This window comes from Rhodococcus sp. AG1013 (genome assembly GCF_003350365.1).
GTDB lineage: Bacteria > Actinomycetota > Actinomycetes > Mycobacteriales > Mycobacteriaceae > Prescottella.
Genome location: NZ_QQAT01000001.1, coordinates 489,301 through 536,529 on the forward strand (window position 1 = coordinate 489,301; position 47,229 = coordinate 536,529).

Sequence of the window (47,229 nt, forward strand, 5' to 3'; positions counted from 1 at the left end):
GCCCGGACCGGGATCTGGTGGATGCGCTGGTGCGTGTGGCAGGTACCGGTCAGCGCACGGCGGCCGCGGCCTTCTTCTCGGTGGGCTCGCCCTCGTTGGCCAGACGGCCCCCGGAGTTCTCGAGGTGGGCACGGACGAACCACTGGAACTTCTCCAGTTCCGCGGTCTGACCGATCAGCATGTCCTCGGTGATCGGGTCGATCTCGCCGACCTTCGCAATCGCCTTCCGATTGTGCTCGATCACGCCGGTGTACACGAGATCGAGAGCAGCGAGGTGCGCCTGGGCGCTGTCGCGCCCGACGGAGTAGTCGTCCCACGACCGGTCCTTCTCGATGGCGCCGGGCGTGCCCTGGGGGGAGGCACCCAACGCTGCGATCCGTTCGGCGACCGCGTCGGCGAAGCCGCGGACCAGGTCCACCTGCGGGTCGATCATCTCGTGGACGCCGATGAAGTTGGGGCCCACGACGTTCCAGTGGATGTGCTTGAGCGTCAGGTGGAGGTCGTTGTAGGCGCTGAGTCGATTCTGGAGCGTGTTCGCGACCGTGGCCTGGTCTGCGGTCAGTCCGGGAACGGTGAAGTTCGTCATCGTCTGTCCTTTCGATCCTGTGTCCACACCTGCCGGCCGATTCGAACTCTTTGTCGGCCGAGCGATGTTGTCCTGTTCAACGGTACTACAAAATCTATGTCCTGCACGGTAGATAAGTTGACGCAGGTGGGGCGAGAATTTTCGAACCCTGGTCGGTGGGCGAGCGCGGTGTCAGGATCGACGCGTGGACGTCGAGGAAGTGGCCGACGAGCTGTACGGGCTGGATCCGTCCGTGTTCGTCGCGGCCCGCACCGGCCGTGTCGAACAGGCGAAGGCGAGGAAGGATCGTGACGCGGCCCGGGCGCTGGCGGCGTTGAGGAAGCCCACGACCGTCGGGTGGCTCGTGAACCTGCTGGCCCGCGAGTCGCCCGACGACGTCTCCGCGGTGCTGGCGCTCGGGGATGCGCTGCGACAGGCGCAGCGACGCCTCGACCCTACGGCGCTCCGCGAACTCTCCGATCAGCGGCAGCGGGTGGTGCGGGCGCTCGCGGAACGTGCGGGCCGGTTGGCTGCGGAGCGTGGCAGGGTGGTGGGCGAGGCGGCACTGCGAGAGGTCGCGCAGACGCTGCATGCCGCGATGGCGGACCCGGACCTGGCGCGCACCGTGGAGCGGGGACGGGTGCTCTGTGCCGCGAGGTACAGCGGTTTCGGGCCGGCCGTCCTGGAATCGGTGGGTCGCGGAGAGCGCTCGGCGGCGGGCGCCGCGGCGGCTCGGAAAGGCTCTGGCGCAGTGAGTCTCGGTGCGGACGCCCGGGAGGTCGCGCGGGCCGAGCTCACCGCCGCCCGCGCCTCGGCCGAGGCGGCGCGGGAGGCGACGGACGTCGCCGAGCGTGAGGTGTCCCGGCTCGATGCGGAAGCCGCGGAGATCGCGGACCGGATGGAGGTCCTGCGGCGCGACCTCGAACATCTGGAACAGCGCGACGCGTTCGTTCGGGAGTCGGCGCACGCGGCGAACGCGGCTGCGCGGTCGGCGCGAAGCGATCTCGAGCGTGCCCGCCGCTGGGAGTCGGAGGCGGAGGCGGCTGTCGAGGACGGCAACTGAGGTGCGTATTCTCGTATTCCAAGGAGTGATGGAATATGAGTGAGTCCGATGCGGACATGTACGACCAACTCGCACGCACAGCGAAGGCGATGGCGAACGGCAAGAGGCTGGCACTACTCGAGTTGATGGCGCAGGGCGAGCAGTCCGTCGAGACCCTCGCTCGGGGAGCGTCGCTCAAGGTGACGAGCGCGTCCTCGCACCTGCAGATCCTCAAGAGTGCCGGCCTGGTGCGCACGCGGCGCGAGGGCACCACGATCTTCTACCGGCTCGCCGGGCTCGACGTCGCGCGGCTGTACGTGTCGATGAAGGACGTCGGTGCGGCGCACCTGCCCGGACTCGCGCACAGCGAGGGGACCGAGTTCTCCGACGAGCTTGCGACGCAGATGCGTTCCGGATCCGTCGTCGTTCTCGACGTCCGGCCGCACGCGGAGTTCACGGCGGGACACCTGCCCGGCGCGGTATCCATCCCGCTCGACGAGCTCGGCGCGCGCGCCGATGAACTGCCGGTGAGGACGCACGTCGTCGTGTATTGCCGTGGTGAGCTGTGCGGAATGGCCCGCGACGCCGCCGACCTCCTCCGGCAGCGGGGACTGAGCGCGGCCGCGTTGGACGAGGGCATCCTCGAATGGCGGGCCTCGGGCATCGAACTCGCCGGGACCGCCGGAGACGCCTCGTGACGGCGCAGCGGGCGCTCGTGACGCCGGACCTTGCCGCCAGTCAGCGCCGGATCCTCGCGGTCCTGGTCGCGGCGCAGATCCTCAGCGGTGCCGGCCTCGCCGCCGGGATCACCGTCGGCGCGCTGCTGGCCCAGGACATGTTGGGCGGCACCGGCCTCGCCGGTGTGCCGAGTGCCCTGTTCACGATCGGTTCCGCGGCCGCCGCGGTCTCCGTCGGCCGGATCTCGCAGCGCTTCGGCCGTCGACTCGGTCTCGCGCTCGGCTACGGTACCGGCGCGCTCGGCAGTGTGGGAGTGGTCGCGGCGGCGGTCGCCGACAATGTCGTGCTGTTGCTGATCTCGTTGTTCGTCTACGGCGCCGGAACGGCGACCAACCTGCAGGCGCGCTACGCCGGTGCCGACCTGGCCGCCCCGGCCCACCGGGGCCGCGCCGTGAGCACGGTGCTCGTGGCGACCACCGTCGGTGCGGTCGTCGGCCCGAACCTCGTGACGGTCATGGGTGATTTCGCCGAGGGGCTCGGAATCCCGGCACTCGCAGGACCGTTCATCCTGGCCGCAATCGCGTACGCAGCCGCCGGCGCGGTGCTGTGGGTGATGCTGCGCCCGGATCCGCTGTTGCTGGCGCGTGCGGCCGCCGCCGACACTGCGGACCACGCGGTCGGCCCTGACATCGAACCGTCCGCGGCGCGCACGTGGAATCCGTCCGTCGTGCTGGGCACGACCGTCATGGTCGTCACGCAGCTGGTCATGGTCGGTGTCATGACGATGACCCCGATCCACATGCAGCATCACGGGCACGGAACCGGGGCCGCAGGCCTGGTCATCGCGATCCATGTCGCCGCGATGTACCTGCCCTCGCCACTGTCGGGGAGGCTCGCGGACCGGTTCGGCCCGCGGGTCGTGGCCGCCGCGGCCGCGGTGACGATGCTGGCCGCGGGTGTCACGGCCGCCGCCGCTCCGGTGCACTCGGTGCCGGCGCTCGCGGTCGCGCTGGCGCTGCTCGGGCTGGGCTGGAACTTCGGGCTCATCAGCGGCACGGCGATCATCACCGATGCGGTCCCGCTGGCGACACGTGCCCGCACGCAGGGCACCGTCGATCTGACGATCGCGATCGCCGGCGCGGGCGGCGGACTGTCGTCCGGTGTCATGGTCGCGGCCACCAGTTACGGCTGGCTGGCGCTGCTCGGGGCGGCGATCTCGTTGCTCATCGTCCCCGCGCTCGCCCTGCACGCGCGCCGGGTCTGACGAAACTGAAGGCGGCCGGCTCCGAAAGGAACCGGCCGCCTTCACGACGTGCGGGAGGTGCTAGATGCGCTCGTAGATGGTGGCGTTCGCGGTGCCGCCACCCTCACACATGGTCTGCAGGCCGAAGCGGCCGCCGGTGCGCTGCAGGTGGTGGACCAGCGTGGCGGCCAGACGCGCACCGGAGCCACCGAGCGGGTGGCCGAGCGCGATCGCGCCGCCGAGCGGGTTCATCTTGTCCATCGACGCGCCGGTCTCGAGCTGCCACGCCAGCGGCACCGAACCGAACGCCTCGTTGACCTCGAACGCGTCGATGTCGTCGATCGACAGACCGGCCTTCTTCAGCGCGAGCGCGGTGGCCGGGATGGGGCCGGTGAGCATCTTGACCGGGTCGTCGCCGGCGACGACGGCGGTGTGGATGCGAGCGAGCGGGGTCAGGCCCAGGGCCTTCGCCTTCTCGGAGGTCATGACCAGCACGGCGGCCGCGCCGTCGGAGATCTGCGAGGCGCTGCCGGCGGTGATGACGCCGCCCTCGAGGAACGGGGACTTGAGCTGGCTGAGCTTCTCGGTGGTGGAGCCGCGGCGGATGCCCTCGTCGGCGGAGAAGACGGTGCCGTCCTCGAGGGTGACCGGGGCGATCTCCGCCTCGAACGCGCCGGCGTCCTGCGCGGCGGCGGCACGCTCGTGCGAGGCAACCGAGTACTCGTCGAGCTGCTCGCGGGAGATCCTCCACTCCTGCGCGATGAGCTCGGCGCCGACGCCCTGGTTGAAGCGGCCGTTGAAACCGGGTGCCTCGAGCTGGGCGGCGTAGCGAGTGCGGGCGGGACCTGCGGAGTCGCCGGTGCCCGGAACGTTCGAGGAGCCGAGCGGCACCGCGGTCATCATCTCCACGCCACCGGCGACGATGATGTCGGCCTGGCCCGAGATGACGGACGCGGCCGCCATCGAGATGGTCTGCTGCGACGAACCGCACTGGCGGTCGACGGTCAGGCCCGGCACCGACTCGGGCCAGCCGGCGCCGAGGACGGCCATGCGGCCGATGTTGCCGGTCTGCATGCCGACGCTGTTGACGTTGCCCCAGTAGACGTCGTCGACGATCGCCGGGTCGATGCCGGTGCGCTGCGCAATCGAGCGCAGGACGTGGGCGGACAGCTCCACCGCGTGCACGTCCGCGAGCGAGCCCTTCCGCTTGCCGATGGGGGTACGAACTGCCTCGACGATCACTGCGTCACGCATGGCGCCTCACTCTCGATGAAGTCGGTCGAATCTAAAGAGTTAAACGAATGTACTTCATCGGTGGTGCGGCCTCAGGAGCGGGCGGCGATTCCGGTGCCGGCCATCCGGCCCGCCAGTGCGAGCAGGTCCCGGTCCCGGCCGGGTGGACCCACCAGGGACAGGCCCACCGGCAGGCCACCCGGCGAGGTCACGGGCACGGTCACCGTGGGCAGTCCCGCGACGGCCGCAACTGCGACGAGCATCCCGGTGGTCCGAAGCTTCTCCGCGACAAGGACATTGCCGGGATCGTCGGCGGTCGACGGTGCCGGGGACGCCGCCGTCGGCATAACGAGGACACGGGCGCCCAGATAGTCGCGGACGGAGCGGCCCGCGGCGCCGAGTTCGTCGAGGCTGCGCCGATACGTGGATTCGGAGATCTTCGACGCCGCGAGGAAGTTCGCGCGGGCCTCGTCGCCGACCGACCCGACGGCCGTCGACACCCAGGCGCCGTGCTGCTGCCACGCCTCGTAGCCCTGCACGGTGGTCACGGCGTCGTACCAGTCGGGGAGTTCCGCGATGTCGAGGTCCTGCTCCGACAACGGCGGTAGCGCCGACCGCCTCCACGATGCGAGCGCCTCCCGGACCGCGGGTTGGACGTGCTCGTCGGCGACGGCGGTCACGCCGGGCGCCGTCACCGCGGCACCGAACGGACTCGCCGACGCCGGGGGGAGCAGCGCGTCGCCGACGGCGATCAGGGTCGTCGGGTCGGCGCACACCCAACCGACCCGATCGAGGGTCTTCGAGAGCGGCATCATGCCGAGTACCGAGACGGTGCCGTGCGTCGGGCCGAAACCCCACAGCCCTTGATAGGAGGCAGGGATCAGGACGGATCCGGTGGTGTCGGGGCCCAATCCGACGGACGCGCTGCCGAGCGCGACGGCGGTGGCCGCCCCCGAGGTCGCGCCTCCCGGAATGCGGCCGGACGCGGCGGGATTGGCCGGCGTCCCGTAGGCCGCGTTCACGCCGGAGTGGCCGAAGCCGAAGTCGACGGTCTGCGTGATTCCGGCAACGGCGGCGCCCTGCCCGAGCAGGCGGGAGATGCTGTCGGCGGTGGTCGTCTCGGTGGGCGCCAGCCCCAGCCATCGGGGATTGCCCGCGCCGACCCGCTGGCCCTCGACGGCGAACAGGTCGGTCACGGCGACCGTACGGCCCGCGAGCGGCCCGGAACCGCTACCTGCGATCAGCGGATCGCCCTGGAGTCGCCACGTCGCGGTGTCGGCGGGCTTGGTGTCCCCGCCGGGTAGTGGCGGCACGCCGGGGTCGCGGAGGTCGTCGCCACATCCCGCCAGCAGCGTCGCGCCGCCCACCGCGGCGCCGAGCGCGCCGGCCCGCAGGAACGAACGACGGTCGAGGCGAGGGGAGTTCGGTCCGGTCGGCACGCCGCTCACAGTAGCGACGCGCCGACCGGATCCGGACGGTTCGAGCCCCGTGTCAGGCGAGAACCTGGCGGAGGTACTCGTTGTCGAACGTTCGCGACGGGTCGTGCTTGTCGCGGACCGTGCAGAAATCGTCGAACCGGGCGTACGTGGGGCGCAGGTCGTCCGCGGTGCGGCTGTGCATCTTGCCCCAGTGCGGACGGCCGTCGACCGCGCGGGCGATCGCCTCCACCGCGTCGAAGTACTCGCGGTGATCGCGGCGGTGGTACTGGTGCACGGCGATGTAGGCGCTGTCGCGGCCGTTCGCGGTGGACATCCACACGTCGTCGCCGGGAGCGAAGCGGACCTCGACCGGGAACGCGATGTTGCAGTCGGACCGGTCGAGCCAGTTCGAGATCTCCCGGAGGGTGTCCTTCACGGCCTCCTGCGGCACCGCGTACTCCATCTCGCGGAACCGCACCCGGCGCGGCGACGCGAACACGCGGTAGCTGCGGTCGGTGAACTCGCGGGCCGACAGTGCCCGCGCGCTGACCTGGTTGACCTGCGGAATCGTGGCAGGGAACGCCGACGTCAGCCGGTTGACGCCCTCGAAGAGCGTGTTCGACATCAGCTCGTCGTCGATGAAGCCGCGGATGCGGCCCACGGGTTCGAGCGGCGTGTCGCCGGGCAGTCGTGTGTTCCGCTTCGTCAGAACGCGATTGGTGTGCGGGAACCAGTAGAACTCGAAGTGGTCGACGGTCTCGAGATCGTGCGCGAGTCCGTCGAGCGTCTCGTCGAGTCGCGCCGGTCCCTCGACGGCGCGCATCGCGTAGGCCTGGGTGACCGCGAGGTCGAGTTTGGTGATGATGCCGAACGCGCCGAGGCCGATTCGGGCGGCCTGGTAGAGCTCGGGGTTCTCGGCGTCGGAGCAATCCACGACCGACCCGTCCGCGAGCACGATCTGCAGTCCGCGGATCAGCGTCGCGAGCCCACCGAACCGCGCTCCCGTCCCGTGCGTGCCGGTCGAGAGCGCGCCGGCGATCGACTGGACGTCGATGTCACCGAGGTTGATCATCGCCAGCCCGCGCCCCCACAGCTGCTCGTTGAGGCTGCGCAGGCGAGTCCCGGCCATCACCGTCGCGACCGGACCCTCCGGCGTCGTGCGGACGGATTCGATGCCGGCGAGGTTGTCGAGGCTCACCAGAACGCCATCGGTGACAGCAACTCCGGTGAACGAATGGCCCGCCCCCACGGCTTTGACGCGTAATCCCCGCTCGGTCGCATTCGCGACCAGCGTGCTCAGCTCGGCTACCGATCGCGGTGTTTCGAATCGGTGAGGTGTCGACGAGTGGGTCCCCGCCCAGTTGCGCCACGTGTCCTGTGCCATTCCCGTCACTATTCACCTGGACGAGCGTCCAGGCAAATGAGACACGTTTTTTCCGTTTCGGGTTTTACGATCGGGGGATGTTGAATCGGCTTCCAGCGGAAGAACGCCGCGCCCAACTCGTCGAAGCGGCGCTGTCCATCGCCGAACGCGGCGGGATCGCAGCGGTGACGATCCGTGCTGTCGCGGAGGAAGCGGGCGTCTCGCTCGGCGTGGTGCACTACTGCTTCGAGAGCAAGGAAGCCCTGGTCGCGGCCATGGCCGAGAGTCTGGTGCTGCAGCTGAGCGCCGGGATGCGCGAGTCGTTCGCGTCGGTGTGGGACTCGCAGGAGTTGAACGGTCTGCGGGATCTGCGCGAGGTGCTGCACACCGGGCTGACCGGGATGTGGCCGCTGGTCGAGGCCACCGCGGATCGCCAGTTGCTCACGTACGAGATCACCGCGTACGCGCTGCGCCACCGCGCGGCGGGCGCGCCGCTCGCCGGGAGTGTCGCGGACGAGCAGTACCGAACCATGGACATCGAGGCCACGGTGTTCCTTCAGGAGAGCGCCCGCAGGACCGGGACCACGTGGACCGAACCGGTCGAGGCGATCGCGCGGTTCGCCCTCGCCGTCATCGACGGCATCGTCCTGCGCTGGCTCGTCGACCGCGACAGCAATGCCATCGTCACCGAGCTCGACGATCTGGTGCGCATCGTCGCGAGCAAGGCGGTCGACGCGGACCCAGACCTGGACAATCGTTCAGGAGAGTGATCGACTGGTCCGAACGCCTACGACGAACGGACTGATGTGACTGCTGCGATCGACCGACTCACCGCTGCCACGGCTCATCTCGATCCGCCGCTGGCGGCTCTGGACCTCGCCACACTGCACACCAATGCCGCCGACCTGGTGCGGCGTGCCGCCGGCACCCCGGTCCGGGTTGCCAGCAAGTCGGTGCGGTGCCGTGCGGTGCTCGAGGTGGCGCTCGGCTCCGGGCTCACCGCGTCCGGAGGGTTCCGCGGCATCATGTCCTACTCGCTGCGCGAGGCGATGTGGCTCGCGCAGCGAGGCGCCGAGGACGTGCTGATGGGTTATCCCACCGCCGATCGCGCGGCGCTGGCCGAACTCGGCGCCGACCGCACGCTCCTCGACCGCATCACCCTGATGGTCGACGACATCGCGCAACTGGACCTCATCCGGTCGGCGGTCGGATCCGAGAGCGTCCGGCCGCGGGTGTGTCTCGACGTCGACGCGTCGTTGCGCCTCGGCCCGGCCCATCTCGGGGTGCGCCGGTCGCCGCTGCGGGAACCGGGGCAGGTGGCACGGCTGGCTCGGCTGGCGGCCGACCGCGGCTTCGCCGTCGTCGGGGTGATGTTCTACGAGGCGCAGATCGCGGGCCTGCCCGACAGCAGTTTCGCCGTGCGCATGGTGAAGAAGGCGTCGGCCGCCGAACTCGCCACGCGCAGAGGCGCAGTCGTGGACGCCGTCACCGAGGAAGTCGGGAAGCTCGAGATCGTCAACAGCGGCGGTACCGGCTCGCTCGAGGTCAGTTCGGCCGACTCGGTGGTCACCGAGGTCACCGCCGGATCGGGACTGTACGTGCCGACGCTGTTCGACCGCTACCACTCGTTCACGCCGCGTCCGGCGCTGTTCTTCGCCCTGCCGGCGGTCCGCAAGCCGACGCCGAGGATCACGACGTTGTTCGGTGGCGGCTACATCGCGTCGGGTCCCGCCGGGAACACGCGCGTGCCGGCTCCGGTGTGGCCGCGCGGGTTGAAGCTGCTGCGCAACGAGGGCGCCGGCGAGGTCCAGACGCCCGTCACCGGCGCGGCGGCCGCCGAGTTGGCTGTGGGCGACCGGGTCTGGTTCCGCCACGCGAAGGCCGGCGAGCTGTGTGAGCGTTTCACCGAGGTGCACCTCGTCGACGCCGACGGCACGGCCACGTCCACACCCACCTACCGTGGCGAGGGCAAGTGCTTCGGGTGACCTCGGGTCACTCGCCCAGACGCGTGAACGCGCCCAGTTCGGTCAGCCCGGCAGGTGTCGTCGGAAGGTAGTGCGTGAGCAGCCGCGACCGCACGATCACCGCACACCACTTGCCGCGGGAGACCGCGACGTTGAGCCGGTTGCGGGACAACAGGAACGACATCCCGCGCGGCACGTCCTCGGCCGACGACGCCGTCATCGACACGAGCACCACGGCGGCCTCTCTGCCCTGGAACTTGTCGACCGTCCCGACGTGCACGTCGGCCAGTCCGGCGGCGGCCAGGTGCCGTCGGATCAGGCTCACCTGCGCGTTGTACGGCGCCACGACGAGGACGTCGGACTGTCCGAGCGGGCGGGTCCCGTCGAAGCCGGTCGGATCCGTCCACGCCCGGCCGAGCAGTGCCTGGATCCGCCGGACGACCTCGCGTGCCTCCTCGACGGATTCCGTTGCGTTGCCGCGGTGGTCGAGGACCGTGCTGTCCACGCCGGGCTCGACACCGGCGAGGTGGCGCGCGGTAGTGACCGGTTCCTCGGACTGCAGGCGCCCGCCGTACGACAGCGCCGACACCCGGGCGCACAGCGCCGGATGCATCCGCCAGGTGCGCGCCAGGAAGTAGCCGTGTTCCGGTGGCAGCGCGTCGTGGCCGGCGGCGAGCCAGCCCAGCGCCGACTCGTCCACCGGTTCGGGGTGGGTGCCCTGACTGACCTGCGGTAGCTGCTGCGGGTCGCCGAGGAGCAGAAGATTGCGGGCCGACGCTCCCACCGCCACGGTGTTCGCGAGCGCGAACTGTCCGGCTTCGTCGATCACCAGCAGGTCGAGACTGCGGGGTGGGATCCGCTCGGCGTGCGCGAAGTCCCAGGCGGTCCCGCCGACGACGCACCCGGTCGCCGCGGCGTCGTCGAGGAACTGCGGGTAGGCGTTCGCGGTGATCCCCGTCCACGCGCGGTCCTCCGCACGGCCGTCCTTCTTCGCGACCATCCGGCCGTCGAGTCCCGCCGCGACCACCGCGTCGAGCATGTTCTCCACCACCGAATGCGACTGTGCCACCACGCCGATCCGCCAGCGGTGGTGTGTCACGAGGTGGGTGATCACGCGCGCGCCGGTGTGGGTCTTGCCGGTGCCGGGCGGGCCCTGCACCGCGAGGTACGAGTGGTCGAGGTCCAGCAGTGCCGAGACGATCGCGGCGGCGTGGTCACCGGCGCCGTCGGCCGTCGGCAGCCCCGCACCGCTCCGGGTACGCGGAGGGATCCGCCGCAGGACGTCGACGGCCGCGTCCGGCGGCATCGCCGGCAGCATCGCAGCCATCTGCTCGGCCGCAGCCCCGATCGCGGTCTCCATGCGCACCGTAGCGATCGGGTGACCGGGCGCCACGGCCATCGGCAGTGCCGTGTATTCGTCCGGACCGGTGAGCAATTCCTCCACGACGACGACGTCGTCGAAGTTCTCGTCGGCGCCGACCGACAGCACCACCGCCGTCGCTGTCCCGCGTTGCGTGGGGGTCGATCCGGTCATCGCCTCCGCCGGTAGCGGCGGGTCGTACAGGGTGAACACCTCCGCACCGGGGACGACGGTGCTTCCGGTCCCGTACCGGCCCGTCAGCCGCAGATGGCGGCGCAGCTTCCGCTGACGAGGGGTGCTGCGGTGCCAGTCCTGCACCACCACGGCGTGGTCCACCTGCAGCACGTCGCGGGTGTCGGCCCACTCGTCGACCACCTGTGTCAGCCGGTCGAAATGCGCCCACCAGAACGGTTTACGTTCCCGCCGATGGTAACCGACGGCGGCTGCCATCAGTGCCGCGGCCTGCTGGTCGGCGCTGCGCGACCCGCGTGGTTCGTCGCCGGCGAACCGTCGCAGAGCCTGCTCGGTGAGGTCGACCTCGCCCTCGTCCGGGACGGGCGGAGGGTCCTCGCGTCGATGCGGCGACACGTCGTGGTCCGCCGCGATCGCGAGCAGCCAGTTGCGCAACTCGCGGGTCGAAACGCAGTCGTACTCGTTGTAGTCGCCGATCCCGCGCAACAGCTCGGCGGCCTCCGGCCGCCCCTGGTCGCGGAGGTCGCAGTAATCGGCATATGCCACAACGGAATCGGCGGCGTTGGTGACGTCGCCGTCCCGCAAGCGGGTGCCCATGTAGAGCGGCTCGAGCTTCTTGATGCTGTACGACTGCGCGCCGACCCGCAGTGATGCCCGGACGATCGGATAGAGGTCCACGAGCACCCCGTCCCGCAGGAGTTGGTCGACGGCCTCCTCGCCGACTCCGTGCCGACCGGACAACCGCAGCAGCGCGGACTTCTCGTACGCCGCGTAGTGGTAGATGTGCAGGCCCGGGTGCGCGGCGCGGCGGGCGGCGACGTAGTCGAGGAAATCGATCAGCGCCCGACGCTCCTGCGCTCGATCGTGGGCCCAGAACGGCCGGAACACCGGATCTCCGGCGCCGGTGGGCGGCTCTTCGAGCACGCCGAACAGGTACTCGAGCCCCCACTGCGCCGATCCCGCCTCGGCCCACAGTGGGTCGCCCTCGAAGTCGAAGAAGATGTCGCCGGCGTCCGGGCGGGGCAGGCCGGCGAGGGCGGTCGGGTCGAAGACCTCGAAGGGGTGGCCGCCCTGCGCCTCCCGGCGCAGTTGGAGTGCGGCCTGCGAACGGAGGGCGGAGAGTGTTCGCGCCGACACGTCCGGGACCGGGTCGACTCGCTCCGCCAGGGCGTCGATGGTCGACACTCCCGCCGATACGAGGTGCTGGCGGGTGCTCGCGCGAATCCCCGCGACCAGCAGCAGATCTCGATGCGCCTCGACCTCGGCGGCGCAGGTCTCGCAACGCCCGCAGGACTGGCAGTTCGCGTCATCCCACGCGACCGGGACGCCCCGGGATCGGTGGTCGTCGAGGATGCGTTGCAGGCGTGCGCGGCGCGCGGTGTACACCGGGACGAGGTCGGCCAGCGCGTGCACCGAGTCGGAGCCGTCGCCCAGCAGGAGGTGTGCCCGCGGTGCCGGGCGCACACCGCCGGCCGCGAGGGCGTCGGCGTACGCAGCCAGTTGCAGCAGCGCGGGGACCTCGACATGGCGGGCCAGTTTGGTGTCGTACACCGCATACATGTCGCCGTCCGGCCCGTCCTCACGGACGAGGAAGTCGCTGAAGCCGAGGAACCGGCCGTCGAAGAACGTGCCCTGGTAGATCACCGGCGCCCCGGACCGGGCGGCCGCGACGGTCGCCCGGTGCGCGTCGTGCAGGCCGACCGTCGTGTACTCGGGCCGCGCGATGGTCTCGATCCGTCCGAGACGGCGCTCGAAGTCGTCCCGGACCCGTCGTTCGTGGGCCTCGCCGAGCAGGGAGGTCCGCTGCAGCATCGGATCGGCGGCCGAACCCGCCGCGGCCGGAGCGAATCCGAGCAGCCCGTCGAGGCGGTGCAGCAGAGCGAACTCGCACGTCGCGGCGAGCGTCAGATCGCCGGTGCTGTAGACCACCACATCGTCGAGCAGGAACATCGCGCCCCTTTCCCGGTCGGTTCGGGCCGATTGTGCCATCGGGCGGCGACAACCAGGGGAGGGCTCGCGGCCGCCGCAGCGTCCCCCACCACAATGGAGCCATGCCGTTCTTCACCGGGGCGACCGGACAGATCCACTACCGTCGCTGGACCGTCGATCAACCGCGCGCCGTCGTGGTGTTCCTGCACGGGATGGGCCAGCACACCGGGCACTATCACCGGTTCGCCGCCGGACTCGCCCGGCACGACATCGAGATGTGGGGGATCGACCAGGCCGGGCACGGGCTGTCGGAAGGCACTCCCGGTGTGCCCGGCGCGTTGGGGGATCTCGCGGACGACGCGGCCCTCCTCGCGACGACGGCGGCACAGGCGTGTCCCGGGGTGCCGCAGGTACTGATGGGCCACTCGCTGGGCGCCGCCGTGTCGATCACGCTGCTGCGGCGCGGACCGGAGCGGTTCGCGGCAGCCGTCCTCTGTGGAACACCCAAATCCGTTGTGCGGCATGCCGAGACATCGGACTTCGCGAGACCGGATCTTCCGGTGCTCGCGATCCACGGCGTCGACGACCGGTTGGCGCCGATCGACGGGGTGCGCGCGTGGACGTCCGGCCTGCCGGGAGTGACCGTGCGGGAGTACCCCGACACCGGCCACGACCTGCTGCACGAAAAGATCCACCGGGCAGTCACGAACGATGTCGCCGCCTTCGTGCTCGACGCTACGGTGTGCTGATGGAATACACGCGTCTGCTGTCCGCTCTGCGCGACGAGGGTGAGACACTGGCTGCGACGCCGGTCGTTGCGCTGTCCGAACCTGTTCCCACGGTGCCGGACTGGACCGTCGAACACGTCGTACGACACACCGGCAAGATCCACCAGTGGGTGGTCGCCGCGTTGCAGGCCCCGCCGGAGGCATCGGTGTCGGAGATCCGTCGCTCCGGCGACATGCCCCGAGGGCCGGAATGTCTTGCCGCCTACAGGGTTGCGCTCGAGGCGCTACTCGACGAGTTCACCCGACTCGACCCCGGGAAGCAGGTTCCGACGATGGTCGGCCCCGGCACCGTGGCGTGGTGGCTCCGCCGGCAGACGCACGAGGTCTCCGTGCACCGGATGGACGTGTCCGACACGCTGCAGGCTGCCGGGGGTCCCAAGGTCGCCGAGCTGGATCCGGAGATCGCGGCCGACGGCGTCGACGAATGGGTGGACGTGTTCCTGGGCCGCCTCGCCGCCGGCGGCCGGCTGCCGGACTCGCTCGCCGGGCGCACCATCCACCTCCACGGCACCGACACCGACGCCGCGGAGTGGCATCTCGCGTTCGCACCGGGAACGGTGGAGGTTACTCGCGAGCATCGCAAAGCCGATGTGGCGCTGCGTGGTCCGGCGCAGGACCTGCTGCTCACGCTGTGGCGGCGCCGCCCCCTGGTGGGCCTCGACGTGATCGGCGATTCCGCGGTGGCGCGGGCGCTGCTGGGCTCGGCGGCCCTGTAGCGACGCGGGCAAATCCACCGACACTGACGACGGTCCGGGCCCGGGTGCGGTGTCGCACCCGGGCCCGGACGTGTCGTCGAACGACTAGGAGTAGATCGCCTCGATCGCGACCGCGTGCTCCTGGTGGATGATGTTGCGCTTGAGCTTGAGCGTCGGGGTCAGCTCGCCCGAATCGACCGTGAAGTCGACCTCGAGGATGCGGTACTTCTTGATCTGCTCCGGGTTGGAGACCTTCTTGTTGCCCTCGGAGACCGCGGCGTCGATCTCGGCGACGAGGTCGGCATGCTTGACGAGTTCCGAGATCGGGGTGTCGGCAGGCAGGCCGTTGCGTTCCTTCCAGCCGGGTAGCGCCTCCGGGTCGAGCGTGATGAGGGCGCCGATGAACGGCTTCGCGTCGCCGACGACGAGGCACTGGCTGATGAGCGCGTGCGCGCGGAGGGCGTCTTCGAGCACGGCCGGGGCGACATTCTTGCCGCCGGCGGTCACGATGATCTCCTTCTTGCGCCCGGTGATCGACACGTACCCCTCGGCGTCGATGGACCCGAGGTCACCGGTGTGGAACCAGCCGTCGCGGATGGAATCGGCAGTGGCCTGGTCGTTGTGCCAGTAACCGTCGAACACGACCGGGCCGCGGACCAGGAGTTCGCCGTCCTCGGCGATCTTCGCGGCGTGACCGTTGATCGGCTTGCCGACGGTCCCCACCTTCTGGTCGCGGATGGTGTTGACCGTGACGGCAGCGCTGGTTTCGGTGAGGCCGTAGCCCTCGTAGACCGGAACGCCGATCCCGCGGAAGAAGTGACCCAGGCGCGCGCCGAGCGCGGCACCGCCCGAGACTGCACGGTCGCATTCACCGCCGAGCGCGGCGCGCAGCTTGGCGTAGACCAGCTTGTCGAACAGTGCGTGCCGCAGGCGCAGGCCGAGTCCGGGGCTGCCCTGCTCCTGCGCCTCGCTCCACGCGATTGCGGTCTCGGCGGCCTTCGCGAAGATCTTGCCCTTGCCGCCGTCCTCGGCCTTCTGCTTGGCCGAGTTGTAGACCTTCTCGAACACGCGGGGGACCGAGAGGATGAAGTTGGGCTTGAAGATCGCGAACTGGTCGATGAGTGTCGTCAGGTCGGCGGTGTGCGCGACGGTGACCTTGGCGTCGAACGCGCCGAACGAGATCGCGCGCGCGAACACGTGGGCCAGCGGCAGGAACATCAGGGTGCGATTGCCCTCCTGCAACGCGTCACCCAACGCAATCCTCACCGCGGCCGACTCGGCGTAGAAGTTCGAGTGGGTGAGCTGCACGCCCTTGGGCCGTCCGGTGGTGCCGGAGGTGTAGATGAGGGTTGCGGGCGAAGACGCGCGCACCTGCTGTCGACGCTCGTGCAGTTCGTCGTCGCTGATACCGGCGCCGCGGGTGATGAGCTCGTCGAGGGCTCCGGCCTCGATCTGCAGGACCTCGCGCAGCGCGGGGGCGGCCTCGGCGACGTCCTTCACGGTCTCGGCGTGCGTCGACGTCTCGACGATGAGTAAGGACGTGGCCGAGTCCTCGAGGATCCACTGCGCCTGGTCGGAGGACGACGTCTCGTAGATCGCGACCGTGCATCCGCCGGCGGTCCAGATGGCGTAATCGAGAACGGCCCACTCGTAGCGTGTGGCCGAGAGGATTGCGACGCGGTCGCCGAGTTCCACGCCGGACGCGATCAGGCCCTTCGCGATGGCCTTGACCTCGCCGGCGAACTGGGCCGCGGTGACGTCGACCCATCCACCGTTGCCCGGCTTCTTGAAGGGCACGAGATTCGGACACTCCGCTTCGTACCGGAACACAGTGTCGGCCATGGACGCGTCTTCCGGAATGGTGAACGACTGTGGAACCGAATACTCACGCACTTTGACCCCTCCGAGAAATGACATGATGGATGTGCATTGCATCACATTCAGGGTCTCTTTGCACTAAGTCTCGAGTCCGGTTTGCGCATTTCGGCTGTCGACCTGCGGAAATAAATGTAACCGTATGTAATGCTAACTTTCTCCAGGTAGGGGGCTGTGCGAGTCACGCAACGGGATGAAAGTGGTCCTCGCGCGTGCATCGCCACCGCCGGACCGCGTGCTCGAGCGCGGCTGCCGGGACACCGAGGCGATCGGCGGCCGCGGCGAGGATTTCGGTCGGCGGAGCCGAGGGTGCGGGATCGCCGGGGGTGTCCGCGAGTGCAGACCGCACGAACTCGTCGGTGGCCGTGGCGGTGCCGGGCGAACCGGGTGCACCCGTCAGGGTCATCAGGTGCTGCCACATCGCGTCGTCGGGTCCGCCGCAGCACTCGTCCCACGCGGCTCGCAGGTCGCTGCGGGTGCGGTCGTCGCGGGTGGCGCCCACCAGGTCGCCGACCGAGTCGATGTGCAGGGCGTACAGGCGTTCGGCGGTGCGCTGGATCTCGGCGGCGCGCAACGGCGCGGCGTTCTCGGAGTAGCGGCGCTTGTAGTTGCCGATCTTCCCGGCCCACTGATCGGAACTGCCCACTTCCTCGAACGTGCGCAGAAGTTCACGAGCGCCGTCGGTGACCCGGCCCGGAACGTGGGCCTGCCGGTACGCGCGGTATCGGTCGACCACGGTTCCGGCGTCGGCGTACCGATCACCGGCTGCCTGGACCGACTCGATGATGCAGAGTGCGAGGCTGTCCCGATACTCGTCGGGCGGCACCCAGCCGGCCGGGTCGCCGAGTCTGTCGCGGCAGGCCTGGACCACCGTCTGCACTTGCTGTTCCGAGACGCTCACGAATCCTCCCTCGCTGCGCAGGGCCTGACGAGACGTGTATCGGTGCTGCGGCGCCGAATGTTGCACCGGTCACGTCCGGGGCTCGCCGGCGCGGGCGAGCAGCTCGGTGACCTCGCGGTCGTCCAGCTGGTGGAAGTCGACGTATGCGCCGCCCACGCCACCGAGATTCACGGGCGTGAATGGGCACACCACCTCGTCCGCGGTGACTCGCAGCCGCGAGACTGCCTCCGGCGATGCCACCGGTATCGCGACGACGATCCTGGTCGCCCCCGCGGCACGTGCAACCTGACAGGCGACCGCTGCGGTGGCGCCGGTCGCCATGCCGTCGTCGACGAGTACGACGGTCCGTCCCGTCAGCGGTGTGCGTGCCCGCCCGCCGCGCAGGGCATCGGCGCGTCGCGCCAGTTCCTGCCGCTCCTTCGTGCGGACGGACTCGAGGGCCTGGCGCGTCACGCCTCCGCGATGGATCACGTCGTCGTTGAGGACCTCCGCATCCCCCTCGCCGATCGCTCCCATCGCGAGTTCCGGCTGCCACGGCACGCCGAGCTTGCGGACCAGGATGACATCGAGGGGAGCGCGGAGAGCCTGGGCGACCTCGTATGCCACCGGTACGCCGCCGCGGGGGAGTCCCAGAACCACCGGATCGGACCCGCGCAGATGGCTCAGCGACTTGGCCAGTGCCCGTCCGGCTCCGGCACGCGTCGCATAGTGCATGACGTGCTCCGTCGAAGAGATTCGATCTCGATTTCGACGATACGCCGCAGACCGCGCACAGGTGCGGCGCCCGGAAACGGACTCCCGGGCGCCGCAACCACGAGTGCGAACTATGCCGTCGAGACCAGGTTGCCGTCGATGTGCGCCTGGTAGGCGGGCAGGTCGAGCATGCCGTGACCGGACAGCCCGATCACCAGCACCTCGGGCTCGGTGAGCCCGCGCGCGTACTCGGCGGCGGCAGCGATCGCATGCGCCGATTCGGGCGCGGGGACGATGCCCTGGGTCCGCGCGAACAGCACGCCCGCGTCGAACGAGTCGGTCTGGTCGACGGCCTGTCCCTTGACGTAACCGAGTTCGACGGTGTGACTGAGCAGCGGCGCCATGCCGTGGTAGCGCAGGCCGCCGGCGTGGATCGGGTCCGGGACGAAGTCCTGGCCGAGCGTGTGCATCTTGAGCAGCGGGGTCAGGCCCGCGACGTCGCCGTGGTCGTAGCGGTACTCGCCCTTGGTGATCGACGGGCACGCGGCCGGCTCGGCAGCGATGATCCGGGTCTGTGCCTTGCCGTGCAGGACCTCCCGGATGAACGGGAATGCGAGGCCGGCGAGGTTGGAACCGCCACCTGCACAACCGAATACGACGTCGGCGTTCGCCTCACCGGCGTCGCGCAGCTGCTCCACGGCCTCGAGGCCGATCACCGTCTGGTGGAGCACCACGTGGTTGAGGACGCTGCCGAGTGCATAGCGTGCGTCGGGATCGTTCGCGGCGACCTCGACGGCCTCGGTGACGGCCATGCCGAGCGAGCCGGGGGTGTCGGGGAAGTCGGCGAGCATCTTGCGTCCCGACTCGGTGAGGTCGGACGGGCTCGGGTGCACGATGCCGCCGTAGGTCTCCATCAGATGGCGGCGGTACGGCTTGGACTCGTACGACGCGCGCACCTGCCACACCTCGAGCTCGATGCCGAACTTGGCGCACGCGAACGACAACGCGCTGCCCCACTGGCCGGCACCGGTTTCGGTGGTGATCTTCTTGACGCCGTCCTGGGCGTTGTAGTACGCCTGCGCGACCGCGGTGTTGGTCTTGTGGCTGCCGACCGGGCTCACGCCCTCGTACTTGACGTAGATCCGAGCGGGGGTCCCCAGCGCCTTCTCGAACTCGCGCGCGCGGATCAGCGGTGCCGGCCGCCAGGTCCGGTAGGCCTCACGGATGGGTTCGGGGATCTCGATGTACTGCTCGGCCGTGGCCTCCTGCTCGATCAGTGCGCTGGGGAACAGCGCCGCCAGATCGGCGGGGGTCACCGGCTCCCTGGTGCCCGGGTGCAGGTGGGGCGGCGGGGCGACCGGCAGGTCCGCGACGATGTTGTACCAGTGGGTGGGGATGGGCGTCGGGATACTCGACTCGGACACTGCTGGTTCCTCTCCAGGGGTGACGGGCGGTCGTCCACATTGTGATGTCAGTCATTCCCGCGCTGCATTCGGGGTGCCGCCCATCCGCCACCGCTCATCTTCGGTGGCCGTGCGAGTGGCCATGCGCCGAACGGGAGTTCACGGCACGCGCGGGGCCCGGAAACGGTCACCGAATTCCCGTTCAGGCGTCGGGGTATGGGCGGAGGGGAGGCGCGCCAGACGCGCGGCGTCGCGCATCGACTAAACTGACTGGTCAAATGAGTGACACCGAGCGTGACCCGCAGTCCGACAACAATCCCATCACCTTCGCCGACCTCGAGATCGACGAACGTGTGCTGAAGGCCCTTTCCGACGTCGGATACGAGTCGCCCTCGCCTATCCAGGCCGCGACCATCCCGCCGCTGCTCGCCGGCAAGGACGTCGTGGGTCTCGCGCAGACCGGCACCGGCAAGACCGCCGCGTTCGCGATCCCGATCCTGTCTCGCCTGGACGTGGACCGGAAGGTCCCGCAGGCGCTCATCCTGGCCCCGACCCGCGAGCTCGCGCTGCAGGTCGCGGAGGCCTTCGGGAAGTACTCGGCCCACATCCCGGGTCTGCACGTGCTGCCGATCTACGGTGGTCAGGCGTACGGCGTGCAGCTGTCGGGTCTGCGTCGTGGCGCCCAGATCATCGTCGGAACTCCGGGTCGCGTCATCGACCACCTGGAGAAGGGCACGCTGGACCTGTCGAATCTCGAGTACCTCGTCCTCGACGAGGCCGACGAGATGCTCAAGATGGGTTTCCAGGACGACGTCGAGCGCATCCTCGCCGACACCCCGGAGTACAAGCAGGTGGCGCTGTTCTCGGCGACCATGCCGCCCGCGATCCGCAAGATCTCCAAGCAGTACCTGCACGATCCCGTCGAGATCACCGTCAAGTCGAAGACGGCTACCGCGTCGAACATCACCCAGCGGTGGGTGCAGGTGGCGCACCAGCGCAAGCTCGACGCGCTGACCCGGATCCTCGAGGTGGAGACCTTCGAGGCGATGATCATCTTCGTTCGGACCAAGCAGGCCACCGAGGACCTGGCCGAGCGGCTGCGTGCGCGCGGCTTCTCCGCCGCCGCGATCAACGGCGACATCGTCCAGGCGCAGCGTGAGCGCACGATCGGGCAGCTCAAGTCCGGTGCCCTGGACATCCTGGTCGCCACCGATGTCGCGGCCCGCGGCCTCGACGTCGACCGCATCTCGCATGTCGTGAACTACGACATCCCGCACGACACCGAGTCCTACGTGCACCGCATCGGTCGTACCGGCCGCGCCGGGCGCACCGGTGACGCGCTGCTGTTCGTGGCCCCGCGCGAGCGTCACCTGCTCAAGTCGATCGAGCGCACCACGCGGCAGCCGCTCACCGAGATGCAGCTGCCCACCGTCGAGGACGTCAACGCGCAGCGTGTCGCGAAGTTCGGTGACTCCATCACCGCGAGCCTGAGCTCCGACAACCTGGCACTGTTCCGCAAGCTGATCGAGGACTACGAGCGTGAGCACGACGTGCCGCTCGCCGACATCGCTGCGGCGCTGGCGGTCCAGTCTCGGGACGGCGAGTCGTTCCTCATGTCGCCCGAGCCGCCGGCTCCGCCGCGTGCCCCGCGTGAGCCGCGGGAGCGGCCCGCGCGCCGCTTCGACGACGGTCCGCCGCGCCAGAACCGCGACGGCCAGGAGTTGGCCACCTACCGCATCGCGGTCGGCAAGCGGCACAAGGTGGTTCCCGGCGCGATCGTCGGCGCCATCGCCAACGAGGGCGGGCTGCGCCGCAGCGACTTCGGGCACATCAGCATCCGGCCCGACCACAGCCTGGTCGAACTCCCGGCCGACCTGTCCAGCGAGACGGTCGAGGCGCTGCGCGCGACGCGCATCTCGGGTGTGCTGATCCAGCTGCAGCCCGACCAGGGCGCTCCCTCCGGTCGGCCCTCGCGCGGTGGTCGTGACGACCGCGCCGGCGGAAAGTACGGCCGCCCCAAGAGCGATCGGTCGTCGGACCGTCGTCGCCCGCGCGACTGATTCGTCGGGCCCTCCGACAGGACAAATCGACGCCAGGACGGGTGTCGGCGAGTGTGAACTCGCCGACACCCGTTTCCTGTGAATGCGAACGATCCTGTGACGGGAGTGTCGCCTGCTCTGTAACGTGCCTCACAGTTTGCGGTCGGGGATCGGCGCAATCTTCAGCAAGGAGGCACGAGCGTGGTCCACACGATTCGTCGAGGTCTCATCGCGGCCGCCCTGATCGTGGGCGGTGCAGTCGGTCTGGCCGCACCAGCGGCGGCAGACCCGAGTTCGCTGTTCGGGAGTTCGGGCGGTAGCGGCAGCGCGAGCCTGTTCGCCGGCAGTGGCGACATCGCCATCCCCCTGCCCATCCCCAGCCCGCGCGGTATCGCCGCGCTGGCCGCGGCCACCACGCAGACCGGCAAGCCCTACCTGTGGGGCGGCAACGGTCCCGACTCGTGGGATTGCTCGGGACTGGTGCAGTGGGCGTTCCGCACGGTCGGGATCAATCTCCCGCGGACCAGTCAGGAGATGGCACGGTTCACCGGCGGCATGCTGGTCCCGCTGTCGGTGCTGCAACCCGGCGACGTCATCACGATGGACACCTACGACATCGCCGGGCACGTGGGGATCTACGCCGGCAACGGCATGGTCTTCAACGCCTACGGCACGGGTGTCCCGACCGGGCTGCGACCGCTGTCGGACTTCCGGATCCACAACATTCGCCGCTTCTTCTGAAGCGGCGCCGAGGTCAGCGCAGTACCTCGGTGAGGACCGGGGCTCCGGGCGTGCCGGTGTCGAACTGGGTCCGGTGCAGCTCGGCGTAGCGTCCGTCGGCCGCGAGCAGCTCGGAGTGGTTGCCGCGCTCGACGATTCGACCGTTCTCGACCACGAGGATGAGGTCGGCCGCGCGAATGGTGGACAGCCGATGCGCGATCACGATCGCGGTCCTGCCGTCGAGCGCCTCGGTCAAGGCTTCCTGGACTGCGGCCTCGGAGGTCGAGTCGAGGTGGGCGGTGGCCTCGTCGAGGATCACGACCCGCGGCTGCGCGAGGAGTAGACGGGCGATGGTGAGTCGTTGCCGTTCACCGCCGGACAACCGGTAGCCCCGCTCGCCGACGACGGTGTCGAGGCCGTCGGGCAGTGACTCGATCAGGGCGGTGAGGCGCGCCCGTCGCAGAACCTCCCACAGCTCCGCCTCGGTCGCTTCGGGCCGGGCGAGCAGCAGGTTGGACCGCACGGATTCGTGGAACAGGTGGCCGTCCTGCGTCACCATTCCGACGGTCCGTCGAATCGAATCGGTGGTCAGATCCTTCACGTCCACGCCGCCGATGAGGACGGACCCGGCGTCGACGTCGTACAGCCGTGGAACGAGCTGCGCGATGGTGGACTTCCCGGCACCGGAGGACCCGACCAGCGCGACCATCCGGCCCGGTTCCAGTCGGAAGCTGACGTCGTGCAGGACCGTCGACCCGGTACGGGTGTCGAGTCCGGCGACCTCCTCGAGCGACGCGAGCGACACCTTGTCGGGGGAGGGGTACGCGAAGTCGACGGACCGGAACTCGACCGACGCCGGGCCTGCCGGGAGGTCGACGGCGTCGGGCTTCTCCGTGATGAGCGGCTTCAGGTCGAGGATCTCGAAGACCCGCTCGAAGCTGACCATCGCGCTCATGACGTCCACTCGGGCACTGGCCAGCGATGTGAGGGGCGAGTACAGCCGGGTGAGCAGGAGCGCCAGGGAGACGACCGCGCCCGCCTCGAGTTGGCCGCGCAGCGCGTAGAAACCACCCAGCCCGTACACCAGTGCGAGTGCCAGCGCCGACACCAGCGTCAGCGTGGTGACGAACACCGACTGCAGCATCGCGGTGCGGACACCGATGTCGCGGACCCGCCGGGCGCGGACCGCGAACTCGGCGGACTCTTGGGCTGGGCGGCCGAACAGCTTGACCAGTGTGGCCCCCGGCGCCGAGAACCGCTCGGTCATCTGCGTGCTCATCACGGAGTTGTGGTTGGCGGCTTCGCGGCTGAGCTGGGCGAGGCGTGCGCCCATCCGGCGGGCAGGCAGGACGAAGATGGGAAGCAGTAGCAACGACAGCAGCGTGATCTGCCATGAGATGCCGATCATCACGATCAGCGTGATCACCAGTGTCACGAGGTTTCCGACGACGCCGGACAGGGTGTCGCTGAACGCGCGTTGCGCGCCGATCACGTCGTTGTTGAGTCGGCTGACCAGCGCGCCGGTGCGCGTGCGGGTGAAGAACGCGACCGGCATCCGTTGCACGTGGTCGAACACGGCTCGGCGCAGATCGAGGATGAGGTCCTCTCCGATGCTCGAGGACAGCCATCGGGTGACGATCGCGAGACCCGCCTCGAACACGGCGATCGCGGCGATGAGCAGCGCAAGCCGCACCACGACGTCGGCCGAGTCGCCGGCCACGATCGCGTCGACGACGCGGCCGGCGAGAACTGGGGTGGCCACCGCCAGCGCCGCGGTGACGACGCTGAGCAGCAGATACCACGCGATGTGGCTACGGTGTGGGCGCGCGTAGCCGGCCACCCGGCGCAGCGTGGCGCGGGAGAAGGGACGACGGTCCTGCTGCGCGTGCATCGCGTTGTACATCGCGTTCCACGCGGTGACCTCCATGCTCATGGTGCGCCCCTCTCGTCGGCCCGGTCACGATACGACCGGGGTCCGACACCGAAGGTAAGACCTCAACATTGCTCGAGGTCAAGGCGCGGGCAGTCAGTGAGCGATGTCGACGACCAGTCGGGTGGGATCGCTCAGGGTGTAGACGCGGTAACCGACGTCCCGCTGGGACAGCCCGATCAGCGTCTGCGCCCGACCCTCGAAGACGCCCGCGTCGCGGACCTCGGTCACGACACCGCCGGACCCGACCTCCAGCGGATTGGGTCCCGCATACGGCTCGACACCGGCCTGGGGCTGCATGGTCGACCCCTCGATGAGAACCTGGAGGATGCCCTGGCCCGCGACCGCGAGGGGCTTGCCGCTGCCCTGCTGATTCGCGGTGGACACGATCTCGGCCTGCCACCCGGGCGTGCCGACGCCGCCGAACTCGTACACCACCCGGTCGAAGCCGTCGTGCCTGCCGACTCGCATGTCGGTGATGGTCAGCGCGGCGTCGGGGGAGGCCTGCCCGGTCTGCGGGGCAACCTCGGTCGGGGCGTCGGTCATCGTGCCGTCGGCTGCCGCGAGCGGCGCGATGTTCGTCGGAGAGGCCTCGGACGTCGACGTGGTGATCGAGGTCGTCGACGCGGTCTGCTCGGCGTCGGTGCTCGAGCAACCGGCGAGCGCGAGCGCCGCGACGGCGACGGAGGAGATGGCGAGCGTGCGGCGGGACCGAAGGTACGTCATGAGTGGCGATGGTAGGTCGGGCACGTTCCGCGGTCGCGGTCCGACGCGGCGTCGTGTCCGATTCGGTATGTGTGACGTCCGACGCGCCCAGTCGCGCTCAGTCGCCGGCGAGGGCGTCGCGCAGGTAGGCCAGATCGTCGGCGATGCCGTCGGCGGGGGTCTCGAGGATGACGGGGGCGCCGGCCGCGGACGCGACGGCGGTGAGCATCGCGGGGTCGATCAGGCCGGTGGTGAGGTTCGCGTGCCGGTCGCGGGCGGAGTCGAACTCGTCGCGCGAGTTGTTCAGGTGGACCAGGTCGATGCGCCCGGTGATCGCGCGGATCCGCTCGACGATGCCGAGCAGTTCCTCGCCGCCCGCCCACGCATGGCAGGTGTCGAGGCAGAATCCCGCGCCGAATTCGCCGACCGCGTCCCACAGGCGTCCGATCGCGTCGAGGTGGCGGGCCATCGCGAAGTCGCCGCCGGCCGTGTTCTCGATCAGGATCGGGACCGGGAAACCGCCCTTGTCCTGCTGGCGCTCGAACAACTTGCGCCAGTTCTCGACGCCCGCGGCCGGATCCTCGCCGTCGCGCACGTGACCGCCGTGGACGACGAGGCCGACTGCCCCGATGTCGGCGGCAGCGGCTGCCTGGTCTGCGACGGCCTTGCGGGACGGCATCCGGAGTCGGTTGTTGAGGCTCGCGACGTTGATGACGTACGACGAATGGACGACGACATCGATCGGGCTCGCGAGGATCTGCTCGGTCTGTGGGTGGGGCTCGGGCTTGTCCCACTTCTGGGGGTCGGTGAGGAACAGTTGGACGATGTCCGCGCCGAGACGCTCGCCGGCCCCGATGGGGTCGGCGTCCTGCCGGACATGGGCTCCGATCCGCATGTCCCGAGAGTAGCCGTGGGGCGGTCCCGGTCATCGAGAAACGCCCGCCGTGGATGGACGCCGCCTGGTTATGTGGCTGTCAGCACACCGACAGATGCGGGAGATTGAGACCACATGGGCAAGTTGGACGGAAAGGTCGCGCTCATCACGGGCGCCGGCCAGGGCGTCGGTCAGGGAATTGCGTTCGCACTCGCCAAGGAGGGCGCGAGGATCGCCGTGTCCGGGCGGACGGAGTCGAAGCTGATCGACACGTGCGAGGCGATCGCGGCGTTCGGCGGGATCGCCGAGCCGGTCGTCGCGGACGTGTCGAGCGCCGACGACATCACACGTTCGGTGGACACGACCGCGGCGCTCTTCGGCGGCGTCGACATCCTGGTCAACAATGCCAGCCTCAACCCGCTGGGTCCGATCAACGATCTCGAGGCGGGTCTCCTCGAGCGCGCGTACACGTCGGGTCCGGTTGCGGCCCTGCGCACGATGCAGGCTTGCTACCCGCACATGAAGGAGCGTGGCGGCGGAGCGATCGTCAACATGGTCTCGTCGGTCGCGGTGCGCTGGGATGCGAGCGGTTACGGCGGCTACGCGTCGGTGAAGGAGGCCGTCCGGTCGCTCACCCGCGCCGCCGCCTGCGAGTGGGGTGTCGATAACATTCGCGTCAATGCTGTTGCACCGCATGCAATGTCGCCGGGTCTGCAGCGTTGGGCGGACGCCCGTCCGGAGGAGGCCGCCGCCTTCGTTGCGAGCATTCCGATGCGACGGATCGGTGACGCCGAGACCGACATCGGCAGCGCGGTCGCGTTCCTGGTCGGACCCGATGCGGCCTATCTGACGGGTGCCACGATTCCGCTCGACGGTGGTCAGGCCCGCTGGGCCTGAGCCTGTCGAAGGTGATGCGGGCCGATCGGACGTCGTGGACTTTCCGGACTGCACAGGCGGTTTCGGCGTCGTGACGGAAAGCCGAACGTAGTCCGACGATCCGGCCCGCGGTCCTCCCTGTGCGTGTGATGATGAGAGTCTCACCGCATCGGGAGGACCCGGTTATGGCTGCGGAATTCACGGGCAAGGTTTCGGTCGACATTCGGGATTCGACGCCGGACTGGGCGCCGTTCGCGGAACCTCGTGCCCCCGAGGGGGCGCCGAACGTGCTGTACGTCGTGTGGGACGACACCGGAATCGGTACGTGGGACATGTACGGCGGGCTGGTCGAAATGCCCAATCTGAAGCGGATCGCCGACCGCGGCCTGCTGCTCAGCCAGTTCCACACGACGGCACTGTGTTCACCGACCCGCGCGTCGCTGCTGACCGGTCGCAACGCGACGTCGGTCGGAATGGCCACGATCGAGGAATTCACCGACGGGTTCGCCAACGCGAGTGGTCGCATACCGGCCGACTGCGCGCTGTTGTCGGAGGTCCTGGGTGAGCGCGGCTGGAACACCTACGCGGTGGGCAAGTGGCACCTGACACCGCTCGAGGAGGCGAATCTCGCCGCGACCAAACGGAACTGGCCGTTGGCGCGGGGATTCGAGAGGTTCTACGGGTTTCTCGGCGGTGAGGCCGACCAGTGGTACCCGAACCTCGTCTACGACAACCATCCGGTCGAGCCGCCGTACGCGCCCGAGGACGGGTACCACCTGTCGAAGGACCTGGCGGACAAGTCGATCGAGTTCATCCGGGACTCCAAGGTGATCGCTCCCGACAAGCCGTGGTTCATGTACCTTTGTCCGGGTTGCGGGCATGCGCCGCACCATGTCTCGAAGGAATGGGCGGACCGGTACCGGGGTCGCTTCGACATGGGCTACGAGAAGTACCGGGAGATCGTCCTCGAGAATCAGAAGCGGCTCGGCCTGATCCCGGCGGACACCGAACTGTCCCCGATGAACCCGTATTCCGGGGAGGTCAGCGCGGAGGGCCTGCCTTGGCCGCCGCTCGACACGGTCCGCCCGTGGGACTCCCTCGGCGACGACGAGAAGCGGCTGTTCTGCCGGATGGCCGAGGTGTTCGCCGGGTTCCAGAGCTACACCGATGCCCAGCTCGGCCGGCTGCTGGACTACCTGGAGGAATCGGGTCAGCTGGACAACACCATGATCGTGCTGCTGTCCGACAACGGTGCCAGCGGTGAGGGCGGGCCCAACGGGTCGGTCAACGAGTACAAGTTCTTCAACGGGTACGCCGACAAGGTCGAGGACGGACTGGAGAAGATCGACCAGTTGGGCAGCCCGGAGACGTACAACCACTACTGCCTCGGCTGGGCGATGGCGTTCAACACCCCGTACAAGCTGTTCAAGCGGTACGCGTCGCACGAGGGCGGGATCGCGGACCCGTGCCTGATCTCGTGGCCCGACGGCATCGCGGCCCGCGGCGAGATCCGCGACCACTACATCAGCGTCTCCGACATCACGCCGACCGTCTACGAGTGCCTCGGTATCGATCCGCCGCTTCTGGTCGGTGGTGTTCCGCAGCGGCCGCTCGAGGGCACCAGCTTCAGGCCGATCCTCGACGACCCCGATGCGGCGACCGGGAAGTTGACCCAGTTCTATTCGATGCTCGGGACCCGCGGGATCTGGCACGACGGCTGGTTCGCGAACACCGTCCACCCCGCGGCGCCGTCGAACTGGTCGCACTTCGACGACGACCGGTGGGAGCTGTTCCACATCGCGCGCGATCGCAGCCAGGTCCACGACCTCGCCGCCGCGCGGCCGGACAGACTCGACGAGATGCGCGCGCTGTGGTTCGAGGAGGCGGAGAAGTACGGCGGGCTGCCGCTCAACGACCTCGACATGGTGTCGGCGTTCCTGCGGTATCGGCCGTACCTCACCGGTGCCCGCGAGTCGTTCGTCTACTACCCCGATGCCGCGGAGGTGGGTCCGGGTGCGGCACTGGAGATGCGGGGCCGGTCGTTCTCGGTGCTCGCGGAGGTCAGCATCGAGGCCCGCGACGGCGGACCCGCCGCCGGTGCCGCCGAGGGTGTGCTGTTCGCGCACGGCGGCCGGCTCGGTGGGCACACGCTGTTCGTGCAGGACGGGTTCCTGAAGTACGTCTACAACTTCCTGGGCGAGGAGGAACAGGTGGTGGTGTCGACGGAACCGGTGACGGCCGGCGACCACGTGCTCGGCGTCCGGTTCGTCCGGACCGGCGCGGCCGACGACCAGTTCACGCCGCTCGGCGACACGACTCTGTACATCGATGATCGTGCGGTGGGCTCGCTCACCGGGATGCGACTGCAACCGGCGATGTTCTCCGGGGTCGGGCAGGGCATCCGCATCGGTCGCGACCCCGGACAGTCCGTCTCGGCTCTCTACCGGGCGCCCTTCCGGTTCCGTGGTGGCACCATCGCCAAGGTGGTGGCCGACGTCTCCGGTGAGCCGTATCTGGATCTCGAGCGGGAGATCGCCCGCGCGTTCTCCCATGACTGAGGCTTCATCCGCAGGTCGGGGTCCAAGATCAGGGATGTCCCCGATGGTCTTCTGTCGGGCCCGCGGGTGAGGATGGTTGGCATGCCAACCGAAACCGAGTTGCCCACCGAAACCACAGTCGCCGCTCGCGCGGTCAACCTGACGAAGGTCTACGGGTCGGGGGACACCCAGGTCCACGCGCTCGCGGGCGTGTCCGCGGAGTTCGAGCGGGGGGAGTTCACCGCCATCATGGGGCCGTCCGGCTCCGGCAAGTCGACGCTCATGCACTGCCTGGCCGGCCTCGACGAGGCGTCGTCGGGTTCGGTGTTGATCGGAGCCACCGATCTCACCACGCTCTCGGACAAGCAGATGACCCAGCTGCGCCGCGACCGGATCGGGTTCGTGTTCCAGGCGTTCAACCTGGTGCCGACGCTCACCGCCCTCGAGAACATCACGTTGCCGCTCGACATCGCCGGCCGCCGCGCCGACCAGCAGTGGCTCGACACCGTGATCGACCGGCTCGGGCTGCGGGACCGGCTGGACCACCGGCCCGGTGAGTTGTCCGGCGGGCAGCAGCAGCGTGTCGCGTGCGCGCGGGCGCTGGCCGGGCAGCCGGAGATCATCTTCGGTGACGAGCCGACCGGCAACCTGGACTCGAGTTCCTCGGGTGAGGTCCTGTCGATCCTGCGCGCCGCGGTCGACGAGTTCGGCCAGACCGTCGTCATCGTCACGCACGACCCGCGTGCCGCGAGCTTCGCGGACCGCGTGGTCTTCCTGGCGGACGGCCGGATCGTCGACGAGTTGCGCGAGCCCACCGCGGAGTCGGTGCTGGACCGCATGAAGAACCTCGAGACGGTCTGACGCCATGGCAGTGACCAATTCCCCGATGCGCAAGGTTTCGCTGCGCAATCTCGCCGCCCACAAGGTGCGGCTCGTCCTGACTGTGTTGTCGGTGGTGCTCGGCACGGCGTTCGTGGCCGGTTCGTTCGTCTTCACCGACACCCTGCAGAAGACGTTCGACAGCATCTTCGACGGCACCGCGCAGGGCGTCGACGTCCGCGTCAGTCCCGAGGAGCAGGGTTCGAGCGGCGTCCCCCTCGCGGACGTCGACACGATCCGCTCCGTCGACGGTGTCCGCACCGTCGCGCCGTCAGTGGGTGGCCAGATCGTTGTTCTCAACTCGGCCGGCAAGCCGATGCAGAACGGTGGCGCACCCAGTATCGGTTCGTCGTACCTGCCGCCGGATCAGGCACTGGGAGAGCCGACGGTCTTCGTCACGGGTACCCCGCCGGAGCAGCCGAACCAGATCGCGCTCAACGAGGGTGCCGCGAACCGGGCCGGCCTCGAGGTCGGCTCCGCCACGCGCGTCCTGACGATGCGCGGCTGGAACGACGTCACTGTGTCGGGCATCTACGCGCCCGAGTCCGACACGGGTGGATATGTCGGCGCGCTGTTCACCGACGCGCAGGCGCGCGAGCTGTTCACCGACGGCGGCCACGTCGGGTACATCGACGTTGCCGGGACGGGAGTGTCGCAGGACGAGCTGCGTGATCGGATCGCGGCGGCGCTGCCCGACACCAAGGTTCAGACCGGCGCCGAGGTCAAGCAGGAGACCAAGGACGAGATCGGTGAGGCGCTCAGCTTCGTCAACTACTTCCTGCTGGCCTTCGGCGCCATCGCACTGCTCGTCGGCACGTTCATCATCTACAACACGTTCTCGATGATCGTCGCGCAGCGCCTGCGCGAGCTGGCCCTGCTGCGTGCGATCGGTGCCAGCCGCAAGCAGGTGGGCCGGTCGGTCGTGTTCGAGGCGCTCATCGTCGGCGTGATCGGCAGCGCGCTGGGCATCGCCGCGGGCATCGGGCTCGCGTACGGCCTGCGGGGTCTGCTCAACGCGTTCGATCTCGGCCTGCCCGACGGCCCGCTGCAGGTGGCGCCGCGCACGATCATCGTGGCTCTCGTGCTCGGTGTGATCGTCACGGTCGTCAGCGCGTACGCGCCGGCCCGCCGGGCCGCCAAGGTTCCGCCGGTTGCGGCGATGCGTGAGGAGTTCGCCTCCACGGGTGACACCCTGCGGGTGCGCACGTTGATCGGCGCGATCGCGGCCGTGCTGGGTGTCCTTGCGCTGGTCGTCGGAGCACAATCCACTGGTGGCGGAGCGGCCGCCGTCGTCGGGCTCGGGGCGCTCGCCCTGGTTCTCGCGGTGCTGCTGGCCGCTCCGGCGCTGTCGCGTCCGGTGGTGGGTGCGCTCGGTGCCGTGTTCGCCAAGCCGTTCGGTCCGGTCGGGCGTCTGGCCCGCACCAACGCGGTCCGCAATCCGCGCCGCACCGCGGCGACGGCGTTCGCGCTCACCCTCGGGCTGATGCTCGTGTCGGTGATCGGCGTGTTCGGTGCGTCCGCCAAGGCGAGCGTGAACTCGCTCGTCGACAAGGGCGTGGAGGCCGACTTCGTGCTCACCGGCCCCCAGGGGATCGGGGTGCCGGCCGGCGCCGCCGGCGCCGCCGCGCGGGTGAACGGCGTCACCGACGCGATCTCGCTGCACGGTGTCGCCGCGAAGATCGGCGACGCCGATGTCTACGGCACCGCGCTGAGCGGGTCGCCGGAAGGCGTGCTCGCCTACACGATGAAGGAAGGGGCCTCGTCGGTGTCCGGCACCGACATGCTGGTCAGTGCGACCGAGGCTGCCGACCGCGGGTGGGCGATGGGCACCCCGGTGACCCTCACCGACCGCGACGGCGAGCAGGTCGTCACGACTGTCACCGGTATCTACGAGGACAACCAGCTGCTGGGTCCGTGGCTCGTCTCGGACCAGGTGTACCAGGAGATGACGGCGCCGAACATGCGCACCGAGTGGGCGGTGCTGATCAAGGCGGCGCCCGGTGCCGACCTCACGGCGATGGCGACCGACCTTGCCACCGCGACCGACCCGTTCGTCGTGGTCCAGGTCCAGGACCGCGAACAGTTCAAGGGCACGCAGGGCCAGCAGATCGATGCGCTGCTCGCCGTGCTGTACGGCCTGCTCGCGCTCGCGGTCGTCATCGCGATCCTCGGCATCGTGAACACCCTCGCGCTCTCGGTCGTGGAGCGGCGCCGGGAGATCGGCATGCTGCGCGCGGTGGGTATGCAGCGGGCGCAGGTCCGCCGCACCATCTACCTCGAGTCGGTTCTGATCGCGGTGTTCGGCGCCCTGGTGGGCGTCATCCTCGGTGTCGTGTTCGGGTGGGGCTTCGTCCGGACGCTCGCCGACCAGGGCCTCGACCAGATCTCGGTGCCGTGGGGACAGGTGCTGGGGATGCTGCTGGGTTCCGCGGTCGTGGGCGTCCTGGCCGCACTGTGGCCCGCCAACCGGGCGGCCCGCACCCGGGCGCTCGAGGCCATCGCCGACATGTAGGCGCGGCGAAACCAGGGGCGGTACCTTCGTCGGCTTCGGCCGCGAAGGTACCGTCTTCGCGTGAGCAACCTGCAGGAAATCGGTGATCGTGACGGCTGGCGCTGTTGGCTGTGCGACGAGCCGGTCGACCCGGACATGTCGGTCAACGATCCGCGCGGACCGAGCGTCGACGGCATCAGCACCGCGAAGAAGAGCAAGGGCAAGTCGGTCCAGGAGCGCCTCGCGCACCGTGCCTGCAATACCAAGAAGGGCGCAATCAAGCCGGTCGTCGCGTGGCCCGACGAACTGTTCGTGGTGGACCCGGCGCCGATCATCGGTGTCGTCGAGCAGTTGACGCGCAAGGGCGGCCGGGTCGCGGTGGCACGCTGTCCCGGCGAGGCGGATGCGCGGGCGGCCGGTGAGTGGCTCCTCGACCGCCTCTCGCGGCTTGCACCGGACCTGGATCTGACCACCCGGGTCGACTCCGGTGGCGGAGGCGCTCTGCTGGTTCTCGAGACTCGCTAGGCGCCGCGGCAAAGCGCCGTTCACCGCCCTACATGGGAGTACCGTTCGCATCGAGGACCCGGATCCGGTTCAGGTGTGGAGGGAATCATCGATGAATCTGGCGTTGACCGCGGACGAGCGCGCGTTCCGCGACGAGATGCGCACCTTCTTCCGGAGCGAGGTCCCGGCGGGGATTCGTGAGCGGGTGGCGTCGGGTGCCACACTCGGCCGCGACGACGTGGTCACGACGCAGCGCATCCTGAACGCCGCGGGTCTCGCGGTACCGCACTGGCCCGTCCGGTGGGGTGGCCGGGACTGGACCGCGGTGCAGCGGCACATCTGGCTCGACGAGATGCAGTTGGCGGCGGTCCCGGAGCCGCTGGCGTTCAACGCCAACATGGTCGGTCCGGTGATCGCGGCGTTCGGCTCGGACGAGCAGAAGGCGCGGTTCCTGCCCGCGACGGCCAACCTCGACATCTGGTGGTGTCAGGGCTTCTCGGAGCCGGGATCGGGGTCGGACCTCGCTTCGCTGCAGACCCGCGCCGTCCGCGACGGTGACAGCTACGTGATCAACGGGCAGAAGACGTGGACCACGCTGGCGCAGTACGCCGACTGGATCTTCTGCCTCGTGCGCACCGATCCGGACGCTCCGAAGAAGCAGGCGGGCATCTCGTTCATCCTGGTGAACCTGACGTCCCCGGGCGTGACGGTGCGACCGATCCGCCTCATCGACGGCAGCTACGAGGTCAACGAGGTCTTCTTCGACGATGTCCGCGTGCCGGCCGAGAACCTGGTGGGGGAGGAGAACGCCGGCTGGAGTTACGCGAAGTTCCTCCTCGGCAACGAGCGCACCGGCGTCACCGGTGTCGGCCGCACCAAGATCAAGCTGGCGCGCGCGAAGGAGCACGCGGCGCGCACTCCGCTCGGTGCGGGCACTCTGCTCGACGATCCGCTGTTCGCGGCCCGCGTCGCGGAACTCGAGAATGAACTGCTCGCACTCGAACTCACGCAGCTGCGGGTGGTCGCCAGTTCGGTGCACGGCAAGCCGGACCCGGCGTCGTCGCTGTTGAAGCTGCGAGGTTCCGAATTGCAGCAGGCCGCAACCGAACTGCTCGTCGACATCGCGGGCCCGGACTCGTTGCCGTTCGAGGCCGGCGCCGACATCGAGAGCCCACTGTGGGCGCAGCGAGCCGCGCCCGCGTACCTGAACTACCGCAAGGTGTCGATCTACAGCGGGTCGAGCGAGGTGCAGCGCACCATCATCGCGTCGTCGATCCTCGGATTGTGAGGCGTGGCATGGACTTCGAACTCGACGACGAACAGAAGCTGCTGCGCGACACGACGCGGGAACTCCTCGGCCGCAGCTACGACCCCGAGGCACTCGCGGCGGTCAAGGCGACGCCGCGCGGTTGGAGCGAGGACGTGTGGCGGAGGCTGGCAGAGACCGGACTGCTCGGGCTCGGATTCTCCGACGAGGACGGCGGCTCGGATGCCGGCCCGGTCGAGGTCGGACTCGTGATGTCCGAACTGGGCCGACGGCTCGCGCCGGAACCGCTGCTGGATGCAGTGCTGGTGCCCGGTTCGTTGATTGCCGACGTCGGCAGCGAGGCGCAGCGGCGGAAGATCCTCCCGAGTGTCCTCGGCGGCGCGGTGCTGCTCGCGTTCGCCCACGCCGAGTCGGGGACCCGGTGGCCGGCGGTCGAGGTGGGCACCAGTGCTGTGCGGCAGGGAGATTCGTGGACCCTCACCGGCACCAAGAATCCGGTGCCGCACGGTGACTGCGCCGACTCGGTCGTCGTGTCCGCGGCGTTGCCCGACGGCGGCGTCGGCCTGTTCCTGGTGGATGGGGACGCGCCCGGCGTCGCTCGACAGCGATATGCGACGCACGACGGCTTGCGGGCCGCGCAGATCGAATTCCGGGACGCCCCCGCCGAGCCGTTGGGCGACGGCGGCGATGTCGTCGCCGCGATCCGCGCCGCGCAGGTCCGCGCGCAGGCCGCGCTGTGTGCCGAGGCGGTGGGCGCGATGGAGGAGACCCTGCGGCTGACCACCGAGTACCTGCGGACCCGCAAACAGTTCGGTGTGCCGCTGGCGAGCTTCCAGACTCTCACTCAACGCGCGGCCGACATGTATGTCTCGTTGGAACTGGCCCGCAGCATGAGTCTGTACGCGACGATGTCGCTCGCCGACGGCGTGATCGATCCGGTCATCGCATCGCGGGTGAAATTGCGGATCGGCCGGTCGGCCAGGCACATCGGGCAAGAAGCGATCCAGATGCACGGCGGCATCGGTATGACCGCCGAATACGTGGTGGGGCACTACGTGTCCCGACTGACCGCGATCGAACACACCCTCGGCTCGACCGACGATCACCTGCGGGTCCTCGTCGCCGACGTCGCGGGGCACGACATGGTCGACGTCGCGGGCTGACGGCGTCCGCCCGGACGGCGCGAAGGGAGTGACCGATGGCGAACGGAATCGAGTTCGCGGTCCTGGGTCCCGTCACGGCCGTGCGCGGGGGCAAACCGGTCTTGCTCGATCAGCAGCAGCGCGCACTGCTCGCGGCACTGCTGGTGGCCTTCCCCTACTCCGTCGACGTCGAACGTCTCCGCGCGCAGGTCCGGCACACGCGGGCGGCGGCCGAGAGGAACGGGCAGCCCGGTGGCGGGGAGACCGATCCACTCGAGCAGGCGCTGGAGGGGTTGCGGAGTCGGCTCGACGGTGACCGCCCGGCGCCCGGCGGCAGCATCCTGGTGCGTGAGGGCACCCGGTACCAGCTCGCCGTCGAGCGTGATGCCGTGGATTCGGCCCGGTTCGTCGACCACGTCCGCCAGGGCGACGCGATGCTGCAACACTCGTCGGTCGCGGCCGCACACGCCTACCAGGAGAGCCTCCGTGAGTGGCGCGGCCTCGCCTATGCGGGAATTCCGTCGTCCGCGTTCACCGAGACCGTGTTCATCGAGAGCGAGGTGGCACGGCTGACCTCGATGAGGTACCACGCGCGGATGTCGTTGGCGACGGCACACCTCGAAGGCGCTGCGCCGGCGTCGGCGGTGGTCGAGGCCGAAGCGCTGGTGGCGGATCATCCGCTCGACGAACGGGCGTGGGAGTTGCTGGTGCTGGGGTTGTGCCAGTCGGGTCAGCTGCCGCATGCGCTCGCGGCGATCCGCCGTTGCCGCGCCATCATCGACGACCGGCTCGGCACCGAGATCAGCGCGGGTCTGCGACGCATCGAATCCGCGATCCTGACGAACGACAGCGTGTATCTGGAGTCGGCGCGGGTGTCGCCGCCGCCGCAGAAGGCGGGGTCGAATCTGGTGGTGCCGCGGACTCGTCTGGTCGATCGTGAACGGGACGTCTCGGCGGTCGTACAGTTGCTCGACGAGCGGCGGATGGTCACCCTGGTCGGTCCCAGTGGCGTCGGCAAGACCAGGCTCGCGGTCGAGGTGTGTCGTCGGCGCGACGATCCGGACGGGCCGTGGGTCGTGGATCTGACCAAGGTGACGGACGGGGCGCTGATCCCGTCGACGATCGCGACCCTGTTGTCGCTACCGGGGGTGGGTTCGGCGACGCACCTGGCGGAGGTGATGGCGGTTCGATCGTGCGTGCTCGTCCTCGACAACTGTGAGCACGTCGCCGACTATGCGGCCGATGTCGCGCGAGCGATCGTCGCCAGGTGCCCGCAGATTCACGTGATCGTCACGGGCACAGCACGGCTCGGGGTCACCGGTGAGGTCGTGTACGAGGTCGAGCCGTTGCCTGTGGACGACGTCGCGGTCGAACTCTTCGCCGAGCGGGCGGGCGGTGTCACCGCCGGATGGGAGTTGGATCCGAAGAATACCGAGGCCGTGCACACGATCTGTCGTGCGGTCGACGGGCTGCCACTGGGCATCGAACTTGCTGCGGCGCAGTTGCGGTGGATGCGTGAGGACCAGATAGCGGCCGGGCTCGTGGAACGGTACACGCTGCAGCACGGGAACTTGACGGAGACCATCGGTACTCGCGGTCGGTTGTGGGACACGATCGACTGGGCGAACCGGCTCATGTCGGACGAGGAGGCTCGGCTTCTGCGTCGGGTCGCGGTGTTCGCCGGGTCGTTCGACGTGGAGGGTGCTGCGGCGATGTGCCTGCTGGGCACCACGGTGGAGGTATCCGGGGTGTTGACCTCGCTGGTCCGCCGCTCGCTGGTCCGCGTGGTTCCCGGAAGCTCACCTACCCGCTACCGGATGCTGGCGACCGTGCGACGGTTTGCGCGTGAGCAGGCCGACGACGCCGAGATGATCGCGATCCACGCGGCGCACCGGGCTTTCGTGCTTGCGCGCGTCGAGTCTGTCGCGGGTGCGTTGCGGAGTGCTCGGGCAGGGCAGGCAATGAACATGCTCGGACGGGACCAGGCGGAGCATCGGGCAGCGCTCGAGTCGGCCTTCGCGGTGGACGACGCACACTATGCACTGGAACTGGCCGGTGGTCTCGCCTGGTACTGGTATCGCGTCGGCAACATCGGGGAGGGGCTGCAGTTCCTGCGCACAGCGCTGGATCTTGTTGCGGGGGACTGGCGTCCACCGGAGCCTCGCGTCATGGCGCGGGCGCTGGACGGGCTCGCGTCGCTCACCTACCTGACCGGTGATGCCCCCACGGCGGAGGACGCGGTGCGGCGCGGCGCGCAGCTGTGGTCCTCGATCGGTGAGATCGGCGAGGTGGCGCGTGACGACGCCTGGCGCGCGCATTTCGTGGCGATGCAGGGCCGGCCCGAGGTGGCGGTCGAGCTGGCACGCCACGCGGTGCAGTTGGCGGCCGAGCATGACGCAGTGTGGGCCGAGGCGGAGGGGCGGATGGTGCTCGGCATGCTGCTGCGCTCGGTGGGCGAGCTCGAGGAGGCTCGGGTCGAACTTCGGGAGGCGATTCGTGTCGCGGAGCGGTGCGGTCACCGGTGGGCGGTGACGTCGTCGACGTGGGCGCTGATGAAGGCGGCTGCGGATGCCGGCGATGTCGAAGGTGCACTGGCGACGATGCGGGTGCTGCGGGCCGATCTCCAGGAGGAGGGTGATGTGACGTCGTGGCTGGTCATGATCCACTCGACTGCTGCGGTTCTGGCGGCGGCGGGGCGTCCCACCGACGGTGCGGTGTTGTTGGGGGCCGTCGATGCGCTGGGCGCGCAGGCCGGTTTCTTGCCGGCGTGGCTCGACGCTGTGGATGGGCCGATCGAGGCCGCCGTCGTCCACGACGCCCTGGACGACGAGGAGTACGAGCAGTACGCGGCCGTCGGCTCGCACCTCACTCGCGAAGAGGTCAACCGGTTGGTGGGCGAGCTCGTCGAGGGGCCGGTTCCGGAATCACATTAGAGCCCAACGTTATACGGACGAACAGTCCCTCGAGTGTGGCTGCTACGCCGCCCGCGGTCCGGCCCGGTTGTGGGCGGGGATGGGCTTCTTGTGGGGGTCGACGGTGCTTGGTGGTGTGAACCTGGGGGTACCCCCTGCACGAAGTGCTTGGGGGCGGATGTCGGTCGATGCCGATCTCGACGTCCCAGTGCGAGTGGTGGAGTAGTCGGTGGTGGTAGCGGCACAGGAGCACCAGGTTGTCGAGGTCGGTGGGTCCGCCGTCGGCCCAGTGTTTGACGTGGTGGCCTTCGCAGTGGGCGGGTGGTGCGCCGCATCCGGGGAAGGCGCAGCCGTTGTCGCGGGCGACGAGGGCTCGGCGTTGTTTCTTCGAGACGGTGCGGGTGGTGCGGCCGAGGTCGAGTGGTACCCCGTCCTTCATGACGATCGGGGTGAGGTCGCAGTCGCAGGCGATGCGGCGGGCGGTTGCGATGGTGAGCGGCCCCATCCACGGCATCCAGGCGACGTCCTTGTCTCCCAACGTGTCCGCGTGATCGGCGGGCGTGGTGCTGCCTGTGTCGGCGTGGTCGTCAGTGTTCGGCTCGGTGCGGGCGAGGTCGCGGGCATTCATGTGGAGTGACAGGTGTGGCAGTTCGGCGCCTTCGACAGGAGCTGCGCCGGAGTTCAGATAGTGTCGCAGGATCTCGGTGAATGCTTCGGCGCGCCGCTGTCCGGGGGTGCGGAGGTTCGTGGGGTCGTCGATCGGATTCCTCGGTTTGGTGAGGGCCGACAGTGCGGTGAGGAGCATTTCGCCTGTGCCCGAGTCGAAGTCGCCTTTGACGGCGACGCGCCCGTTGAGGGTTTTGGAGGCGTGGAGTTCGTTGCGGTCGGTGTCTTCGCTGGCGGGCAGTTCGTCGGATTCGAAGATTCGCTCGAGTTTCGCGATGGCCCCACGGACGGTGTCGGTGGTGGCTGTGGGTCCGGTGGCGCAGTCCAGCAGCACGTTGCGGCACGAATCGAGGGCTTCGTCGGGCATGCCGCGGGGCGGGCGCTCGCAGAATTTGGCGATCAATCCGGCGTGGTCGGCGGAGATGCGGCCGCCGTCGAAGGCGTCGGCGATCTCGGGTTGGCGTCGGAGGGCTTTGCCGAGGGCGAGGATCCGGGCGGCGGCGGGTACTTGGAGGAGGGTTTTCGATGCGAGCCAGAGTTTGACGCTGCGGAAGCCGAGGGTGTCGAACGAGACTGCGCGCTCGTCGATTTCGGCGACCGCGGCGACGCGGAGTGTTTCGAGGCGTTCGATCTCGTGGGAGATGGCGACCGCGGCGGCGAGGAGTTCGGATTCGGGGAGCGCGCGCACGTCGTCGGCGTGCAGCGGTAAGGCAGCTGCGCCTGGTTCGATGATTCCCCCCGGATTCATGCTGCAAGTCTAGTTCGAACTGATGTTCGAGTCAATGGTCTTCTAGTTGTACCGCCCTGGCGGGGCGCCCGGCCGGATCGGCCGGCCGACGACGAGCTGGAGCGAAAACGTCTCCTCTCAGCAGTAATACCGTGGTCTTTGTCGGGATCGTCGACTACAACGTCGACGTGAGGGTTGATCACGAGCTGAGCGATCGCGTCGGACCCAGCACCAATCGACGCGAAATGGGGATCGACGTCGCACGTCACACACCACGCATGATCGGCCGGCCACACGAACGCTGGGGTTGGGGCTTCGATGTCGTGCAGAAGCGTCTTGATCTGGACGTCCCATTCGGCGAAGTCGGCAAGTGCTCCGTGGAACAGAAAGTAGTCGCGGTTCGGTATCGAGACCTTCGGCATCGGATCGTCGATGTGGAAGCTTGGCCATCCATCCCAAATGCAGAAGTAGCAATCATCAGGCGTGCCGGTGCATCGGGCCAGCTGGGTCAGGACGACACCGAGTTGTTCGTTGTCGGATAGCGCGTCCGGAGCGGCGTGGACATTGTTGGCGCTTTGTCCCGGATGGCCCGGGTCCGGGATGAACCTCAGACGTGCGTACTTGTCGAAGCAGCGGGGCCCGCGAGCGGCCAGTCGCCGCCAGTCCTCGTCTCGCTGTTCGAGCCAGAGCGCAGCCGATAGATCGACACACCGTGTGATGGTCATTCGAGCAGTATGTCCGCCCCTGAATTGTCGAGCAATCAGCGAAGCTGACCCAGCAACCTCCTTCTCGGCTGACGCGGATTCATATCGCTCTAGGGGACTTGGAAGATTCCGATTCCTCGGCCCCGCGTCAGTCGTCCGAGTCCGTGGCGGTGGTGTGCACCACTCGTCGCGGCTCGTACCACACGTCGCCTGCCGGTTCGCCCGCCATGTTCCAACTCCACGACACTGTCGGGATGATCCGTGAGTACAGTCCGGCGCCGACGATCCCGACGCGTTCGATCGGCGGGTCCGCGATCCCGTAGACCCGGATGCACTTGGCGGTGAGGGGGTCGAGCGACATCAGTTCGTCGACGACGAGTGCCACCCTGTCGTGGCCGCCGAGTATGTTTCGGAACTTTCTGGTGTGAAGCACGGGCTCGCCGGTCCCACCGATCCAGAAGTGGGTGCCGTCGAACTCGAAGGCGAGTGGGACGACATCGGGTTGGCCGTCGTCGGACGTGGTCGCCAGTCGAGCGAGCGGTTGTGACCGCAGGAACTCGACCTCGTCGTCAGTGAAGGACATAGGCTCTTCCTCTCGTGATCACCCGCCCGGGCGCACCCACTCGAAAGCGTGTGCCGCGGAGCGTGTTCCCTCTGCGGTGCGGGAGCGGTTGGGCTCGCCGAGTTCGGCGAGCATCGGAGTCGCGATGTCGACGAGGCCGGTCACTGCGGCCGGTGTCAGCCACCCGGGGCGGGTTGCGAACGCGATGTCCTCGCTGGAGGTGTTGCCGCTGGCGCCGGGGGCGAACGGACAGCCGCCGAGTCCGCCGAGCGAGCCGTCCACGACCGATGCCCCGGTGGCGATCGCGGCGAGTGTGTTCGCGACACCGAGCCCCCAGGTGTCGTGGCCGTGGAAGACGATGCGCCGCTCGGGGCTTTCGGTCGCGACCCGGCCGATCAACGCCGCCACCTGCGCGGGCACCGCCTGGCCGAGCGTGTCGGCGAGGACGATGTCGTCCGCGCCGTCCGCGCGGGGATCGTTCGCGATCGACAGCACCCGATCGGCCGGGACGTCGCCCTCGAACGGGCACGTGAACGACGTTGCGATACACAGCTGGATGCGCCCACCGACGGCGCGGGTCAACTCGATCGCCGCCGGCATCGCGGCCAGGCTGTCGTCGGTGGAGCGGCCGATATTGGCGCGGTTGTGGGATTCGGATGCGGAGAAGCAGTACTGGAAGTTGCGGGCGCCGGCAGCCGCGGCCTTCTCGACGTGGCGTGGGGTGGCCACCCACACCCAGCAGCGGTCGAGTTCCTCGGGCGTCAGTTCCCCGATCACCTCGAGGGTGTTCGCCATGGGCGGCACCAGGTCCGGCCGCGCCATCGACCCGATCTCGAGTTCGGGTACGCCCAGTGCGAGGAGCCCGCGCGCGATCTCCAGCTTGCGGTCGGTGGGCAGCACCTTGCCGGTGAGTTGCAGTCCGTCGCGCAGCGTCACGTCGCGCAGGATCGATTGCGGTGCAAACGAGTAGCTCATCAGTCCTCCGTCTCGGCGATTATCCGCTCGATCTCGGCGTCGGATCTGCCGAGCACGCTCGCCAGTACCTCGCGGGTGTGCTCGCCGAGGTCGGGGCCGACGTGATCGATCGGGAGCGACCTGTCGCCGATCACCGGCACGATGCCGGGGAACCCGACCGGCTGCGGTGAGTCCGCGCCGGTATCCACGTCGAAGGTCTGAATCATGTTGCGCGCGTTGTACTGATCGTCATCGACGATGTCGGCGGCGGTGTAGATCGGCCCGGACGGGACGTTCGCCGCGTCGAGGATGCGCAGCGCGTCGTCGCGGGTGTGGCGGGACGTCCACTCGCCGATCGCGGCGTCGAGTTCGTCGCGGCGCGCCCAGCGTCCGGCGTTGGTCTGCAGTTCCTCGTCGGCGGCGAGGTCCGGTCGTTCGATCGTCTCCATGTAGCGCTGGAAGATCGCGTCGCCGTTGCCGGAGATGATGATGCTGGTGCCGTCGTTGCACGGGTACGCGTTGGAAGGCGCGATGCCTTCCATGCGGCCGCCGACGCGTTCGCGTTTGACGCCGTACGCGAGGTAGTCGGGGATCAGTGACTCCATCATCGACATGATCGACTCGTTGAGCGCGACGTCGATGATCCGCTGCGACAGCGCGAGCGATTCGCCCGTGCGGGACTGGCGTTGGAACAGCGCCATCACCGAGCCGAAGGCGGCGTACAGGCCGGCGATGGAGTCGCCGATCGACACACCCACCCGGACCGGCGGACGGTCAGGGTCGCCGACGAGTTCCCGGAATCCGCCGAGCGCCTCGGCGACCGCGGCGAAGCCGGGCCGTTCGGCGAGCGGGCCGGTCTGACCGAACGCGGAGATCCGGGTGATCACCAGATCGGGATTGACCGCGTCCAACTGCTCGGGGCCGATGCCCCACTTCTCGAGCGTGCCGGGCCGGAAATTCTCGAGCAGGATGTCGCACTGCGCGGCGAGGTCGAGCACCAGCTGCCGGCCTTCCTCGGTCCGCAGGTCCAGCACGATCGACTTCTTGTTGCGGTTGATCGTGCGGTAGAGCATCGACGTGGTGCCCGAATACAGACGCCAGTTGCGCAGTTCGTCGCCGGTGCGGGGCCTCTCGACCTTGATCACCTCGGCGCCGAAATCGGCGAGCAGCCGACCGGCGGTGGGGGCCGCGATGTAGTTGCCCAGCTCGAGCACGCGCACGCCCTCGAGGGGCCGGGTCGGGATGTCCTGCGTCATCCCTCGATTCAAGCAGTTTCCGGCGCGTCGTGGTTCTCCCGTCCAGCGGGAAATGACATGCGGATACGCCAGCGCATACGGTGTGCTGAATGAGACGTGGGCCACATTCGATGTGTGGTCGCCCGACGACGGATGGAGTGCATGGTGGGTCTGAGTTCGGATCGGATCGTGGTGGTGACCGGAGCCAGCCGCGGTGCCGGCAAGGGAATCGCGCTCGCGCTCGGGGCGACCGGCGCGAAGGTGTACGTCACCGGACGGACGCAGACCGAGGGCGACGCACCCCTGCCGGGCACCGTGTTCGCCACCGCCGAGGAGATCACCCGCCGCGGCGGTGAGGGAGTTCCCGTCGTCCTCGACCACAGCGACGACGCCCAGGTGGAGGCGTTCTTCGCGCAGCTCCGCGAGGAGCACGGACGCCTCGACATCCTGGTCAACAACGCGCTCAACGTGCCGGACGAGCTGACCAAGAAGGGCCCGTTCTGGGAGAAGTCGCTGTCGCTGCTCGACGTGCTCGACGTCGGCATGCGGTCCAGCTACGTGTCGAGCTACTACGCCGCACCGCTGCTCGCCGCCAACGGTGAGGGCCTCGTCGTCAACACCTCGTCGTTCGGCGGTACCTGCTACATGCACGGCCCCGCGTACGGCGCCGGCAAGGCCGCGGTCGACAAGATGGCCCACGACATGGCTGTCGACTTCCGGCCGTTCAACGTCGCGGTCGTCTCGCTCTGGATGGGTCTGCTCCTGACCGAGCGCACCAAGGCCGGGTTCGATGCGAACCCGGGCGCGTACGACGGACTGGCGGCGACCGCGGAGTCGGCGGAGTTCCCCGGACGCGTCATCGACGCGTTGGCCCGTGACCCCCAGCTGATGAAGCGCAGCGGCCAGGTGCTCGTCGGCGCCGAGGTCGCGGAGGAACTCGGGGTCAAGGACCTCGAGGGGAAGCAGCCGCCGTCGCATCGCCAGTTCCTCGGTAACCCGCCGGTGTTCTCCGACGCCGTCATCGACTGACACCGATCTGCAGCGGACACGTATCGGATCGGTATCGACCGCGCGGACCCGACGTGTCGTCCCGGTGGGGGCGACCGTCGGGTCTAGCGTTCGTGGCGGACGTGAATTACCGCGTAGCCGTCGTTGTCCGCACACCCGAGTCGAAATCACGCGCCTGGGACGTGAGGGAGTCGTCATGGAGTCCACCGCAATCAAGTTCGTTCTGCTGAGTCTGTTCCTGGTAGGTCTGGTCGTGGCCGGTGTCGGGGTGGCCGAACTGCACGTGCACGCCACGGTCGCGGCGCTGATCGTCGCGTCGGTGTCGGGGCTGCTGCTGCTCCGCATCCGGGCCGAATCGCACGGCCGCCTCGAGCCGCGAGGCCGAATCGCAGGCTGACGGCGTCGTCGTCGCCACGCAGTTTCCGGATTTCTGGGACAGTGGTGGGCAGGAGCCCTTCGAGGAGGCGCGATGCCTGCACCCGACCCGTCCGCCGCCGTGACCGAACGGCGCGCCCGTATCAACGACCAGGTCCGCCGCTGGTGTGAGCGTGCCCGGCTCGACGGCCGGCACCCGCCGCTGTCCGACGTCGCCGCGCTGTTGATCGCGGCGAGCCGAGTGGACGGGCCGACGCGGCAAGCCCTGACCGCCCGTCGTCGTGCGGGCCGGACGATTCCGTCGATCGGCGGTTTCGGTGGTCTTCGCCTGCTCACCGACGAGCACGCCCGGCTTGCCACCCGGGCGGCGTCGTTGCGGCCCGGCCCGGTCCAGCTGGCGCACCGCTATCGCGCCGCGGAGCTGGCGAAACGTATAGACGGGCTGCGTTCGGCGGTGACGATGTCGAACATGCACTACGGCGGTGGCGTCCGGGCTATTCGCCGCGAGCGCCGTGACGGGGTGCATCTGGACCCCGGACAGCGCGACGCGCTGTTCGCGGCGTTGCAGCACACCCCCGCTCCGTTGCCGGTCGAGCGGCGGCATCTGCACGAGTTCCGCAACGCGGTGCTCGAGTCGACGGCGCAGCATGTGGCCCGGCTGTCCGAGCACACCCGGGCCGAGGACGTGGGTCGCCGGGCGGTCGACGCGCTCGAACGTGCCGTGGAACCCGACGACGATCGGTTCGCCGACCGCTACGACACCCTGCTGTTCCTCGCCGGCTCGCTCTACGACCGGATCGAGGGTTCTCCCGCATGGCATTCGGAGCACTTCGTGGTGCAGCGCGCGCAGCTGGATCTCGCGGAGGAGCTCACGCAGATCGCGGTCGACACCGTTGCGCTGCAAGGCATCCTCGGTGAACTCGACAACGCGCTCACCTCCACGCCGGCTGCTCGCGACCAAGTGCAGTCGCGCCACGACGCGTTGGTGCCGGTGTGGGACCAGCTGGTCGATCGGGTCGCCGCACTGGCCCGGATCGGGGACCTGCTGTCGCAGGCCGAGACCCAGCTGCGAGCAATGGCGTCGATGCGCTGGGCCACGAGCCTCGATACCCGGATCGACGATCTGATCGCCCGTTCCGGCAACCGGGAGCTGTCGGCGGACAACACGCACCAGGTCGGCGATCAGTTCGGTGGTGTCGAGGAATTGATGGGCACCTATCGGAGTGCGCTGGGCGGTGACATCGCGGCACTCACCGCCCGGGGCGCGTCGTGACCTCCGGCATCAGGCCGTTGCCTCGCCGTCGAACCAGTCCCACTGCCATGGGGTGATCGCCTCGAGCGCGCCCCGGAAGAGCGCGCCGCCGCTCTCGGTGCCGGTTTCGGACCATGGCGCCCCCGAATCGCGTAGTCGGGACAGAACCGTCGACGGGTTGTCCTCCACGGCCACGAGCGTGACGAGGATCGCGGCCTCGTCTTCGGCCGCGCCTTCCCGGCTCGGCCAGACCGGGGGCACCAGGTCGGGCACGCTCACCAGCGACCACGCCGAGGTGACGCCCGGGACGTCGACGAGTGCGGGGACGACATCCTCGAGCTGCGTGCGATAGCACTCGTGGAGCTGCTCGCGCGCCAGCCCCGGTGCGAGGACTCGCACGTCGAGCAGCATCCCGGAGACCGGTCGGAAGCACACCGCCCTGGGCGTGAGCCGCACGTGCGGTGCGATCGCGCCACCGATCCGTCGGAGGAAGCTCATGAACGGGCGTTCGAGGAGTCCGATGTCCGGGCGGCGCCCCTCGCGGAACGTGCTCTCGGCCAGCTCCGCCCACGTGTCGATCGCGGGATCTGCGGGATCGTCGAACCAGTACAGGTTGGCGTAGTGGAGGTCCTCGAAGGGCCCGGTCGCGGTGGCCTGCTCGCGACCGGCCGGGGTCAGGACGAAACGCTCCCCGGTGGCGACGCCTGGCAGTGCGAGGTTCTCGGGCCGGTGGTCCAGTTGGTGCCATTCGTTTGACGGTTCGGTGGTGGCGGGGGTCGGCTGCCGGACGACAAGAAGGAACTCGCGTTCCCGGCGTCGCCGCACTACGATTTCCGCAGCCCGGAATACGCCACGTTCGACACCGTCGTCACCGAGAAGTGGGAATCGACTCGCGGCGTGGGACATTCGTTCGCCGCCAATCGAAACGAACGACCGGACGACATCGTCACGGCCACCGAGCTGATCCGCTCGTTCGTCGACATCGTCAGCAAGAACGGCAACCTGCTGATCGGAATCGGTCCCGACCCCGACGGCACGATCCCCGAGGTGCAGCAGGCTCCGCTGCGTGGGCTGGGGGAGTGGATGGCGGTCAACCGCGACGCGGTGATCGGCAGCCGGCCGTGGACGACTGCTGCCGGAACGACGTTCGAGGGCACTCAGATGCGGTACACCCGCAAGGGCTCCGACGTGTTCGCGTTCCTGCTGGAACTACCCGGAACCCGACGCTTCACGCTGCGCGGAGTCGACATTCGTGACGTGGACGGGGTCGAACTGCTCGGCGACCCCGCCGCACTGGACTTCTCCACGATCGACGGCCGGCTTTCCGTCGAACTTCCTCCGCAGGTGCCCGTCTCGGCCACGTACGTGCTTCGATTGGCGGGCGTGGCCGGCTAGCCGGCCACGTGCCGGATCACCAGCCGCGCTCGGCGAGTCGGTGCGGCTGCGGGATGTCGTCGACGTTGATGCCGACCATGGCCTCGCCGAGTCCGCGGGAGACCTTGGCGAGCACGTCGGGGTCGTCGTGGAA

The 47,229-nt window shown here is 69.2% G+C and carries 38 protein-coding genes and 2 pseudogenes; 21 read left to right on the plus strand and 19 right to left on the minus strand.

The features are described from left to right. Window positions 1–49: 49 nt before the first annotated feature. Window positions 50–586, minus strand: a complete 537-nt coding sequence (locus tag DEU38_RS02370; protein ID WP_114718489.1) for a Dps family protein — start codon at window positions 584–586, stop codon at window positions 50–52. Between the two features lie 184 nt (window positions 587–770). Between DEU38_RS02370 and DEU38_RS02375 the strand changes: the two genes are divergently transcribed. Genes DEU38_RS02375 through DEU38_RS02385 form a run of 3 tightly spaced genes read left to right on the plus strand, consistent with a single transcriptional unit; the run spans window position 771 to window position 3,549 of the window. Further along, on the plus strand, window positions 771–1,628 hold the full coding sequence (locus DEU38_RS02375; RefSeq protein ID WP_114718490.1) for a hypothetical protein: 858 nt from the start codon (window positions 771–773) through the stop codon (window positions 1,626–1,628). 35 nt (window positions 1,629–1,663) lie between these two features. Then, window positions 1,664–2,305 (plus strand): metalloregulator ArsR/SmtB family transcription factor, encoded by a 642-nt coding sequence (locus DEU38_RS02380; protein WP_114718491.1) that lies wholly within the window; start codon window positions 1,664–1,666, stop codon window positions 2,303–2,305. Continuing rightward, window positions 2,302–3,549 (plus strand): MFS transporter, encoded by a 1,248-nt coding sequence (locus DEU38_RS02385; RefSeq protein ID WP_258557605.1) that lies wholly within the window; start codon window positions 2,302–2,304, stop codon window positions 3,547–3,549. Before DEU38_RS02380 ends, DEU38_RS02385 begins: the two co-directional genes overlap by 4 nt. A gap of 60 nt (window positions 3,550–3,609) precedes the next feature. On the opposite strand, the gene DEU38_RS02390 is transcribed toward DEU38_RS02385, so the two are convergent. From DEU38_RS02390 to DEU38_RS02400, 3 genes are all read right to left on the minus strand, one after another. Further along, the gene (locus DEU38_RS02390) at window positions 3,610–4,782 is read right to left on the minus strand and encodes a thiolase family protein (protein WP_114718493.1); all 1,173 of its coding nucleotides are present in this window, start codon (window positions 4,780–4,782) and stop codon (window positions 3,610–3,612) included. Window positions 4,783–4,853: 71 nt separating this feature from the next. Continuing rightward, on the minus strand, window positions 4,854–6,200 hold the full coding sequence (locus DEU38_RS02395; protein WP_114718583.1) for an amidase family protein: 1,347 nt from the start codon (window positions 6,198–6,200) through the stop codon (window positions 4,854–4,856). Window positions 6,201–6,252: 52 nt separating this feature from the next. Then, window positions 6,253–7,563, minus strand: coding sequence for a D-arabinono-1,4-lactone oxidase (locus DEU38_RS02400; protein ID WP_114718494.1), 1,311 nt, complete (start codon window positions 7,561–7,563; stop codon window positions 6,253–6,255). A gap of 77 nt (window positions 7,564–7,640) precedes the next feature. Here DEU38_RS02400 and DEU38_RS02405 point away from each other — a divergent pair, with 77 nt between their 5' ends. After that, a complete protein-coding gene (locus tag DEU38_RS02405; RefSeq protein WP_114718495.1) occupies window positions 7,641–8,312 on the plus strand; it encodes a TetR/AcrR family transcriptional regulator in 672 nt (223 codons plus the stop codon). A gap of 36 nt (window positions 8,313–8,348) precedes the next feature. After that, window positions 8,349–9,527, plus strand: coding sequence for an amino acid deaminase/aldolase (locus DEU38_RS02410; protein WP_114718496.1), 1,179 nt, complete (start codon window positions 8,349–8,351; stop codon window positions 9,525–9,527). Window positions 9,528–9,534: 7 nt separating this feature from the next. Here the strand turns inward: DEU38_RS02410 and DEU38_RS02415 are convergent, their stop codons facing one another. Then, the gene (locus DEU38_RS02415) at window positions 9,535–13,008 is read right to left on the minus strand and encodes a bifunctional RecB family nuclease/DEAD/DEAH box helicase (protein ID WP_114718497.1); all 3,474 of its coding nucleotides are present in this window, start codon (window positions 13,006–13,008) and stop codon (window positions 9,535–9,537) included. A 101-nt stretch (window positions 13,009–13,109) separates the two neighbouring features. On the opposite strand from DEU38_RS02415, the gene DEU38_RS02420 reads away from it, so the two are divergent. Next, entirely contained in the window at window positions 13,110–13,736 is a 627-nt protein-coding gene (locus tag DEU38_RS02420; protein ID WP_114718498.1) for an alpha/beta hydrolase, read from the plus strand. After that, on the plus strand, window positions 13,736–14,491 hold the full coding sequence (locus DEU38_RS02425; protein WP_114718584.1) for a maleylpyruvate isomerase N-terminal domain-containing protein: 756 nt from the start codon (window positions 13,736–13,738) through the stop codon (window positions 14,489–14,491). Before DEU38_RS02420 ends, DEU38_RS02425 begins: the two co-directional genes overlap by 1 nt. Window positions 14,492–14,575: 84 nt before the next feature. Here the strand turns inward: DEU38_RS02425 and DEU38_RS02430 are convergent, their stop codons facing one another. The 4 genes from DEU38_RS02430 to DEU38_RS02445 all read right to left on the minus strand — a co-directional run bounded on the left by DEU38_RS02430 (window position 14,576) and on the right by DEU38_RS02445 (window position 19,363). Next, on the minus strand, window positions 14,576–16,363 hold the full coding sequence (locus tag DEU38_RS02430) for a long-chain fatty acid--CoA ligase (RefSeq protein WP_114718499.1): 1,788 nt from the start codon (window positions 16,361–16,363) through the stop codon (window positions 14,576–14,578). A 163-nt stretch (window positions 16,364–16,526) separates the two neighbouring features. After that, window positions 16,527–17,246: a heme peroxidase gene (locus DEU38_RS02435; RefSeq protein ID WP_114718500.1), complete on the minus strand. Its 720-nt coding sequence runs from the start codon at window positions 17,244–17,246 to the stop codon at window positions 16,527–16,529. A 69-nt stretch (window positions 17,247–17,315) separates the two neighbouring features. Then, window positions 17,316–17,960, minus strand: coding sequence for a phosphoribosyltransferase (locus DEU38_RS02440; RefSeq protein WP_114718501.1), 645 nt, complete (start codon window positions 17,958–17,960; stop codon window positions 17,316–17,318). A 110-nt stretch (window positions 17,961–18,070) separates the two neighbouring features. Beyond that, entirely contained in the window at window positions 18,071–19,363 is a 1,293-nt protein-coding gene (locus DEU38_RS02445) for a TrpB-like pyridoxal phosphate-dependent enzyme (RefSeq protein WP_181818650.1), read from the minus strand. A 257-nt stretch (window positions 19,364–19,620) separates the two neighbouring features. On the opposite strand from DEU38_RS02445, the gene DEU38_RS02450 reads away from it, so the two are divergent. Further along, the gene (locus DEU38_RS02450) at window positions 19,621–21,402 is read left to right on the plus strand and encodes a DEAD/DEAH box helicase (RefSeq protein WP_114718502.1); all 1,782 of its coding nucleotides are present in this window, start codon (window positions 19,621–19,623) and stop codon (window positions 21,400–21,402) included. A 180-nt stretch (window positions 21,403–21,582) separates the two neighbouring features. Then, on the plus strand, window positions 21,583–22,122 hold the full coding sequence (locus tag DEU38_RS02455; protein WP_254622865.1) for a C40 family peptidase: 540 nt from the start codon (window positions 21,583–21,585) through the stop codon (window positions 22,120–22,122). Between the two features lie 13 nt (window positions 22,123–22,135). On the opposite strand, the gene DEU38_RS02460 is transcribed toward DEU38_RS02455, so the two are convergent. The 3 genes from DEU38_RS02460 to DEU38_RS02470 all read right to left on the minus strand — a co-directional run bounded on the left by DEU38_RS02460 (window position 22,136) and on the right by DEU38_RS02470 (window position 25,631). Next, complete coding sequence (locus DEU38_RS02460) at window positions 22,136–24,034, minus strand: ABC transporter ATP-binding protein (RefSeq protein WP_114718503.1); 1,899 nt, start codon at window positions 24,032–24,034, stop codon at window positions 22,136–22,138. A gap of 93 nt (window positions 24,035–24,127) precedes the next feature. After that, window positions 24,128–24,757, minus strand: a complete 630-nt coding sequence (locus tag DEU38_RS02465) for a hypothetical protein (protein ID WP_114718504.1) — start codon at window positions 24,755–24,757, stop codon at window positions 24,128–24,130. Window positions 24,758–24,854: 97 nt separating this feature from the next. Then, complete coding sequence (locus DEU38_RS02470; RefSeq protein WP_114718505.1) at window positions 24,855–25,631, minus strand: deoxyribonuclease IV; 777 nt, start codon at window positions 25,629–25,631, stop codon at window positions 24,855–24,857. Between the two features lie 114 nt (window positions 25,632–25,745). Between DEU38_RS02470 and DEU38_RS02475 the strand changes: the two genes are divergently transcribed. The 8 genes from DEU38_RS02475 to DEU38_RS02510 all read left to right on the plus strand — a co-directional run bounded on the left by DEU38_RS02475 (window position 25,746) and on the right by DEU38_RS02510 (window position 38,239). Beyond that, window positions 25,746–26,507 carry an SDR family NAD(P)-dependent oxidoreductase gene (locus DEU38_RS02475; protein ID WP_114718506.1) on the plus strand — a complete coding sequence of 254 codons (762 nt, stop codon included), beginning with the start codon at window positions 25,746–25,748 and terminating at the stop codon, window positions 26,505–26,507. Window positions 26,508–26,671: 164 nt separating this feature from the next. Further along, window positions 26,672–29,044 carry an arylsulfatase gene (locus DEU38_RS02480; RefSeq protein WP_114718507.1) on the plus strand — a complete coding sequence of 791 codons (2,373 nt, stop codon included), beginning with the start codon at window positions 26,672–26,674 and terminating at the stop codon, window positions 29,042–29,044. Window positions 29,045–29,116: 72 nt separating this feature from the next. Beyond that, a complete protein-coding gene (locus tag DEU38_RS02485; protein WP_114718508.1) occupies window positions 29,117–29,884 on the plus strand; it encodes an ABC transporter ATP-binding protein in 768 nt (255 codons plus the stop codon). Window positions 29,885–29,888: 4 nt separating this feature from the next. Beyond that, the gene (locus DEU38_RS02490) at window positions 29,889–32,414 is read left to right on the plus strand and encodes an ABC transporter permease (protein ID WP_114718509.1); all 2,526 of its coding nucleotides are present in this window, start codon (window positions 29,889–29,891) and stop codon (window positions 32,412–32,414) included. A 60-nt stretch (window positions 32,415–32,474) separates the two neighbouring features. Then, window positions 32,475–32,918 carry a hypothetical protein gene (locus DEU38_RS02495; RefSeq protein WP_114718510.1) on the plus strand — a complete coding sequence of 148 codons (444 nt, stop codon included), beginning with the start codon at window positions 32,475–32,477 and terminating at the stop codon, window positions 32,916–32,918. A gap of 91 nt (window positions 32,919–33,009) precedes the next feature. After that, complete coding sequence (locus tag DEU38_RS02500; protein ID WP_114718511.1) at window positions 33,010–34,185, plus strand: acyl-CoA dehydrogenase family protein; 1,176 nt, start codon at window positions 33,010–33,012, stop codon at window positions 34,183–34,185. 8 nt (window positions 34,186–34,193) lie between these two features. Then, complete coding sequence (locus tag DEU38_RS02505; RefSeq protein WP_114718512.1) at window positions 34,194–35,327, plus strand: acyl-CoA dehydrogenase family protein; 1,134 nt, start codon at window positions 34,194–34,196, stop codon at window positions 35,325–35,327. 35 nt (window positions 35,328–35,362) lie between these two features. Next, complete coding sequence (locus DEU38_RS02510; RefSeq protein ID WP_114718513.1) at window positions 35,363–38,239, plus strand: BTAD domain-containing putative transcriptional regulator; 2,877 nt, start codon at window positions 35,363–35,365, stop codon at window positions 38,237–38,239. 42 nt (window positions 38,240–38,281) lie between these two features. Here the strand turns inward: DEU38_RS02510 and DEU38_RS02515 are convergent. From DEU38_RS02515 to DEU38_RS02535, 5 genes and pseudogenes are all read right to left on the minus strand, one after another. Next, a pseudogene (locus tag DEU38_RS02515) lies at window positions 38,282–39,632 on the minus strand (DUF222 domain-containing protein). Beyond that, window positions 39,629–40,336 (minus strand): hypothetical protein, encoded by a 708-nt coding sequence (locus DEU38_RS02520; protein ID WP_258557606.1) that lies wholly within the window; start codon window positions 40,334–40,336, stop codon window positions 39,629–39,631. The pseudogene DEU38_RS02515 and the gene DEU38_RS02520 overlap by 4 nt, the downstream one beginning before the upstream one ends. A gap of 127 nt (window positions 40,337–40,463) precedes the next feature. Then, window positions 40,464–40,898, minus strand: a complete 435-nt coding sequence (locus tag DEU38_RS02525; RefSeq protein ID WP_114718514.1) for a PPOX class F420-dependent oxidoreductase — start codon at window positions 40,896–40,898, stop codon at window positions 40,464–40,466. A gap of 18 nt (window positions 40,899–40,916) precedes the next feature. Beyond that, window positions 40,917–41,852 (minus strand): hydroxymethylglutaryl-CoA lyase, encoded by a 936-nt coding sequence (locus DEU38_RS02530; RefSeq protein ID WP_114718515.1) that lies wholly within the window; start codon window positions 41,850–41,852, stop codon window positions 40,917–40,919. Continuing rightward, on the minus strand, window positions 41,852–43,087 hold the full coding sequence (locus DEU38_RS02535) for a CaiB/BaiF CoA-transferase family protein (protein WP_114718516.1): 1,236 nt from the start codon (window positions 43,085–43,087) through the stop codon (window positions 41,852–41,854). Before DEU38_RS02535 ends, DEU38_RS02530 begins: the two co-directional genes overlap by 1 nt. 132 nt (window positions 43,088–43,219) lie before the next feature. On the opposite strand from DEU38_RS02535, the gene DEU38_RS02540 reads away from it, so the two are divergent. The 3 genes from DEU38_RS02540 (at window position 43,220) to DEU38_RS02550 (ending at window position 45,722) form a co-directional block, all read left to right on the plus strand. Beyond that, a complete protein-coding gene (locus DEU38_RS02540; protein WP_114718517.1) occupies window positions 43,220–44,095 on the plus strand; it encodes an SDR family NAD(P)-dependent oxidoreductase in 876 nt (291 codons plus the stop codon). Window positions 44,096–44,270: 175 nt separating this feature from the next. After that, window positions 44,271–44,471 carry a hypothetical protein gene (locus tag DEU38_RS02545; RefSeq protein ID WP_114718518.1) on the plus strand — a complete coding sequence of 67 codons (201 nt, stop codon included), beginning with the start codon at window positions 44,271–44,273 and terminating at the stop codon, window positions 44,469–44,471. A 72-nt stretch (window positions 44,472–44,543) separates the two neighbouring features. Then, window positions 44,544–45,722 carry a hypothetical protein gene (locus DEU38_RS02550; RefSeq protein WP_114718519.1) on the plus strand — a complete coding sequence of 393 codons (1,179 nt, stop codon included), beginning with the start codon at window positions 44,544–44,546 and terminating at the stop codon, window positions 45,720–45,722. Window positions 45,723–45,731: 9 nt separating this feature from the next. Here the strand turns inward: DEU38_RS02550 and DEU38_RS02555 are convergent, their stop codons facing one another. Continuing rightward, entirely contained in the window at window positions 45,732–46,526 is a 795-nt protein-coding gene (locus DEU38_RS02555; protein WP_114718520.1) for a hypothetical protein, read from the minus strand. Here DEU38_RS02555 and DEU38_RS02560 point away from each other — a divergent pair. Beyond that, entirely contained in the window at window positions 46,482–47,096 is a 615-nt protein-coding gene (locus tag DEU38_RS02560; RefSeq protein ID WP_114718521.1) for an alpha-L-fucosidase, read from the plus strand. The genes DEU38_RS02555 and DEU38_RS02560 overlap by 45 nt on opposite strands. A gap of 16 nt (window positions 47,097–47,112) precedes the next feature. On the opposite strand, the pseudogene DEU38_RS28950 reads toward DEU38_RS02560, so the two are convergent. Continuing rightward, a pseudogene (locus tag DEU38_RS28950) lies at window positions 47,113–47,229 on the minus strand (pyridoxal 5'-phosphate synthase lyase subunit PdxS); the annotation flags it as partial.

Bases quoted from the DNA above. Each gene is read 5' to 3' on its own strand.
- DEU38_RS02370 (WP_114718489.1), bottom strand. From the start codon at position 586: ATGACGAACTTCACCGTTCCCGGACTGACCGCAGACCAGGCCACGGTC.
- DEU38_RS02380 (WP_114718491.1), top strand. From the start codon at position 1,664: ATGAGTGAGTCCGATGCGGACATGTACGACCAACTCGCACGCACAGCG.
- DEU38_RS02390 (WP_114718493.1), bottom strand. From the start codon at position 4,782: ATGCGTGACGCAGTGATCGTCGAGGCAGTTCGTACCCCCATCGGCAAG.
- DEU38_RS02400 (WP_114718494.1), bottom strand. From the start codon at position 7,563: ATGGCACAGGACACGTGGCGCAACTGGGCGGGGACCCACTCGTCGACA.
- DEU38_RS02405 (WP_114718495.1), top strand. From the start codon at position 7,641: ATGTTGAATCGGCTTCCAGCGGAAGAACGCCGCGCCCAACTCGTCGAA.
- DEU38_RS02415 (WP_114718497.1), bottom strand. From the start codon at position 13,008: ATGTTCCTGCTCGACGATGTGGTGGTCTACAGCACCGGCGATCTGACG.
- DEU38_RS02420 (WP_114718498.1), top strand. From the start codon at position 13,110: ATGCCGTTCTTCACCGGGGCGACCGGACAGATCCACTACCGTCGCTGG.
- DEU38_RS02425 (WP_114718584.1), top strand. From the start codon at position 13,736: ATGGAATACACGCGTCTGCTGTCCGCTCTGCGCGACGAGGGTGAGACA.
- DEU38_RS02440 (WP_114718501.1), bottom strand. From the start codon at position 17,960: ATGCACTATGCGACGCGTGCCGGAGCCGGACGGGCACTGGCCAAGTCG.
- DEU38_RS02450 (WP_114718502.1), top strand. From the start codon at position 19,621: ATGAGTGACACCGAGCGTGACCCGCAGTCCGACAACAATCCCATCACC.
- DEU38_RS02460 (WP_114718503.1), bottom strand. From the start codon at position 24,034: ATGAGCATGGAGGTCACCGCGTGGAACGCGATGTACAACGCGATGCAC.
- DEU38_RS02465 (WP_114718504.1), bottom strand. From the start codon at position 24,757: ATGACGTACCTTCGGTCCCGCCGCACGCTCGCCATCTCCTCCGTCGCC.
- DEU38_RS02470 (WP_114718505.1), bottom strand. From the start codon at position 25,631: ATGCGGATCGGAGCCCATGTCCGGCAGGACGCCGACCCCATCGGGGCC.
- DEU38_RS02475 (WP_114718506.1), top strand. From the start codon at position 25,746: ATGGGCAAGTTGGACGGAAAGGTCGCGCTCATCACGGGCGCCGGCCAG.
- DEU38_RS02480 (WP_114718507.1), top strand. From the start codon at position 26,672: ATGGCTGCGGAATTCACGGGCAAGGTTTCGGTCGACATTCGGGATTCG.
- DEU38_RS02485 (WP_114718508.1), top strand. From the start codon at position 29,117: ATGGTTGGCATGCCAACCGAAACCGAGTTGCCCACCGAAACCACAGTC.
- DEU38_RS02490 (WP_114718509.1), top strand. From the start codon at position 29,889: ATGGCAGTGACCAATTCCCCGATGCGCAAGGTTTCGCTGCGCAATCTC.
- DEU38_RS02500 (WP_114718511.1), top strand. From the start codon at position 33,010: ATGAATCTGGCGTTGACCGCGGACGAGCGCGCGTTCCGCGACGAGATG.
- DEU38_RS02505 (WP_114718512.1), top strand. From the start codon at position 34,194: ATGGACTTCGAACTCGACGACGAACAGAAGCTGCTGCGCGACACGACG.
- DEU38_RS02510 (WP_114718513.1), top strand. From the start codon at position 35,363: ATGGCGAACGGAATCGAGTTCGCGGTCCTGGGTCCCGTCACGGCCGTG.
- DEU38_RS02520 (WP_258557606.1), bottom strand. From the start codon at position 40,336: ATGACCATCACACGGTGTGTCGATCTATCGGCTGCGCTCTGGCTCGAA.
- DEU38_RS02525 (WP_114718514.1), bottom strand. From the start codon at position 40,898: ATGTCCTTCACTGACGACGAGGTCGAGTTCCTGCGGTCACAACCGCTC.
- DEU38_RS02530 (WP_114718515.1), bottom strand. From the start codon at position 41,852: ATGAGCTACTCGTTTGCACCGCAATCGATCCTGCGCGACGTGACGCTG.
- DEU38_RS02535 (WP_114718516.1), bottom strand. From the start codon at position 43,087: ATGACGCAGGACATCCCGACCCGGCCCCTCGAGGGCGTGCGCGTGCTC.
- DEU38_RS02540 (WP_114718517.1), top strand. From the start codon at position 43,220: ATGGAGTGCATGGTGGGTCTGAGTTCGGATCGGATCGTGGTGGTGACC.
- DEU38_RS02545 (WP_114718518.1), top strand. From the start codon at position 44,271: ATGGAGTCCACCGCAATCAAGTTCGTTCTGCTGAGTCTGTTCCTGGTA.
- DEU38_RS02550 (WP_114718519.1), top strand. From the start codon at position 44,544: ATGCCTGCACCCGACCCGTCCGCCGCCGTGACCGAACGGCGCGCCCGT.